The 43,521-nt window shown below is 45.4% G+C and carries 31 protein-coding genes, 1 tRNA gene and 1 riboswitch (1 of these 33 only partly in view); of the genes, 18 read left to right on the top strand and 14 right to left on the bottom strand.

Annotation, left to right across the window (positions count from 1 at the left end):
* The 10 genes from NOM90_RS08745 to rpoD form a co-directional block, all read left to right on the top strand.
* Positions 1 to 202: the final stretch of a methyl-accepting chemotaxis protein gene (locus NOM90_RS08745; RefSeq protein WP_255941371.1), read on the top strand. 1,037 nt of this gene lie to the left of the window's left edge; the window shows 202 of its 1,239 coding nt (coding positions 1,038–1,239); its start codon lies beyond the left edge, outside the window; its stop codon occupies positions 200 to 202.
* 116 nt (positions 203 to 318) lie between these two features.
* A complete protein-coding gene (gene pstB / locus NOM90_RS08750) occupies positions 319 to 1,074 on the top strand; it encodes a phosphate ABC transporter ATP-binding protein PstB (RefSeq protein ID WP_255941372.1) in 756 nt (251 codons plus the stop codon).
* Positions 1,075 to 1,112: 38 nt separating this feature from the next.
* Complete coding sequence (phoU, locus tag NOM90_RS08755) at positions 1,113 to 1,772, top strand: phosphate signaling complex protein PhoU (RefSeq protein WP_255941373.1); 660 nt, start codon at positions 1,113 to 1,115, stop codon at positions 1,770 to 1,772.
* Between the two features lie 153 nt (positions 1,773 to 1,925).
* Positions 1,926 to 2,915 carry a CorA family divalent cation transporter gene (locus NOM90_RS08760; RefSeq protein WP_255941374.1) on the top strand — a complete coding sequence of 330 codons (990 nt, stop codon included), beginning with the start codon at positions 1,926 to 1,928 and terminating at the stop codon, positions 2,913 to 2,915.
* Between the two features lie 114 nt (positions 2,916 to 3,029).
* Entirely contained in the window at positions 3,030 to 5,708 is a 2,679-nt protein-coding gene (gene polA, locus NOM90_RS08765) for a DNA polymerase I (RefSeq protein WP_255941375.1), read from the top strand.
* 42 nt (positions 5,709 to 5,750) lie between these two features.
* On the top strand, positions 5,751 to 6,599 hold the full coding sequence (gene mutM, locus NOM90_RS08770; RefSeq protein WP_255941376.1) for a DNA-formamidopyrimidine glycosylase: 849 nt from the start codon (positions 5,751 to 5,753) through the stop codon (positions 6,597 to 6,599).
* A complete protein-coding gene (gene coaE / locus NOM90_RS08775) occupies positions 6,596 to 7,192 on the top strand; it encodes a dephospho-CoA kinase (protein WP_255941378.1) in 597 nt (198 codons plus the stop codon). Before mutM ends, coaE begins: the two co-directional genes overlap by 4 nt.
* Positions 7,189 to 7,749 (top strand): lytic transglycosylase domain-containing protein, encoded by a 561-nt coding sequence (locus NOM90_RS08780; protein ID WP_255941380.1) that lies wholly within the window; start codon positions 7,189 to 7,191, stop codon positions 7,747 to 7,749. The genes coaE and NOM90_RS08780 overlap by 4 nt, the downstream gene beginning before the upstream one ends.
* A 55-nt stretch (positions 7,750 to 7,804) precedes the next feature.
* Positions 7,805 to 8,275, top strand: coding sequence for a transcriptional regulator NrdR (nrdR, locus tag NOM90_RS08785; protein ID WP_255941382.1), 471 nt, complete (start codon positions 7,805 to 7,807; stop codon positions 8,273 to 8,275).
* 299 nt (positions 8,276 to 8,574) lie between these two features.
* Entirely contained in the window at positions 8,575 to 9,465 is an 891-nt protein-coding gene (rpoD, locus tag NOM90_RS08790; RefSeq protein WP_255941384.1) for an RNA polymerase sigma factor RpoD, read from the top strand.
* Positions 9,466 to 9,574: 109 nt separating this feature from the next.
* Here the strand turns inward: rpoD and NOM90_RS08795 are convergent, their stop codons facing one another.
* Entirely contained in the window at positions 9,575 to 10,330 is a 756-nt protein-coding gene (locus NOM90_RS08795; RefSeq protein ID WP_255941386.1) for an SDR family NAD(P)-dependent oxidoreductase, read from the bottom strand.
* Positions 10,331 to 10,549: 219 nt separating this feature from the next.
* On the opposite strand from NOM90_RS08795, the gene htpG reads away from it, so the two are divergent.
* The 3 genes from htpG to NOM90_RS08810 all read left to right on the top strand — a co-directional run bounded on the left by htpG (position 10,550) and on the right by NOM90_RS08810 (position 16,662).
* On the top strand, positions 10,550 to 12,430 hold the full coding sequence (gene htpG / locus NOM90_RS08800; protein ID WP_255941388.1) for a molecular chaperone HtpG: 1,881 nt from the start codon (positions 10,550 to 10,552) through the stop codon (positions 12,428 to 12,430).
* 264 nt (positions 12,431 to 12,694) lie between these two features.
* Positions 12,695 to 13,261 carry a DUF6097 family protein gene (locus NOM90_RS08805; RefSeq protein ID WP_255941390.1) on the top strand — a complete coding sequence of 189 codons (567 nt, stop codon included), beginning with the start codon at positions 12,695 to 12,697 and terminating at the stop codon, positions 13,259 to 13,261.
* Between the two features lie 146 nt (positions 13,262 to 13,407).
* The gene (locus NOM90_RS08810) at positions 13,408 to 16,662 is read left to right on the top strand and encodes a DEAD/DEAH box helicase (protein WP_370866583.1); all 3,255 of its coding nucleotides are present in this window, start codon (positions 13,408 to 13,410) and stop codon (positions 16,660 to 16,662) included.
* A gap of 34 nt (positions 16,663 to 16,696) precedes the next feature.
* Here NOM90_RS08810 and NOM90_RS08815 read toward each other — a convergent pair whose 3' ends face one another.
* The 9 genes from NOM90_RS08815 to NOM90_RS08855 form a co-directional block, all read right to left on the bottom strand.
* Entirely contained in the window at positions 16,697 to 18,409 is a 1,713-nt protein-coding gene (locus tag NOM90_RS08815) for a methyl-accepting chemotaxis protein (protein ID WP_255941392.1), read from the bottom strand.
* A gap of 344 nt (positions 18,410 to 18,753) precedes the next feature.
* Complete coding sequence (locus NOM90_RS08820; protein WP_255941394.1) at positions 18,754 to 20,937, bottom strand: ATP-dependent Clp protease ATP-binding subunit; 2,184 nt, start codon at positions 20,935 to 20,937, stop codon at positions 18,754 to 18,756.
* Positions 20,938 to 21,143: 206 nt separating this feature from the next.
* On the bottom strand, positions 21,144 to 22,622 hold the full coding sequence (locus NOM90_RS08825; RefSeq protein ID WP_255941396.1) for a glycoside hydrolase family 1 protein: 1,479 nt from the start codon (positions 22,620 to 22,622) through the stop codon (positions 21,144 to 21,146).
* Between the two features lie 86 nt (positions 22,623 to 22,708).
* Positions 22,709 to 24,616 (bottom strand): beta-glucoside-specific PTS transporter subunit IIABC, encoded by a 1,908-nt coding sequence (locus NOM90_RS08830; RefSeq protein ID WP_255941397.1) that lies wholly within the window; start codon positions 24,614 to 24,616, stop codon positions 22,709 to 22,711.
* A gap of 192 nt (positions 24,617 to 24,808) precedes the next feature.
* Entirely contained in the window at positions 24,809 to 25,645 is an 837-nt protein-coding gene (gene licT / locus NOM90_RS08835) for a BglG family transcription antiterminator LicT (RefSeq protein ID WP_255941398.1), read from the bottom strand.
* Positions 25,646 to 26,017: 372 nt separating this feature from the next.
* Positions 26,018 to 27,763: a methyl-accepting chemotaxis protein gene (locus tag NOM90_RS19310; protein ID WP_255941399.1), complete on the bottom strand. Its 1,746-nt coding sequence runs from the start codon at positions 27,761 to 27,763 to the stop codon at positions 26,018 to 26,020.
* Positions 27,764 to 27,766: 3 nt separating this feature from the next.
* Positions 27,767 to 29,437 carry a pyridoxal phosphate-dependent decarboxylase family protein gene (locus NOM90_RS08845; RefSeq protein WP_255941400.1) on the bottom strand — a complete coding sequence of 557 codons (1,671 nt, stop codon included), beginning with the start codon at positions 29,435 to 29,437 and terminating at the stop codon, positions 27,767 to 27,769.
* An 87-nt stretch (positions 29,438 to 29,524) separates the two neighbouring features.
* Positions 29,525 to 29,609, bottom strand: a riboswitch (cyclic di-GMP riboswitch).
* Between the two features lie 239 nt (positions 29,610 to 29,848).
* Positions 29,849 to 29,921, bottom strand: a tRNA-Lys gene (locus tag NOM90_RS08850).
* A 436-nt stretch (positions 29,922 to 30,357) separates the two neighbouring features.
* The gene (locus tag NOM90_RS08855; protein ID WP_255941401.1) at positions 30,358 to 31,449 is read right to left on the bottom strand and encodes an AI-2E family transporter; all 1,092 of its coding nucleotides are present in this window, start codon (positions 31,447 to 31,449) and stop codon (positions 30,358 to 30,360) included.
* A 201-nt stretch (positions 31,450 to 31,650) separates the two neighbouring features.
* On the opposite strand from NOM90_RS08855, the gene NOM90_RS08860 reads away from it, so the two are divergent.
* Complete coding sequence (locus tag NOM90_RS08860; RefSeq protein ID WP_255941402.1) at positions 31,651 to 31,932, top strand: DUF6171 family protein; 282 nt, start codon at positions 31,651 to 31,653, stop codon at positions 31,930 to 31,932.
* An 8-nt stretch (positions 31,933 to 31,940) separates the two neighbouring features.
* Here NOM90_RS08860 and NOM90_RS08865 read toward each other — a convergent pair whose 3' ends face one another.
* The 4 genes from NOM90_RS08865 to nirB all read right to left on the bottom strand — a co-directional run bounded on the left by NOM90_RS08865 (position 31,941) and on the right by nirB (position 36,682).
* The gene (locus NOM90_RS08865; RefSeq protein ID WP_255941403.1) at positions 31,941 to 32,792 is read right to left on the bottom strand and encodes a methyl-accepting chemotaxis protein; all 852 of its coding nucleotides are present in this window, start codon (positions 32,790 to 32,792) and stop codon (positions 31,941 to 31,943) included.
* Positions 32,793 to 33,040: 248 nt separating this feature from the next.
* Positions 33,041 to 33,868: a formate/nitrite transporter family protein gene (locus NOM90_RS08870; RefSeq protein ID WP_255941404.1), complete on the bottom strand. Its 828-nt coding sequence runs from the start codon at positions 33,866 to 33,868 to the stop codon at positions 33,041 to 33,043.
* Positions 33,868 to 34,224 (bottom strand): nitrite reductase (NAD(P)H) small subunit, encoded by a 357-nt coding sequence (locus NOM90_RS08875; RefSeq protein WP_255941406.1) that lies wholly within the window; start codon positions 34,222 to 34,224, stop codon positions 33,868 to 33,870. Before NOM90_RS08875 ends, NOM90_RS08870 begins: the two co-directional genes overlap by 1 nt.
* A gap of 19 nt (positions 34,225 to 34,243) precedes the next feature.
* Entirely contained in the window at positions 34,244 to 36,682 is a 2,439-nt protein-coding gene (gene nirB / locus NOM90_RS08880) for a nitrite reductase large subunit NirB (protein WP_255941408.1), read from the bottom strand.
* A gap of 316 nt (positions 36,683 to 36,998) precedes the next feature.
* Here nirB and NOM90_RS08885 point away from each other — a divergent pair, with 316 nt between their 5' ends.
* The 4 genes from NOM90_RS08885 to NOM90_RS08900 form a co-directional block, all read left to right on the top strand.
* Complete coding sequence (locus NOM90_RS08885; RefSeq protein ID WP_255941410.1) at positions 36,999 to 39,581, top strand: excinuclease ABC subunit UvrA; 2,583 nt, start codon at positions 36,999 to 37,001, stop codon at positions 39,579 to 39,581.
* A gap of 139 nt (positions 39,582 to 39,720) precedes the next feature.
* Entirely contained in the window at positions 39,721 to 40,347 is a 627-nt protein-coding gene (locus tag NOM90_RS08890; RefSeq protein ID WP_255941412.1) for a 50S ribosomal protein L25, read from the top strand.
* A 268-nt stretch (positions 40,348 to 40,615) separates the two neighbouring features.
* Positions 40,616 to 42,076, top strand: coding sequence for a methyl-accepting chemotaxis protein (locus NOM90_RS08895; RefSeq protein ID WP_255941414.1), 1,461 nt, complete (start codon positions 40,616 to 40,618; stop codon positions 42,074 to 42,076).
* Positions 42,077 to 42,107: 31 nt separating this feature from the next.
* Positions 42,108 to 43,521: hypothetical protein (locus NOM90_RS08900; protein ID WP_370866584.1), on the top strand; the 1,414-nt coding region annotated here is incomplete at its 3' end.

Here is a 43,521-nt window from a genome sequence, read left to right on the forward strand (position 1 = left end):
CCAAGAGATGGAAGAAACGCAAGCTCGGATCGGCAAAGCCTCCAAACAAATGAACGCTGCTGACGATCATTTTCAGCAAATGTGGATTTCAGCCCAACGTTCGAAACAAACCGGCAATCAGACTTTTGAGTTAACTCAAGAGTCGTTACGCGAAGTTCAAGACATTCATCACAATTTGGAGCAGTCTTTAGCTCAACGATAAACGCGTTTTGAAACTGATTTTTCGAAATTTTACGCTGCGTTTACAATTCTTCTTAATCGGCTTAACAAATCGGGGCTACACTGGCTTGAGGTGAACCGCGAAGGAGACTCAGAAGAATGGAACCGATTATTCGTACCGAAAACCTAGATTTGTATTATGACCAATTTCATGCACTCAAAAGTGTCAATCTCGATATCCCTGAAAAAGCGGCGACCGCATTTATCGGACCTTCCGGCTGCGGAAAATCGACGCTGCTTCGAACGCTGAACCGGATGAATGACCAAATTGCCGGCACGCGAATCGAAGGGCTTGTAGCATTAGGCGGAGCCGATATTTATGATAAAAATATGGAAGTTGAAGATTTGCGTAAACGTGTCGGGATGGTATTCCAGCAACCGAACCCTTTTCCAAAATCAATCTATGAAAATGTAGCCTACGGTCCTCGCCTAAAAGGCATCAGCAAAAAGTCCGAATTGGATCAGATCGTCGAAGAAAGCTTGAAGCAAGCTGCGCTATGGGACGAAGTGAAAGATTTCCAAAAGCGTTCGGCTTTCGGATTGTCTGGCGGTCAACAACAACGCCTGTGTATTGCTCGCGCTTTGGCTGTAAAGCCTGATGTGTTGTTGATGGATGAATCGACGTCGGCGCTTGACCCGATCTCCACTGCTAAAATCGAAGAACTAATTCGTGAAATCAAGCATCAATATACGATTGTGATGGTCACGCACAATATGCACCAAGCGGCGCGTGTTTCGGATAAGACGGTATTTTTCCTCAATGGAGTCGTTGTAGAAGCAGCGGAAACGAAAACTTTGTTCTCCACGCCGGAAGATTCGCGCACGGAGGATTATATTTCGGGCAGGTTTGGCTGAACAAATTTAGAACTAAAAAATAAGGAGGTTCATTCCGTATGGTTCGTAGAACAGATTTTGACTCCGGCTTAAACCAGCTTCGCGAATTGCTGATTCAGATGGGTACACGTATGGACGAGGCATTAAGAGAAGCTGTTGAATCGTTGAAAACGGCTGATTTGGCGAAAGCCGAAGAAGTGATCCGCCGCGACGGTGAATTGAACGTATTGGAAGAAGAAATTTTGGAGCTGGGTTCGCAGCTTATTATTACGCAGCAACCCGTGGCAAAAGATTTGCGCCGCATCATTGTTGCTTTTAAAATTTCGAGCGACTTGGAGCGTATGGGCGATCTGGCACGCGATATTGCAAAAGTAACGGTACGTCTCGACGGCGAACCTATGGTGAAGCCGCTGGTTGATATTCCGCAGATGGCAAATATCGCGTCCACGATGATTTCGGAATCGATTCGTTCTTATATGGACGAAAATACCGATCTCGCTTACAAAATGGCAAAAGACGACGATGAAGTCGATGAGTTATACGGTTCGATGTTGCGAGAGCTGTATACCTTGCTGATCGATGAGCCGCAAGCAGCGCCGCAAATGATGTTGCTGCAAATGGTAGGTCGTTATATCGAACGGATTGCTGACCATGCGACGAACATCGGCGAAAACGTAGTGTTCCTCGTAACTGGACGTCGCCCTGATCTAAATTCGTAATTGAATTTGGAATCGGTAGTCCGAACCTTATGATCTTTTCTTATCCGCGTTATTCGGTACCCCCACCGAATAGCGCGTTTTTTCGTTTGCAATCTGGTATAGATCGGGTAATAGCTTAAAAGTGAAGAAGTTAGCAGGGAAGGAAGAATAAATATGTCTGCTACCGAATACAAGCAATCGTCCGATCAGACTTGGCGTTGGATTTCTTTTGCAAACCATGCTGAGGCTAAGGAACATTTTCATGGTCATACCGATTTTGATATTCAAGCTTGGCTCGGCGAAAGTGTGGCAAGAACCCGCAACCGTACGCTTGCTATGGCTCGTCCCAATCAAGATGATAGTGTGTTAAATGGAACTTTATTTATAGACATGGGGCAAGATCGACAGCAGCATCATTTGCTTTTGCATTATTATGTAACAAAAGATCGGTTGATCTTAATCGGAGGAAACCATCTGACTTTGACGCGTACCGATCAAGAAGGCTTGACTTCGCTCATGCTGGATTGTGCTGCGCCGATTGATGCACTTCTTGTGATGCTGAGCGAAATGTTGGAGTTCTTTTTTATCCAGTCGGATGCTTTTGAACAAAGTCTGCATGCGCTTGAAGAAGAAATGCGTGAGCGGAATGATCGGCGAATTTTGAAACGGACGATTGATCTGCGTAACGATCTGACGTATTGGAATGCACAGATCCTTCCGATCAAAGAAGTCCGTTATGCGTCGGAAGAAACGTTTCGTAGCGATATCGAAGATTCGGATGCCAAACATATTGTCGATCTTCGTCTTCGCCGGATCGAGATGTTGCAACGCGAATATGATCGAGAGATCAATTCGTTACTGAAAGTCGATGAGAATATTACGAATTATCGTTCGAACGATATTATGAAAGCTTTGACGCTCTACACGGTATTGCTTACGCCAACGACTGCACTCGGTGCGATCTGGGGGATGAATTTTGAACGGATGCCGGAATTGTCTTGGCCGTTTGGCTATGCGTTTGCGCTTGCCGTGATTGCGGCGGCTACCGGTGCGACTTATTGGTGGCTGAAGCAACGCGGGCTTACGGCAGATATTTTGGATATGAACACAAAATCCGGACGCCCTAGTAAACACGCGAAAAAAAGAAAAAAAGCCCGGTCTTAAAGACTTGCAGGAGATAAGGTTTTTTTGCCGAATTTCGCATACGCGGAATTCGGTTTTTTGTGCGTTTGATGGTATCATAGAAGAACGAAGATTACAGCTAAGCGGAGGTTTTACATGAATAAATTAATGATGATCGACGGCAACAATTTGATCTACCGAGCCTTTTACGGGATTACGGCGCCACTACAGACTGCTGATGGACGACCAACGAATGCGGTGTACGGATTTATGCTCATGTTGCTTCGTTTGCTTCAAGACGAAAAGCCTACGCATATTTTAGTCACATTCGATGCAGGTAAAAAAACATTCAGACACGATACGTTTACCGAATACAAAGCCGGACGTCAAAAAACGCCGCCTGAGTTAAGCACTCAATTCCCTTTGCTCAAAGAATTGATCGAAGCTCTGGGCATCAAGCAATACGAATTGAACAACTACGAAGCCGACGATATCATGGGTACTCTGGCAGCTCAAGCCGATCGCGAAAAATGCGAAACGGTCATCGTCAGCGGTGACCAAGACGTACTTCAATTGGCTTCGGAATATGTGCGGATCAACTTGCTCAAAGGTAAAGGCGTCGGCGACGTCTTGCCGCACGGACCCGAGCAGATCATGGAGCGATTTGGCTTAACTCCGGCGCAGATTGTCGATCTCAAAGGATTGATGGGCGATTCGTCCGATAATATTCCGGGCGTACCGGGCGTAGGCGAGAAAACAGCGCTCAAGTTGCTGCATGAATACGGAACGATCGAAAATTTGCTTGAGCATACCGATCAACTGAAAGGCAAACAAAAAGAACGAATCGAAGAAAATGCGGATAGCGCACGCCTGAGTAAACAGCTCGCGACGATCTTCCGTGAAGTGCCGTTGCCGCTGGAATGGGACGAACTGGCATATGCCGGGGCAAACCGCGAGACCGCAGAGCCTCTGCTTCGCAATCTTCAATTCACATCGTTGATCGAGAAAATTCCGTATATCGGCGGGGAAGAAGAAGATCCGTTCGCTGAACCAGAGGTAAAAGCAGAAGATCGTCCGCCGCTCGATTTGCGTATTGTCGACGAAGACTTGCTAGATGAATTAAGCGAGTTTTTACCGAAAATCACAGTGCTGCATGCAGAAACGCATGGCGATAATCCGCATCATGCGGAAGTTGCAGGCATTACGCTTCACGGCGAATCCCGGTATTATTATGTGCCCTATGAGGTACTTCGTTCTCCGAAAGCTTCGAAGGTACTGGATTGGTTAGAAGATGCTTCAGCGCCGAAAAACGGCTACGATCTGCATCGGACAGATTTGGCATTGCACTGGAAAGGGATTCATTTTGCAGGCGCAGCGTTCGATTCCCAGCTTGCGGCATATTTGATCGATCCGACCGAAACGGCGACGACAGTCAGCGGTCTGGCGGCTAAATACGAGCTGCCTATTTTGACGGAAGATGAAGTTGTATACGGTCGATTAACGAAGTTCGCTTGGCCGGATGTGGAAGTATTGGCGGCTCACTCAGCGCGAAAAGTCGAAGCTCTGGAACAGATCATCCCCAAACAACGCGAGCTTATGGAAAGTTTTGAAATGAACGATCTGTTTTACAAACTTGAGATGCCGTTGTCGCGTATTCTCGCGGATATGGAGAAACAAGGCATCGCGGTTAATCCAGACGATCTGGAAAAGCTGGGCAGCGAATTTGAGATTGAAATCAAGCGTCTGCAAAGCGAAATTTACGAACATGCCGGAACCGAGTTCAATATCAATTCGACGCGTCAATTGGGCGAGATTTTATTTGATAAATTAGGTCTACCTGTCAAAAAGAAAACGAAAACGGGTTATTCTACCGATGCGAAAGTATTGGAAGAACTAGCGCCTTATCATGCGATCGTGCGGACGATTTTGCAGTATCGGCAATTGGCGAAGTTGCAATCGACGTATATCGATGGCTTGCTCAAAGAAATTCGCCCGGAAACCGGCAAAGTGCATACGTATTACCGTCAAGCGTTAACGGCAACCGGACGTCTGAGCAGCCAATATCCGAATTTGCAAAATATCCCGATTCGTCTGGAAGAAGGTCGCAAAATTCGTAAGGCTTTCGTACCTTCGGAACCGGGTTGGAGTATTCTTGCCGCCGACTATTCGCAGATCGAATTACGCGTGTTGGCGCATATCTCGAATGACGAGCGGTTAAAAGAAGCCTTTTTGCACGATATGGATATTCATACGAAAACGGCGATGGATGTGTTCGGCGTAGCCAAAGAAGAAGTCGATTCCAATATGCGCCGTTCCGCAAAAGCGGTTAACTTCGGTATTGTGTACGGCATCAGCGATTATGGGTTGTCGCAAAACCTTGGGATTAGCCGTGCCAAAGCTGCCGAATTTATTGAGCAATACTTTGCGGTGTTCAAAGGCGTTCAGCAGTATATGCACGATATTGTGGAAGAAGCGAAAAAAGACGGCTATGTCAAAACGATGTTGGAACGTCGTCGCTATTTGCCGGATATTCATAATCGTAATTTTGCGGTTCGTTCATTTGCGGAACGTACAGCGATGAATACGCCTATCCAAGGTACCGCTGCCGATATCATTAAGCTTGCGATGGTGCATGTAGATGAAGTACTTGCCGAGCGCGGACTGAAAAGTCGCCTGCTGCTTCAAGTACACGATGAATTGGTATTCGAAGTTCCGCCGGAAGAAATGGAATTGATGAAAAAATTGCTGCCTGAAACGATGGAAGGCGCATTGAAATTGTCGGTTCCGCTCAAAGCAGACGTCAGCTTCGGTGACAACTGGTACGAAGCGAAATAATGGTCAAATCAAAGTGCAAGACGATAGAAAGGTGATAATAGCATGCCCGAATTACCTGAGGTCGAAACGGTCAAACGAACATTAAATACTTTAATTACAGGAAAAACGATCGAGCGCGTTACCGTCTCGTTGCCGAGAATCGTACGTCGCCCCGATGATCCTTTGTTATTTGCCGCGTTGCTTGAAGGGCAAACGGTACAAAATATCGAACGTAGCGGTAAGTTTTTGCGGTTTAACTTAGACGGATGGGTGATTGTCTCGCATCTGCGTATGGAAGGTCGTTACGGCGTCTATTCATCGAGTGATCCGGTAGAAAAACATACCCATGTCATTTTCCATTTTACCGACGGAACCGAACTTCGTTACCGCGATGTGCGTCAATTCGGCACGATGGATCTGCTTCCCGCAGGTGAAGAATTCGCCGGTGCGCCGCTATTGAAATTAGGTTTGGAACCTTTGGTGCCTGAATTTACCGCAGATGCGCTTGAAGCCAAGCTTGCCGGTAAAAAAACACGGTTAAAAACGGTGCTGTTGAACCAGGAAGTAGTCGCGGGAATCGGGAATATTTATGTCGATGAGACGTTGTTCCGCGCGGGTCTGCATCCTGAACGTCCTGCCAACAGTCTTAGCCGGGAAGAATTGGAACGATTGCATAAGTGCATCGTCGATATTTTGAACGAAGCCGTCGAAGCCGGCGGTTCTTCCGTCAAATCGTATGTGAACGGCCAGGGCGAATCCGGATCGTTTCAAGATCAGCACCGCATCTATGGACGCAAAGGGCAGCCTTGCCATAATTGCGGAACGCCGATTGAACGGATGGTGGTAGGCGGTCGCGGTACGCACTACTGCCCGACTTGCCAACAACCCCACCAAGGAGGGCAAGGCGCATGAGAATCGGATTGACCGGCGGTATTGCGACCGGCAAAAGTACCGTTTCCCGGCTGCTCGCCGCTAAAGGCATTCATCTTGTCGATGCGGATGTTATCGCGCGAGAAGTGATGAATCCAGGTCAGCCTTTATTGCGTCAAGTTGCCGAACGGTTCGGCGCCGAATTTTTGCTGGCTGACGGCGGTCTGGATCGGCGCCGTATGGCGGAACATATTTTTAATCGTCCCGAAGAACGCCAAGCGCTTAATGAGATTGTCCATCCGGCGATTCGCGCCGAAATTCGTAGGCAAGTGCAAGAAGCGGAAGGAACAGATTCGTCAAACATTGTGGTTGCCGATATTCCGCTGCTCTATGAATCGGGATTAGAAGGATTATACGACGAAGTCATCGTGGTCTATGTACCGCGCGATTTGCAATTAGAACGGCTGAAGGTACGAGACGGGTTAACTGACGAACAAGCCGAAGGACGTCTGAACGCACAGCTCGATATCGAAGAAAAAAAGCGCAAAGCAGATATTGTTATCGATAATAGCGGAACACTTGAAAACACACAGGATCAAGTCGATGCGCTATGGAAGAAGTGGACAGAGTCATGAAGGTATTCAAAAAAAGAGTGATTCTGCCTCTGTTCGTACTTCTGATCGGCGCGCTTTTTTTCAGTGACGGCTGGATGTCCTGGGTCTATCCAATCGGATACAAAGACGAAATTCAAAAGCAATCCGCATCTTACGAGATTGATCCTTTTTTGATTGCTTCAATCATTCGGGTCGAAACGAATTTTCAACCGAGCAAAGAATCGCGTGTAGGCGCACTTGGAATTATGCAATTGATGCCCGATACCGCCAAGTGGGCAATCGAGCAAGGCAAATTGCCGGAAGCGACAACGGAACGAATCAAGCATGAACCGGATACCAATATCGAGATCGGGACTTGGTATTTGCGTAATTTGTCTAATCAATTTGGCGATAATTCATTAGCGGTCATAGCGGCTTATAATGCAGGACCCGGGAATGTGAAAAAATGGCTGGAAAACGGAATATGGGATGGCAAGCTGGAAAGTGTACGGAATATTCCAATCGGAGAGACACGGCACTATGTACAGCGCGTCGTTTACTATTATAATCAATATACAAAGGTATATGAGACGTTCTAAATAGCGTGGAAAAGAATAAAGCACGTTTGTCGGTAGAGAAAGGAAGTGAAGGATATTGAAGTGTCCGTATTGCGATTTTAACGGAACCCGAGTACTGGATTCCAGACCTGCCAATGAAAACAAATCGATTCGTAGAAGGCGCGAATGCGAAAGTTGCGGGAGACGATTTACGACATTCGAGATGGTGGAAGAAACGCCGCTCATTGTTATCAAAAAAGACGGAAGCCGTGAAGAGTTCAGTCGGGATAAGATTTTGCGGGGGCTGATTCGTGCTTGTGAAAAACGTCCGGTATCGGTCGAACAATTAGAAACCGTCGTTTCACGAGTCGAGCGTTCTCTGCGCAATACAGCGGCTCCAGAGATCGAAAGCGATCAGATCGGCGAACAAGTGATGCAAGAGTTGTATCCGGTAGACGAAGTCGCTTATATCCGTTTTGTATCCGTCTATCGTCAATTCAAAGACATCAATATGTTTATGAAAGAACTGAAGACGTTGCTGTCCAAAAACAAAGAACTTGAATCGTAAAGGTCTAAATTGCCTTGAAATTTTAAAAAACGAACAGATCAAAAAAGCTTTTCGTCTCCAAAAGGATTCGAAAAGCTTTTTTGGTGTTAAACGTAAAGAGTACAAAGACGACTAATAAAAAACATCTTTCCCGGTTGATTTTCACCAAGAAAGATGTTATACTAATAGCTGTCCGTAATTTAGTTGTTTATAAACAAATATACTAAAATCATAGCATGGTTTGATTTTATTGTCAAATAATATTTAGTGAATTTATTAGGGAGTCAACCCTCAATTTCTGGAAGGAAGGGGAACTATAGATGGATCGAAACATAGAAACTGAGTCCACTCAAATTCCGGAAGAAGCTGTTCTTACCGGCGCAGGAAGTGATGATTCGGTACGCATGTATTTGAAAGAAATCGGGCGCACGCCTTTGTTATCCGCAAATGAAGAAGTTTCTCTGGCAGAACGTATCGTACAAGGAGACGAGGAAGCAAAGCGCAGACTTGCCGAAGCTAACCTTCGTCTGGTCGTGAGTATCGCCCGTCGTTATGTAGGACGCGGCATGATGTTGCTTGACTTGATTCAAGAAGGCAACATGGGCTTGATCAAAGCGGTCGAAAAGTTCGACCACACCAAAGGATTCAAATTCAGTACGTATGCAACATGGTGGATTCGTCAAGCGATCACCCGCGCTCTGGCCGATCAGGCGAGAACGATCCGTATCCCGGTGCATATGGTCGAAACGATGAACAAATTTATGCGCGTTTCGCGTCAAATGCTGCAAGAACTAGGTCGTGAACCTTCGGTTGAAGAACTTGCGAAAGCGATGGAAATGACGGAAGAGAAAATTCGCGATATTATGAAAATTGCGCAAGATCCGGTATCGATCGAGACGCCGATCGGCGACGAACAAGATTCCAAACTTGGCGATTTTATCGAAGATAAAGAAGCGATTGCACCTTCTAAATTTGCTGAAGCAGGATTGCTGCGTGAGCAACTGGAAGAAGTGCTTGATACGCTGACAGAACGTGAAGAAAATGTACTTCGACTGCGTTTTGGTCTGGAAGACGGACGTGCCCGTACATTGGAAGAAGTCGGCAAAGAATTTGGCGTAACGCGCGAGCGTATTCGTCAGATCGAAGCTAAAGCTTTGCGTAAGCTGAGACACCCGAGCCGCAGCAAAATTTTAAAAGGCTACCTGGAATAGTAGATACACAAAAGCCCGGAACTCAAAGTTCCGGGCTTTTTTTATACATTTTTATCTGTGTATCTATAGCATTTGTTTGCGAAGACAATCATCTGATCGGCAAAAAACATTACTGCGCCGTATAACCGCCATCAACCATTAGGCTAGAACCGGTTACAAAGCTGGAATCGTCCGAAGCCAAGAATACGACCGCTTTGCCGACTTCTTCCGGTTTTGCCAGACGTCCAAAAGCATGGAGAGAAGCTAAGTATTTTTGTGTTTCTTCATCTAAAGTCGAGTTCAGGAGTGGAGTTTCAACATATCCAGGGCATACAGCGTTAACACGAATATTTTGAGGGCCGTATTCAAGAGCCAAAGATTTGGTCAAATTCACGACGCCGCCTTTGGAAGCGGTATAAGCCGAAGTTGCTGCACGTCCGACATGACCCAGCATCGAAGCCATATTGATGACCGATCCGCCTTGCTCGCCATTTTTTTTCATTTCTTGAATCGCATATTTGGCACAAAGGAATACCCCGTCCAAGTTGATACTCATGAGTTTGCGCCATGATTCGAATGTCAGATCGTCTGTGCTGTCGGTGTTGCCGATTCCGGCATTGCTGACCATCGTATCCAGACGACCGAATTCATCCATCGCACGTTGGATCAAGGCTTTAACGTCTTCTTCTTTCGATACATCGGAATGTTGATAACGGGTTTCTGCTCCGCCCGCATTTAATTCTTGCTCTAACTTTTTACCTAGTTCATCGTTCAAATCAGAAAATACAACTTTTGCGCCAGCAGCAGCGAGTTCTTTGACACAAGCTTCCCCGATTCCGTTTGCACCGCCTGTTACGATTGCAACTTTCCCTGTTAATGAAGCCATGTTTGAATTCCTCCTTTTAGTTAGCAAGCTAAGTACTTTCAAAATGATATTACCTCAATTTTTGAATTTTGACACTGGATTTAACTGGTTATGTCAAGATCGACAAAAGGACTGAGCATTTCTTGACATGGTTTTTTAACAGTGCTATAAATGGAATTGGATTAGCACTCCGATAAAACGAGTGCTAACAATTTTGACCCATCGGAGGGATAACGAGATATGGAAAAGAAACAGTTTCAAGCCGAATCCAAACGATTACTCGAAATGATGATCAACTCGATCTACACGCAAAAAGAAATCTTTTTACGCGAACTGATCTCCAATTCCAGCGATGCGATTGATAAAATCTACTATCGCGCGTTGACTGACGATACATTGACGTTCGATCCAGAAAATTATTACATTAAACTGTCTGTCGATAAAGAAAAAAGACAATTGACGCTGACCGATACAGGCATCGGGATGACACGCGAAGATTTGGAAAACAATCTGGGCGTCATCGCCAAAAGCGGATCGCTGGCTTTCAAAAAAGAAAACGAAGCCAAAGACGGGCACGATATTATCGGTCAGTTCGGCGTTGGTTTCTACTCGGCATTTATGGTTGCAGACCGTGTAACCGTGACAAGCCGCGCTTTGGGCGAAGAACTGGCTTATCGTTGGGAATCTGACGGCGCAGACGGCTATACGATCGAACCTGCCGAAAAAGCCGAAGTCGGAACACAAATCGTACTGAGTATCAAAGACAATACCGAAGACGATAACTACGACGAGTTTTTGGAAGAGTATCGGTTGCGCAGTATTGTGAAAAAGTATTCGGACTTTATCCGCTACCCGATCAAAATGGATAATATTGTCCGTGTACCGAAAGAAGATGCAGAAGGCGAGTTCGACGAGCAAACAAAGGAAGAACAAGTCAACAGCATGGTGCCGATCTGGCGCAAAAACAAAAGCGAGCTAACCGAAGAAGATTACGAGAATTTTTATGCGGAAAAACATTACGGATTCGATAAGCCGTTATCGCATATGCATATCAATGCCGATGGCGCGGTTGTATATCGTTCGATTTTGTTTATCCCAGAAACGCCGCCGTTCGACTTCTACTCCCGCGAATATGAAAAAGGATTAGAACTCTATGCAAACGGCGTATTGATTATGAATAAATGCGCGGATCTGCTGCCTGATTATTTCAGCTTCGTCAAAGGGATGGTCGATTCCGAAAGCCTGTCGCTAAATATCTCCCGCGAGATGCTGCAGCATGACCGTCAACTGAAATTGATCGCCAAAAATATCGAAAGCAAAATCAAAAGCCAACTTAAATCGCTGCAAAAAGACGACCGTGAAAAATACGATAAGTTTTTCGAAGCGTTCGGCCGTCAATTGAAATATGGCGTGTACAGCGATTACGGCACTCACAAAGACGCGCTTAAAGACCTGCTCATGTTCTATTCTTCGACTGAGAAAAAACTGGTCACGCTGGACGAATACGTTTCTCGTATGCCAGAAGAACAAAAGTATATCTATTACGCGGCGGGTGCTTCGCACGCCCGAATCGAGAAACTCCCGCAAACCGAGATGGTTGCCGACAAAGGCTATGAAATCTTGTATTTCACTGATGATATCGATGAGTTCGCAGTGAAAGTACTAGTGAACTATAAAGAAAAAGAATTCCGCTCCGTATCGGCTGGAGATCTCGGAATCGAAGAGAATGAAGCAGACAAACAAAACGAAGCGGAAGCCGCTGAAGACAAAGAACTGTTCGATTACATGACAGAACGTCTGGCTGGCAAAGTCTCGAATGTACGGGCTTCGAAACGTCTGCGTTCGCATCCTGTATGTCTGAGCAGTGACGGTGAAGTTTCGATCGAGATGGAGAAGATTCTGAGCATGATGCCAGACAATCCAAACGTTAAAGCCGATAAAGTGCTGGAAGTGAACGTGAACCACGAAGTCTTCGCTTCGCTCAAAACGTCGCTGGAACAAGATAAAGCCAAGCTCGACTTGTATACGGACCTGCTGTACAATCAGGCGCTATTGATCGAAGGGCTGCCGATTGAAGATCCGGTCGAATTCACCAATATGATGTGCAAAGTAATGGTCTAAGCTGTTCTTATTCCAACCAGCAGATTTCTTCGGAAATCTGCTGGTTTTTTGGTATTCGCTGAATTATCCCGACAATCTAGTTGAAACCGGGTGATTTTGAATAGGGAACCGATCTCGACCCGGTCATAAGACCTTGAAAGATAGACCTAAACGTCTTGCTTTGGGACTTAAGCCTTTCGGACGTCTGTGACTGTTTTTGAATCTATAAACCTTCTATACTGGAAGCAATTGAGAAGACAGTGAAACAGATCGGAGGGAAAGCCTATGAGTTTGTTCAGACAAGCGGTATTAGGGCGAAAAGAATTTCAAGTTGGCGGTTCGCATTTGTCCGCTGCCCAACAACTGATCGATTATTATGTGCTACCTGTTGAAAAAGAATCGGTATGCTTCAGTAAACAGATGGTGCATTTGGAACGTTACGCCGGCGAAGTCGGTTTTGAACGTGCGGCACGCAAGCTGAAAATCGCGGATTATGCGCTTAACGGATTTTCTTTATTCCTTTTATTCGGATTGTTAGGCGTGATTGGACTCGATCTGGTATGGCCTTCATTAGGACTTCGAGAATCCATCTTAAGCGCAATTACTTCTAATCTGGAAGCCGTATTGCTTACGGTAACGGCATTATTGTTGTTAACCGTTGGCTTGATGGGTGTTCGCCGTTTATTCGGACAAGAAGCGGAAGAACGGTTGATTATCCTTTGGCAAAAAGTACTGGAAGTCGTTAATCCAGCATTGAACATGCCAACCGATTCGCCTTATGCGCTATCTGAAGCTTTGAATGAGTGGATGAGTCGTCAAGCCGGTCGGGATCAAGAAGTGAACAATATTTAAATCTTAACTTACATAAGCTACAATTGAATTCAAACGGCTGATGGACAAGAGTTTCTTGTACACAGCCGTTTTGTGTTAGCGTCATGCAAAGTCAAGAAGCTTCTGGTACACTGAGCTTTAGATATTGGCAAGGTGGAGGAATCAAGTTGAATAAAATCACAGAAGAAGGTCAAAGCAGATGGAATGAACGTATGATTAAGTCACTTTGCGGAGCCAGTGCATACCGTAAAGGCGAAACGTTGTTTCGTGCAGGAAAAGTTACGGTACGTAGGCTGGAGCCGGATCAAGAAGCTTATGAAGCGATTGTGCAAGATGGTCAGCCACTGCGTGTTGTTTTTCGCTTCGGAAATGACGATCGGGTAGAGGCACAATGCGAATGTTCGGCAGATTTTGCGTTTGAGCAGCCTTGCAAACATACGGCAGCGGCGTTATTACAATGGTTAAAACCAACTGAAAATAACGCAAAACCTCCGACAGAAGATCGTCTTATAGGAAAAGTGATGGATTTATTTCGGCAATCGCCGCGTGCTTTAGCCGGTTCCCGTTCTCTTTTCGAATCTCGGCAAGAATTGAAGATCGAGTTTTGGATCCAACCGTATTCAGAGCGGACAAGACGCGGGCTGCTTGGGATTCAACTGCGTGTCGGTCTGGATCGTATGTATGCCGTATCGGATATTCGCGAATTTTTACTTCATTACGAGCAAGGCAGCGTTTATTCATTTTCGCGTTATTTTACGTATGATCCTGCGGACTATTGTTTTAAAAGTGAAGACGACAAGGTATTGTTGCGATTAGCCGAGATTCGTCAAAGCGAAAAAATGCAGCGTGCTTCAGCAGGTGCTTTATACACAGGAGAGATTGGCGATCCGCCTTCACTGCCCTTGCCGCCCCATGCTTGGGAATCGTTAGCGCCTTTGCTTCAAAAAGGGTGTCAAGTTCAGATCACGGCGCAAGATCAAACGTATCCGGGTCTTCATATTTCGCAAGATTTGCTCCCGCTTCGTTTTGAATTTGATCAGGGCAAATCAGGTTCGCTTCGTATGAATGCACGGGGCATGGATAAAATCATCATCTTGGATTTTTACGGCTTGGCTTTATGCGAAGGAATCTTTTATCGGATCGAAGCTACGCAAGCCAAGCGACTGTCAGAGTTAAAACAGATCTTATTGGATGATCCCGAAAACGAAGATGAAATTCAGATCCCCAAAGCACAGATTCAACATTTTATGGAACGTGTTGTACCGGGACTTATGAAGCTCGGAGACGTATTTTTCACCGAACAAGTTTCGGATCGCGTCCTGCAAATTCCTTTGGTGGCACGAGTCTATTTGGATCGTATTCACGACCGATTGGTCGCGGGATTGGAATTTCAATATGGAGATATCGTAATCAATCCGCTGGAACGGGCAAGTGAACGTCGCGGCGAAAGTCGAATATTGATTCGGGAAGGCGGCAAAGAACTACGGATTTTGGAAGTGATGGAGCATGCCGGCTTTGTTCGTACGGAAGCGGGTTATTATATGCAAGATGAAGAACGCGAGTTCACTTTTTTACATGAGATTATTCCGCAATTAGAAAAGCTAGCGAGTATTCATGCGACAACTTCCGTAAAAGAAAAAGTGATTAAAGTTACTCCGCCGCCTCGAATTTCTGCAACACTCGATGAACGATCGAACTGGTTGGAATTTCGGTTCGATATTAGCGGAATCCCGGAAGCGGAAATCCGTCATGCCGTTGAAGCATTGGTGGATAAGCGTAAATATTATCGGTTGCGAAGTGGAGCACTGCTTCCTCTGCAAACCCAAGCTTTCCGGGCGCTTACCGAATTTTTGAACGGCAACCGACCCTTTTTGTCTGCGGAAGACGTTGCTTCTTTTCGTCTGCCTGTAGCCGAAGGGCTGCATCTGCTTCGAGAGTATGGGGAAGATTCGGACGGGCTTATGCGTCCTGAAAAGCATTTACGCCGCTTGCTGGATAGTCTTCGTAGCCCGGACCTGCTTGATTTTCCGATCCCGGAGTCGATGGCTCCGATCTTACGAGATTACCAGCAGACCGGATATCGCTGGTTGAAGACTTTGGCACATTACCGTCTGGGCGGGGTACTTGCCGATGATATGGGGCTCGGCAAAACGATACAAAGTATCGCTTATCTGCTATCCGTATTGCCTGAAATCCGGCAAAGTGCAGAGCCTGCGCTTATCGTGGCTCCAGCTTCGCTGCTGTACAATTGGCGTAGCGAATTGGAACGGTTCGCACCGGAGCTGCGCACGGCTATTGTCGATGGCAGCAAGTCAGCTCGCGAAGCGCTGCTGCAATCATCGGAACGTTACGATATCTTAATCTTATCGTACCCGCTGCTTCGTCGTGACGTCTCGCAGTACGAGATTTTGAAATTCCATACGTTGATACTCGATGAAGCGCAAGCGATCAAAAACGCCGATACGCAGACGTCTCGCGCGGTTAAATCGCTGCAAGCCGGATTCCGTTTTGCTTTGACCGGAACGCCGATCGAAAATTCGCTCGATGAACTTCGCTCCTTATTCGATGCCGTTTTACCCGGGTTGTATCCGAATCGGCGCCGGTTTGCGGAACTGACGAGAGAAGCGGTAGCCAAACGCGCGAAGCCTTTTATGCTGCGTCGCTTAAAAACGGATGTGCTGGGAGAGTTGCCGGAAAAGATCGAATCAATCCGGGTAAGCGAATTATTACCGGAGCAGAAGCGGTTATATACCGGGCAACTTGCCAAATTACGCTACGAGACCCTCAAGCATCTGGATCACAGCGAACAATTAGGACGTAGCCGTATTCAATTTTTGGCGGGGTTGACTCGGTTGCGCCAAATCTGTTGTCATCCTGCCCTTTTTGTAGAAGGATATAGCGGACGCTCCGCTAAATTCGAGCAATTGCTGGAGACGTTGGAAGAATGTCGCCGAGCTGGACGCCGCGTACTGGTCTTTTCGCAATTCACCGAAATGCTAAGCCTGATCAGTCGTGAACTCGGCTACCGCGAACACCCTTTCTTTTATCTAGATGGAAATACGCCTCCGCAAGATCGGTTGCATCTATGCCAGCGATTTAACGAAGGAGAAAAAGACGTATTTCTTATCTCGCTCAAAGCCGGAGGAACAGGGCTCAATCTCACAGGCGCCGATACGGTCATCTTATACGATCTATGGTGGAATCCAGCTGTAGAAAAACAAGCCGAAGATCGCGCTTACCGGATCGGACAAACGAAGGTCGTACAAGTGATCCGCCTGATCGCAAGCGGTACAGTCGAAGAAAAGATGCACGAGTTGCAACGCAAAAAAACGACATTGATCGATGAAGTCATCACATCCGATGAAGATCGGATCACTTCGTTAACGGACGAAGACTTGTTGATGTTATTGGGAGAAGAATAAGAAAAAGACATCCTTAATTGGATGTCTTTTTGGCTTATATTTTGAAGCGTTCAACCGAATGCTGCAAATCTTGTGCTAATTTGCTGAGGTAAGAAGCAGAGCTGGTCACTTCTTGAATCGAAGCTAATTGTTCTTGTGTGGCGGCTGCTGCGCTTTGCGTCATTTCTTTGGAATTATTAGCAATCGATGCCGAAGATTCGACAGTTGCCAGTACTTCTTCCGAACTTGCCGACATTTCTTCAGTCACAGCGGATACTTCATGCAGCTGCACAGCAAGGCTGCGTGTATTGCTCATAATGCCGTCGAACACAACCGATACGTCGTGCATCACTTGTCTGCCGTTCTCCGATTGTGTGCGGCTTAGTTCCATACTGCGGAAAGCACTTTGCGTCTCGGACTGAATTTTTTGGATCAGGTCAGATACATTGGAAGAAGACTCTTGTGTTTGTTCGGCGAGCTTTTTCACTTCCGCGGCTACCACTGCGAATCCACGGCCTTCTTCGCCGGCTCTTGCTGCTTCGATCGCTGCGTTGAGCGAGAGAAGGCTTGTCTGATCGGCGATTGCTTTGATTGTATCGGTAATTTCGCCGATACTTGCCGATTTCTCATTCAGCGAAGTGACAACTTCAGACAAATCGCCAATCGATTTATGAATTTGTTCGATTTCGTAAATGGCTTGTTCCAATTTGGTATGTCCCGTCGTTACATTCGATTCCGATTGTTGCGAGCTGGAAGCAAGTTCGCTTGCCGATTCTGCGATACGCTGGATGCCTGTTGTCATTTCTCCCATTGTACGACTCATTTCAAGCGATCCGCGTGCTTGCGTATCCGAACCTTCGCTCAATTCCTGAATTTGATTGGAGATTTGTTCAGTCGCTTGCGACGTCTGTTCGGAGCTGGTCAATAATTGCTTGGAGCTACCTGCCAAAGAAACTGCATTTTCCGAAATTTGTTTGACCAATGAGCGAAGCGATTCGACCATACTATTATAAGATCGTGTCAAAGCTCCGGTTTCGTTGTTAGGCAATTCGGTGCCTAATTTTGTGAAATCACCTTCAGCAGCTTGCTGCATCAGATTTTGTAAATGACGAAGAGGCAGTGTGATCGAACGTAAGATCATAGTCGCAAATACGACCAACAACAAGATCGCTAACAAGATCGAGACGATACTGACCGTTTTGGAAAGTGAAGCGGCTTGGAGGTTTTGGGTATTACTGAGATCGGCTTGACTTTCGATTTGAGAAGCTAATTGAATCAAGAGGGCTTCACTAGCATCTTTTTGAGGTTCAAGTTGATCGAGGAAAAGCTTGTAGGCTTCATCATTTTTGTTTTCTTCAACAAGTTGGATCGTTTGTTTTTCGACATCAAGCAATCCAGCGCGAGAATCGTTCACTTTTGTAAAAATAGCTTGTTCTTCTGTACTCATGTTCATTTCGCTATATTGAGTCAACAGTGCTGAATTGGCTGCAATGGTCTCGTCGAAATGCCCTTTGTGATAAGCTTTCTCTTGAGGATCGGTAGTCAATAAGAGTTGCGTGATATCAACAATGACCCGATTGAAATTGGAAATCACTTGATTCGTCATTTTTACTTTAACCAGATTGTCCTCGTACATCGATTTTGAATTGGATGCCATTTGCTCGACAGAGACAAAACTCATTCCTCCTACAGCTAATAAAAATAGGATCGCCATAACATTCAAAACTAATAATTTCGTACGAAGTTTAAGACTGTAAAGCCATTTCATAAATTCACTCCTCTGTATGTATAAGATTAGATGACGGGGAAACGATCACTTTGAGAAAGCAACGAGAATGCCCGTGTTATAAGCTTTTATCGGCAAAGAGCAATGTTAAATTAATGCGAAATCAAGAAAAAAACTTTTTTATTTGTTGAAGCAAGCAAGTGGGAAACCAGAAAAGTCCAAAAGATGTAAAGTGTCAAAATACCTTGTTACACAGCTATCTTCTTTGTAACTCTTTTAACAAAAATTGAGCGAAAATAGCTGAATCAAAAAAACTGCCGATCACCTTTTAAAGGCAATCGACAGTTTAGTTTTTTCTTTTATTTGGACATAAATTAGATCAGTAATTAGATGTCTTTATGAAGCAAGGAAGAGGCGCTTACTTGTACTTTTTCGCTACGAATCACTTGAATCTGATTATCTACACATTCTACAGCAATCGATGTTACGTCTTCTTCGTCCAGCAGCAGATCGGTTACGCCGTCTTCGATATGTTGCTGAATCATACGACGGAGTGGACGAGCGCCAAAAGCAGGATCGTAACCGAGTTCTGCCAATTTGCTTTTTGCTGCATCGCTGACTTCGAGTGTAATGCCGCGCACCGACAAAGCTGTTTTGATTTCACTAAGCATATTGTCGACAATCGTCACCAAATCTTCTTCTTTCAGCGAAGCGAACGGTACAATGCTATCGAAGCGGTTCAAGAACTCGGGACGGAAATGTTGACCCAGCGAGTTCATGATCGAACGCGTTTCGTCCGTTTTCGCCATAAAGCCCATCGTTACTTTTTTCTCTGTAGTTGTTCCGGCGTTCGATGTCATAATGATGACGGTATCTTTGAAGCTAACCGTACGGCCTTGACTGTCTGTTAGACGTCCGTCATCCAGCACTTGTAAAAACATATGCTGTACATCAGGATGCGCTTTTTCGATCTCGTCGAGTAAGATGATGCTATACGGATTACGGCGTACTTTTTCCGTTAATTGTCCGGCTTCTTCATGCCCTACATAACCTGGAGGCGAACCGATCAATTTGGAGACCGAATGACGTTCCATATATTCGCTCATATCGAGACGAATCATCGCTTCGTTGCTACCGAACAATTCGTCGGCAAGAGCTTTGGACAACTCCGTTTTACCTACGCCGGTTGGTCCAACGAAGAGGAAGGACGCGATCGGTTTGCTATCGTTACGCAGCCCAGCACGTCCGCGACGCACCGCTTTGGCTACTTTATCGACAGCTTCGTCTTGACCGATCACACGGCTTTCCAGACGCGAAGACAATTGTTTCATTTTGCCACGTTCATCGGCTTGTAATTTACCAACCGGAATACCGGTTTTGCGTTCGATGATGTTTTGAATATCTTCGACCGTGACTTCCAATACTTCTTCAGCAGGAACTTCGCCATTCAATCGCGCAGTCAATGTCGATTCTTCGTCACGCAATTTGGCTGCACGTTCGTAATCTTCTTCGCGAGTTGCCGCGTCTTTTTCCTGTTTAATTTGCTCCAAGCGAGCTTGGATCTCATCGTTTCCGTTCGTAGAAGCGCGAAGGTTCAGCTTAGCACCGGATTCATCGAGCAGGTCAATCGCTTTGTCCGGCAAGAAGCGGTCTTGAATATAGCGGCTCGATAAACGTACGCTCGCTTCCAAAGTCTCGTCTGGATAGCGGACACCGTGGAATTGTTCGTAGCGATCGCGTAGACCTTTCAGAATCAAAATCGTTTCTTCAGCAGTAGGTTCATTCACCATGACCGGTTGGAAACGACGTTCCAGCGCCGCATCTTTTTCAATCTGACGATATTCTTTGAGCGTGGTTGCGCCAATCATTTGCAGTTCGCCGCGAGCAAGAGCTGGTTTCAAAATATTGCCGGCATCCATCGATCCCTCGGCAGAACCCGCGCCGACAAGCAGATGAATTTCATCGACAAACAGCAATACATTGTCACGTTGCTCAAGCTCCGCGATCAATTGTTTGATTTTTTCTTCAAATTGACCGCGTACACCCGTACCGGCAACCAGAGAAGCGACATCCAGCGAATAGACTTCTTTATTTAGCAGTTTTGCTGGAACTTGACCTTCGGTGATTCGAAGAGCAAGCCCTTCGGCGATCGCGGTTTTACCGACGCCCGGTTCACCGATCAAGACTGGATTGTTTTTACCGCGACGGTTCAAAATTTCGATTACACGATCAATTTCTTCGTCACGCCCGATTACCTGATCGATTTTGCCACCGCGAGCGGCGTCGTTCAGATTCCGTCCGAGCTGGTCGAGCAGACCGCCGCCGCGACGTCCATTTTGTGCTTGAGGTTGAGCCGCTTGTTTGGCATTGGAAGACTGACCTTGCATAAAGCCGCGCAGCAGATCTTCAAGCGACGATTGACCGGATTGGTTCATACCGGCTGTAAAAGGAACGCCGCCGCTAACTTTTGTATAACATTCTTCACAAAGAAACATTTTTTCGGATTTATGGTTAAGGGTGAGGCTCAAACCGACAGTTGCTTGATTATGATTACAGTGTTGACAACGCATGAAGGCATGCCCCTTTCAGAGGTGAAATTTGATTTTGTTTGACTTTATCTTTTGACTTTGACTTTCTTTGACCTTATTATACCTCGCACACAATTAAAGTCAATAGTTTTTAGTTATTTTTAGTAACCTCGTTGAAAAAAGAGTGTGAGAACGCAAAAAACCGCTCCGCCTAAGTGAAATAGGAGAGAGCGGTTAAGCTTGAATCTTTATTTAGCGGATTTCGAAGAGCTTTCGAGAACTTCCCCGTTGCTTGCAATGACTTCCTTATACCAATAGAAGCTATCTTTGCGGGAACGATTCAGCGTGCCTTTTCCTTCATTATCTTTATCGACGTAGATAAAGCCGTAACGCTTTTTCATTTCGCCGGTTCCCGCACTGACAAGGTCAATACAACCCCACGGCGTATAGCCGATTAATTCCACGCCATCAATAATGGCTTCTTTCATTGCTTTAATATGTTCGCGCAGATATTCAATTCGGTAATCGTCATGAATCGAACCATCCGGCTCAACTTCGTCGACTGCACCTAATCCATTTTCTACGATCATCATCGGCAAGCGGTACCGGTTGTAGATATTGTTAAGTGCCCAGCGTAGACCTTGAGGATCAATCTGCCATTCCCAAGCACTTGCTTTAAGATATGGATTTTTGAGACCCATCAACATGTTACCGCCAACTTTAGCTTGATCGGGATCAGCGCTCACACATACGGAAGAGTAGTAGCTGAACGTGTAAAAGTCTACTGTCCCTTCAAGAAGGATCTGTGGATCACCGTCCTGTATTTGAATATCAATATTGTTTTCTGCAAAATACCGTTTCGCAAAACCCGGATATTCTCCGCGTACTTGCACATCGCCGCATAAGAAGTTGCCGAGATTATCTTTTTGTTGCGCCAAAAGGATATCGTCTGGATGGCTGGTGAGTGGATAGTTACACATATAGGCAATCATGCAGCCGATTTTGAAATTCGGATCGATAGCATGACCGATTTTGACGGCTTTGGCGCTTGCCACAAATTGATGGTGCAGCGCTTGGTAACGGGCTTGCTCCGAACTAGACTCCATACTCATTATTTCTTTGCTGCCTTCCGGAATCATCGCTCCTGCCAAAAAGGTACCGAACGGCATCGTGAGGATATTGATTTCGTTGAAGGTCAGCCAATATTTCACGACGCCTTTGTAGCGGTTGAACAGCGTCTCGCAATAGTTGACGTAAAAGTCGATGACTCGGCGATCCGACCAGCCGTTATAGTTTTTTGCCAGTGCAAAAGGAGCTTCATAATGCGAGATCGTGACAAGCGGTTCGATGCCTTGCTTTTTCAATTCGGCAAATACGTTATCGTAAAATTTCAACCCTTCTTCATTGGGTTCGGGATCATCGCCATTCGGGAAAATACGGCTCCAAGCGATCGACAAACGGAACACTTTGAATCCCATTTCACCGAATAGTGCAATGTCTTCCGCGTAACGATGATAAAAATCGATCGCTTCGTGGCTTGGATAATTTTCGGTTGGAAGCAGTTCGGGAGTGATTCGGCGAGACGTCGTATGCGTCCCGGCGGTCATCATATCCGATGTGCTTAATCCTTTGCCGCCTTCGTTATATCCGCCTTCAAGTTGGTTTGCTGCGGTAGCGCCGCCCCACAAAAAGTGCTCAGGAAATCCAGTCGGAATTTTCGTTGTCATCACATTTCCTCCTCATAAGTAAAGGGCGTAGAAGCCGCACTGCTGCGACTTCCTTAACGCCCTAAAATCTTGTTATTTGAGATCCGTTACACGACAACGGTCAACAGACCGTCTTGGTAGCCGACATCTTTCTTTTCGGTTTCAATAACGTCCAGATAGTTCCCGGTGTTGGAAACGATGATTGGAGTCGTCAGTACATAGCCTTCTTGACGAATGGCATCGACATCGAATTCCATTAACAGATCGCCTTTTTTCACGCGGTCGCCTTGTTTAACTTGCGGTGTGAAATATTTGCCTTTGAGCTTCACCGTATCTTGACCCACATGGATCAATAACTCAACGCCTGTGTCGCTTGTAATGCCGATCGCGTGACCCGAAGAGAAGAGGGAAGTCAGCACGCCATCTACAGGAGAGTAGACTTTGCCTTCGATTGGCTCAATAGCAACCCCTTTGCCCATAGCACCTGTAGAGAATGCTTCGTCTTTGATGGTGGACAAAGCGATAACATTGCCTTTCATTGGGCTGCCTACTGTTTCTTGTTGAACGAGCGAAGCATCTTTTTTCGTTGGCGTCTCGTCTGTTGCTACGACATCGTCTTTGAATGTGAACAACGTGATCACCATACCCAGGATAAAGCTGACTACGATCCCGATAATAGCGCCGTAGAAACCAGCGTCGATACCATTAGGTCCGATATAAGACGGAATACCGAAGATACCCAGACCACCGATTTGGTAACCTTGCGTGCCCATAGCGCCGATAATACCGCCGCCGACTGCTGCCGCAATACAGCTGATGATAAACGGTTTTTTACGTGGCAACGTAATCCCGTAGATTGCAGGTTCTGTGACGCCGAACACACCGGAAATTGCTGCTGGAATCGACAAAGATCTGAGTTTTTTATTTCTCGTTTTGAGCAAGATTGCCAATACTACGCCTGTTTGAGCGAAAGAAGCGCCGAACATTCCTGCGAGAACCGGATCTCTGCCAAGCGTTGCCAAGTTGTTGAGAGCGATCGGCACGAATCCCCAGTGAAGACCGAAGATCACGAATACTTGCCAGAAAGCACCAATGATGACGCCAGCGGCGATTGGGCTGAAGTTGTAGACAGCGAGCGTACCGTTACCGATGATTGTACCTGCCCAAGTTGCGATTGGACCGATAAAGATGAAAGTCAAAGGCACGATTACAAGCAGTGTGCAAAAAGGAACCAAGAATGTGCGTACTACGCTTGGAATCACACGTTTGAAGAACGCTTCAATCTTAGATGCAACATATACCGCGATGATGATCGGAATAACACTGGACGAGTACGTCATCAAGATAACCGGTATCCCCAAGAACGTAATGTATACCGGGGATTCGAAGATTGTTCCTCCGAATAACGTGTATAGTGGCTCGACGCCAGATGACGCGATACCCGCAATATTCGGATAAACGAGAGCGCCACCGATTGCCATCCCGATAAAGTGATTGGCACCGAACTTTTTGGCTGCTGTAAAGCCCAAGAAGATCGGGAAGAAGTAGAAGAGAGCGTCACCGATCGCATTCAGAATCTGATACGTACCAGACTCTTGAGTCAACCAGCCTAGTGTCAGGAACAAAGCATTGAAGCCTTTGATCATACCGGTTGCAGCCAATACGCCGAGTGTCGGTGCAAATACACCGGAGATCATATCGACGAAGCGGCTGAACAGACTGATCTTTTCACCGGAGTTTGAGTTCGACGAATGAGATTCAGAACTGAATCCCGCGACCGAATTAACTTCCGCATACACGTCGGGTACATGGTTACCGATGACGACTTGGTATTGACCACCGCTTTTGACTACCGTTACGACGCCATCCATGTTTTTGAGTACATCCGTGTTGGCTTTGTTTTCGTCTTTCAGTCTAAACCGAAGTCTGGTGACGCAATGTTCTAGACTGTTAACGTTTTCTTTACCGCCTACGTTTTGAATGATGTCTTTGGCTAACTGTTCATATTTCCCCATTGTTCTCGCTCCTTTGTGCGAAAGATGATAAAAGGAAGAAGCTATAAAAAAAAGGCGAGACCAAGTAAACGCGCGCCCCGGAAGGGCATGTCTACGGTTGGTCTCGCCTGCATTACCAGTCACGATCCTTGATTTTATGAAATTGATAGCGCTTACTGAATACGCTTACTTTACAATAAGAGAAACGTTCCGTCAAGGAGCAGATTCTCGGGTTACGCGATGAATATGCAAAGTCAGATACAGCTTTTCTTCGTCAGGTAATTCAGTCTGCAAATACGTTTCGACCTGAAGCATACATTTGTAGGCTTTGCGGTATTTCGACTTCACCTGCTTGAGCAGAAAGTCATCGTCAAGCTCACCGCGTCTAGGACGTTCGAGCCGTTGAAAAAAGAAACGTAGATGGGTCACAAACCGTTCATAACTGATTGAATTTTCGTCCGGCGCTTGACCGTAACTGTACGTGACGATATTCAAAATATCATTGATCTTTTCGGTCTGAACCGAAACATTATCGATTCGGCGGGACGATTGATCCAGCTGTGCATTGATAAGGTGGAGCGCGATATTCGCGGCTTCATCCTCGGGAAGCTTTTTGCCGAGGGAATCTTCGATAAACTCCAGTGATTTTTTGCCGATTCCGAATTCTTTCGGGTAAACTCGGCGTATTTCCCAAATCAATGGGTTTGTCGCTTTGATTCCTTCGTCAAACAACTTGAGTGCATGATTCATATGATCCGTCAGGGTGACATAGATATAATCGCTGAGCGGAGCGTCTAACATGTTTTTGCCGTATTCGATGATGTCATAGCATAAGGAGATATACTCGGGCGGCACGTCTTCCAGCAAGAGCTTGAATTTTTCCGAAGCTTCTTTTTGCTGCAAAACGAAAATTTTCTCGACTAGACTTTGATCGACAAGCTCGCCGACTTTTTTTTTGAACGCGATTCCGCGTCCCATAACCACGAATTCACTTTTATTTGAATCGCTGGCTATAATGGCGTTGTTGTTGAATATCTTTGCGATAATCACCTGCCGCCCTCCTTATCTTGCGGAATCATCAACCGAGCGGTATGAGCGCTTACAGTAGAAGTGTACAAAAAGAAGACAAAACCCAACACATATACATGTAGCATACGCGGTGGGTTTTGCCTTCTTCAGTAACAATCCCAACGCCATCATAACAAGAACAAATTGCTTTGGCAAGGAAAAAGTATACGCTTTCTTTTGCGTTTTTTTCGAGAGCGTTTTCGATATGTAAAGCGTGATACATAAGCGTTTGATGTGTTCAAGAAGAATCGAAATCGGATACGAAGAACAGAGAATTAAATAAAAAAAGGATATCGTAATTTACGATATCCTGAAGGTGTTCATAACGCCCGACTTAATTTTCTCAATGTTCGTTTAAGAGACTTTGAAGTAATGTACGGAAGCTTGCAGCTCATCTGCCATTTGAGACAACTTGCTGATCGCACCCGCGATTTCTTGCATAGTTGCGCTTTGTTCTTGAATCGCGGCGCCGACTTCTTCGTAGCCAGCCGATTGTTCTTCGGTGATTCCGGAGATCTTTTGCATCGAATCGGTAATCAAATCAAACGAGCGATCTGTTTTATCCAGCGACGCTTTCAATTGATCGATCTGAATCGAGAACGAAGAGACTCCGTTGAAAATAATATTGAAGTTATCGGACATTTTGCTGATCCATTCTTGCCCTTGTTCTACAGCTAGATTGCCTTGCTCAATACTTGTAAGTACAGAACGGCTATCCAGTTGCGTGCTATGAATCAATTCAGTAATCGAATTGGCTGCATTAGACGATTGTTCAGCAAGCTTTTTGACTTCGTCTGCAACGACAGCAAAACCTCTGCCGTGCTCGCCGACGTGCGCAGCTTCGATCGAAGCATTCAACGCAAGCAAATTGGTTTGCGAGGCGATATGTGTAATAACCGTAATAAACTCGCTGATTTCATTCGAACGAGCATCGAGCTGCGCAGCAGCGCTTTGCGACGATCTCATTTCTTCTTGAATAACATTCATTTGATCTAACGTTTGTTTGACGAGTGCTTGACCGTCTTTCGAATATGAACTTACTTGATGAACGGTATTTTGCATATCGCTAACTTCGTTATTCACTTTGGACAATTCATCATTTGTTTCTACGATCGAAGAAGTACTGTCATTAATCGAAACGACTACTTCAGACACGCCTTCATTGACACTATTCATCGACAGCGCAACTTGTTGGGAACTTGCGCCAATTTCATTCGACGATTGGTGAATATGACCCGCTGTAGTCGAGAATACTTTCGAAGAAGTTGAAATTTGATGAATCAAAGTCTCCAAATTGCCGCGCATCGAGTTGAAGGAGTTTGCGAGTTGCCCCAATTCGTCTTCGCGATTCAATACAAATTCTTCGGTCAAATCGCCTTCGGCTACTTTTTGCGTAGCACGAACGAGCTTATTGATCGGTTTAGTCATGCTGCGACTCATAAAGATTGCGGCAGCAACACCGATTAGGATAACGATTCCGACGATGATCACTGTAAACCAGAAAATAAAGGTCTGCGTAGCTGGAATTACACTCGCATCAATATCGATTCCGGCGATACCGTACGAATTGCCGCTGCTATCTTCCAGTGGAAGGAAGATCGATTTGTGAATCCCGTATTCGTCGCTGTAAATAGAGCTGTATGTCACTTTTTTCGTTTCCATCGCGCTTCTCATTTCGTCTGAGAAAGCATAGTCGGTGCCGAAATCTTCATCCACCCCGGTCAAAATAGTCAGTTGTTCTTTACCTGATTTGTTATTCAGGATATACACATTTTCTAACGTATCCGATACCAAAATATTTTCGAGTTTAGCTTTGATTTTGACATAGGTTTCATTGGTTGTACCATCGATTTCCGAAGGGCTTTCCGGGATCGAATCCAAATACGTTTGAACCGATTGGATACTGCTGCCCAGTCTCAAGTCAAATTGCTTTTCCAATTCGCCGGTTAATCGATTACTGATCTGCGATTCCGTGATCGAGAACGCTGCGCAGGTGAACAGGATCAAAGCAATGATCGAAGAGATCATTTTTGCGGAAATACGATTTTTGTACCAACTTAATGCGGACTTTTTAACAGGGGTTGATGAATGTTTTAACACGTCTTAGCCTCCAATAGGTTGCAAAGTATCTGCATGCGAATGAAATAACGGTTCAATATTTTGTTTCAGGTAGCTCACGATTTCTTTCACATGCTCAACTTGGGTGTAGGGTGAAATCACGAACAGTTTTGCGGCATAAAGGGAAATCTGATTACCCTCCATAGTTGGAACGACAAGATGCTTTTTGGTGTCGCCGAAGAACATAATATCACGTTGCTTGCCTAGCACATCGAACAATTCTTCGTTCAAACGGTTGGTTTCTTCAATCTCGGCAAGATAGCATTGACCGGACAATTCTTTTTGGAAATCGTTTCGACGATCCGGATAAATCCGGAACAAAGTCATGATGGCTGGGTTCTCATCGTTAACAATCACCGCTTCAGGAATTTCCAGGCGCAATTCTTCTCGGAAAGCCAGATTCACTTCGACAAATTGAGCAAGAAGACGTTGATAGCCTTTGACGCCAAATGCGAGTAGGGCGCTGTAAATGCTGATCGAACTTGCCATCCGCGAACATTCCAATGTGTAACCGGTATGATAATCTCCGTAACCCCGGTGTCCGACATAAGGCGTTTCTTCTTCGGCAAGATCGATAAGTTTCAGGTCCAACGCATTTTTCACAAGGAACAGGCTGGTCGAGTACGGCGTTTGACCCAACTTTTGAAAATCGAAGCAAAGCGTGTCAGCGAGCGATAAATATTGCATCCGACTCTGAATTTGTTGCAGCGCGTGTAAGACCTGCGGTAAAAAATTCAACTCGTTTGCGTCGAAATCATATTCACGGAAAAAGGCAAAAAATCCGCCTAATGCAGAATCCGCATGAATATGCGGACGTTGAAGTCCGTGAGCATAAGAAACTTCGATTGCGGTCTGACGAATAAGCTGCACATCATCGATTCCCATCGCATCCGTCGTACCGGTCGTAGCCACAACATAGATTGGAATACCACCTTCGGCAATCACTTGCTCCATTTTTTGACGAAGATCTTCCGTATCCATAGAACTATCGGCATTTGTACGGATTCTGATTAGGTTATCGCTACCCAAACCTGTTGCTTCCATCGATTTGAACAAGCTGTAATGAGCCGATTCGGAGCAAAACGCATATAGATTACGAGGAACGCCTTTACGCGGAGCATCCGGTACGAACTTCGCGATTGCCAATCTGAGACCGGTGAAGATCGCGCCTTGCCCCCCCCAAGTCGTGTAACCGCCGCTTTGCAAAGGATCGTAACCAACAAGCTTCGACATCATGCTGATGACTCTGACTTCGGCTTCTGCTCCCGCAGGGCCGTATACGTCCCAAAGATTGTTGCCGTTGACGAGAAAAGCAGTAATCATACCCAAAATTCCCGGAGTGCTTGCCATCGGCAAAATGTTAGTCAGAAAATATTTAGAATGATAAGGGTGGTTGTGCAGCAGTTTTAGCAAGTGCGTGTTGACTTCTTCTTGAGCTGTACTTTCATTTGGGATTGCGCTATCTGCAATTAGATCGCTATAAAATGACGGAGAACGATCTTTTTCACCAAGCAGATTAACTCCGTTTGGATTTTTAAGTTCATCTACACCAACGATAAGTTGTTCGATCAAGGACATAAATTGTTGACGTTCTTCGGAATTGCCGTCTTCGCTAGGGAAAAATGCTTGCATCGAGTTTGAGTGATAAGTAGACATAGTTAGGTTCCTCCCTAATTTTAAATAAAAATAAACAACGTGAAAAAAGCGAACATGGGCATAAATACCCATAGCTCGCCAATTGTCCAATGCAACTGGCTGACTTATCCGATAGGATGTAGTCCCTATAGCTTTGCGTCCTTATTTTTCAATAAGTTTGCCGAAGTATATAATTTTCAGGCATAAGTTCGCTTCATTCGAGTAAAGAAATCCCAGCAATGTAGCCAATAAGGATTATAGTACAATGATTTGAAAGTAGCAATGAAAATTTACACATGGTGTCAATCTTATATAAACAAGTCCTACGTTTTTGAAAACAATTATACCTTTAGAACCAAAAATAATATACGTAAAAAGACCTAAAAGAAAAAAGGGCAACAAAAAAACGGCATCTCTGCCGTTTTTTTAAAATGGATTCTCAGGGGCTCGAACCCTGGACCTGTCGATTAAGAGTCGAATGCTCTACCAACTGAGCTAAGAATCCAAATTTATTAATGAAACTTAGGAGCTGAAACTTTCTTTTCGAAAGATCAGTACAGAAAAATATATCATGTTTTTGAAAGCAATACAAGCAAAAATAAAATATTTTTTTAAATAGTCTATCTACGTAGTCGAATCAAAGTCGCCAACTGTCTTTTATCAAAACTTCATCAGCGTTTCAGTTTGTTTTCAGGTTTGCCGGTTAAGATGTACTTAATCCCCTCTAATCATAGAGTTTGACCCCGACGAAGCCACCTCGTCGGGGTCCTTTTTTTGTTCTATTTTTAAAATTACGAATTTTAAGGAAATCTTTAAGTTAGAATAAGTTTGTTTTCAGCTTACGTCGTTAAATTATCCATAACCTTTTTGTTTGGAGTGAAACTTAACCCCCGGTGCATGATGCACCGGGGGTCTTTTTTTGTCTATACTCCAAAAGAACATTATTGAACGGTAGGCGGCATTGCCGGCGGCTCTTTGTCTGACTTTTTGGATAGATTAGCCTTATCGCCCGGTTCAAGAGGGACTTCCAAAATATCCAGCAAGAAGATAAAGATCGGAACCCCGACGATCAATCCCCATGCCCCTAAGAAATGCTCGCCTAACAGCAAGATCAAGAACGTGAAGAAGATTGGAAGATGCGTTTTGTTCGACATGAATTTTGGATTGAGAATATACGCTTCAAAAGCATGAAGTACAACGATCATGATCAAGATATACAAGATCGTTTGGAATCCGCCAATATTAAATGCGATCGCACACAGTGGAATGAGCGAAACTACGACACCCATCACTGGAACCAAGCCCAGCAAGAAAATCATAAGCCATAGTGCAAATAGGTTCGGGAACCCGAGCGCCCATAATACAATGACAGACATCAATGAGTTTGTTAACGAAATCATAAATTGAACTTCAAGCACTTTGCCGAACGACGTCACGAATTTGCGGCCGAAGTATTCCAACTCTGTGAAGAAGTAAGCCGCTTTGCTATAACGGAATTTGGACATCAGCGACGATACTTTGTCTTTTTCCAAGTTAAAGAACAAGCTGAGAACAAACGCGATGAACACATTCAGACTCAATTTCCCGATATCCGTAATCGTATGCACGATAAAGTCCAAACTTCCTTCCACATAGCTAGCGATGTCGAACTCTTTAGCTGAATTCATGATATAGCGGGTGAAAGGATTATCTGGAACTTCCAAATTGGAGAAGTTGTTGTAGAACGAAATGACTTGATTGATTAATTGCTGAATTTCATAAATGAATACAGGGAGATAACGGTAAATCCCGAATCCAAGAGCAAATACCAGTAACGCGTAAGTTAAGACCAGCACAAGTTTGCTATTCAACTTGATTCGATCGGTTCCTTTGCGGATAAAACGGTGCAGCCGATTCATCAAATACGTCAAAATAAACGTGATGAGTAGCATGCTGAGCATACTGCGGAGTGAAATAAGTAAAACGATCGCCAAAATCAGCGCTAAAGATCTACGTATTCCTGGCATGTAAAAAAATTCTTTAAGAGCCTTCATGTAATCGCAATTCTCTCCTTCGGGATCAGACTTTCGGCTTCGACAAAAATGGTGAAACAGAAAATTTGCATATAGTGACAGATAGCCGATTGCAGCAATCTTTATATATAATAGTTTAGAGTCTGAACCGCAACAAAAGCAAGCACATAAGTCAACAATACCATCTAAAATATACATAAAAAAAGATAGAGGAGCGTCGATATGGCAGAACATAACCGACCTTGCGTAGGCTGTAGCGAAGAATTTGCAGTGAATGACAAACAAATGCAGCGCTTGCTTCAATCTGCCGCGTTTGCTTCGGAGCTGCGGGTATCTGAACAAGAGTATGAGCAGCGGATTGAAGTGTGCAACGCTTGCCCCAAGTTTCAAGGCGGAACCACATGTATGCTGTGCGGCTGCTTAATTCCGGTCATTGCTCATTTAAAAAGCAAAAACTGCCCATATCCCGGCGGAAGCCGGTGGGCAGCAATAGAAGTTAAATGATATGTAATCTAAGGTTGTCGAACTTTCTCATTATAACGCGTTAAGTTAGTCGCCAAGTCTTGCATAGATTCTCCTGTTTTTTGCAGACGCTCAATCACATCGGTGAAATTCGAGACGAGGTCGGCTTGTTCTTGAGAAGAAGAAACGATTTGGGAGATTTCATTTTCCATAACACGGATCGAATCTTGTACGTCTTTGAGAGCTGTCTCGATATCGCTGGTCGCTGTTTTGGAGTGAACGGCTAGTTTACGGACTTCTGCCGCAACAACGCCAAATCCTGCACCTAATTCGCCTACACGAGCGGCTTCGATCGCTGCGTTCAAGCCAAGCATATTCGTCTGATCGGAGATTTCTTTGATGAGGGTAGCGACATTCGTGATTTTGCCGGAGTTTTGTACGGCAGTTTTGGTATTTTGTAAAATTTGTTCACTCGTTGCTTGAAGTTCTTCGGCGTGAGCGGCAATATGCTGCACCATATCGACTAGATTTTCAGCAATTAAACGATTGTCCGTAGCTAGAGTTTGCAATTTTTCTTGGTTTGTCTGATCGTAACTGATTGTCAAAACAGCAGCTACTTCTCCATTTTCGATCAGCGGAATTGTCAGCGAATCAAGTGGATAACCAAACGGGAACATCTCGGCAGAATATTTATCGAGCCGTGGCTCTAAGCTACCTTTTAGAGCTGCGAAATTTTCAAAGCCTGGATATAACTTGTCGCCCGTCGTGTAGCCAAGATCAAAATCGCCTTGTTGGGCATAATAAAGCATATGGGTTTTGTCATAAATAATGACGGCTGTATTCTCACGCATCATTTGTCCAAGGTAAGGAGCTACGGCAAGCATAGAATCGACGATACTCATAATATTCACATTTCCTTCCTGTTTGAAAAATTGATTAGGGAAAATATCAAGTCTTAAGTACTGACAGAATATAAGGCGTAAATGTAATAAATTCAATAAAAAAATCGAATATTGGTGTAAATACAGGGATAAAGAACTATGGTTTTTTATTGAAAAACGTTTTCGGAATTAATAATTGTTAAAATTAGGATGTAAAAAAGCCTCTGTCTAAAGACAAGGCTTTTTTTGCGTACAGGAAATCTTTGATATTAAGAAGCAGAACGTGTTTTTGTAGACGGAACTTCGACTTCAGACGGTGAAGATTTGCGAATCGGCGAAATCAACCAATAGGCGCTAGCGACGAATACGGCGCCACCTACAATATTGCCGAGTGTCACGGGAATCATATTGTGTACCCAACCTGCAAGCGTAATGGTTGCCGGATGACCGGGTAACAGAAGGGCAGTACTCAGTAGCGTCATATTCGCGATACTATGCTCATATCCGCTCGCGATAAAAGCAAACAAACACCACCAAATGAGCATGATTTTTGCGATATCGTTGGTTGTACGACTTGCCATCCAAATTGCTAAACAAACGAGCCAGTTACACAAAATTCCTCGGAAAAACAGTTCGGTAACAGGAAGACTCATTTTTTTCGCGGCAGCGGCAAAGATCAGATGCTCGGATGGAATACTTTTGAATAATCCGGTACCCAAGATCAACAAGCTTAAAATCAATGCACCGGCAAGGTTGCCGAAAAAGACAAGCGTCCAGTTTTTGCTAAGATCTGCGATCGAAGTGTGGCGTGCCAAGGTGGAAGCTGTGAAAAACATCGTGTTGCCGGTAAAAAGTTCCGAACCCGCGAAAATCACAAGGGTGAGCGCGATCCCAAACGAAGCCCCCATCACAAGGGATTGGATCGGCGATTGAATAGCAGCCAAAGGAGCGCCCAATGAAAAGATCAAAATGATGCCGAGACCGACATAAGCGCCAGCAAGTAATGCACTTATGGCATAACGCATAGGATGTTGGTTCATAAAATCTCTTTTTTTCACAGCAGATTCTACCATCGAACGGACACTTTCAGTAAACATTAGGGTTGACCTCCCGGATCGGTAGTGTTTAGGAACACAATGACTTCATCATTGATAATTTCGGTGCGAAATACACGGACTTGTCCGTGATCTGGCGATTGTACCCACCCGCTTTTGAGATCAATTTTCCAATCGTACAGAGGATCGTAAATATAATGCCCAGACACTATAGCTTCCGCCAAAGGGCCGCCTTTAGGATGAGGGTTTTTGTTCTCAACAGCATAGATCTCGTTTTCGGAGGTACGAAAAAGAGCAATTTCTAGTTCGCCGAGTTTGAACACACGACCGATCCGGCTTGGGAATTGATCTACATAATCCAAAACAACGCTTTTTTCGGCAGTCGAAGATAAATTCATAATCAAGCTCCTTTCGTTATTACAAAATAGGATTTGCGATTTTAGAGGTATTGAACAGTTGTTTTTGAAGCTTATCATCGTTCAGCACTTGTTTCCATGGGTCTTGAGTGAAAGTCAGCGCATACTCAATACGTTCGATCAAAATACGGCGATAGTCGGTATCATTCACTGTTTTCTCTACAATATCGGCAAGACCGATCCGCTCTACCCACTCCGATGTGCGCTCCAAGTAGTTGCCCGTTTCCCGGTAATACTGCATCACAGCCGCGACAGTATCTGTCAGTTCCTGATCGGTTTTGACTTTGCAAAGCGAATCTGCCAAACGGGCTTTGATCCCGCCGTTCCCGCCGACAAAAATTTCCCAACCGCCGTCGTTGCCGACGATTCCGATATCTTTGGTGCACGATTCGGCGCAGTTACGCGGACAACCGTTGACGGCAAGTTTGAATTTCGCCGGGAAATCCAACCGTTCGAATTTGCGTTCCAGCATCGCGCCGACTGCCATCGAATCTTGCGTGCCGAAGCGGCAATATTGCGAACCGACGCAAGTTTTGACCGTGCGAAGCGATTTGGCATACGCATAACCCGAAGGCATGTCCAGCTCTGCCCATACGCTAGGCAAATCTTCTTTTTGAACGCCGATTAAGTCCAGACGTTGCCCGCCTGTAACTTTGACGGCTTTGACGTTGTATTTGACAGATACGTCGGCGATTTTTTTCAAATCTTCAGGAGTCGTTACGCCGCCGTACATTCGAGGGACGACCGTATACGTTCCGTCTTTTTGAATATTAGCGTTCATTCGTTCGTTGACGAAGCGTGATTCTTTCTCGTCGATATGCTCACCCGGATAGATGATTCCTAGATAATAATTAACGGCAGGGCGGCATTTCGAACATCCTTCGGGATGATGCCAATCCAGTACGTGCATGACTTCTTTTGTAGTACGAAGCCCTTTTTCGCGAATACCGTCTACGATCTGAGTTCGGTTCAAAGGCGTACAACTACAGATGCCTGTTTTATGTTCTTTTTTGAATGAATCTCCTAATACGAAACTTAAAATCTGTTCGACAACCGGCTTGCAGCCTCCGCATGAACCTGTCGCTCCGGTGCAAGCTTTGATCTCGTCAACCGTCGTCAATCCTTGGTCTTGAATCACGTCTACGATCGCTTTTTTGGTAACGCCTTTGCAGCCGCATACGATCTCGTCATCTGCCATTTTTTCGATAGCCGCTGTTTTGGACTTCCCATTTCCGTCTGCGTTAATTCCCATCAGATCGTTATAAATCTCGTCGGTCATTTCGGTATGCTCACGTACGTACTTTTGCAAAGAAGCCGACTCGGTCACGTCTCCAAACAATACTGCACCGACAATTTTGCCTTGATTCAGCAAGATTTTTTTGTAGGTGCGTTTCCATTCGTCTTTGCCAGATATAACCGTGTGGGTCGGCTGTTCGATAAATTCGCCAGCCGAAAAGACGTCAACGCCCGAAATTTTCAATTTGGTTGAAGTGATTGAGCCTGAATAGCCTGTGTTTTCGATTCCGCAAATCTGTTTTGCCAAAATATTGCCTTGTTCAAATAAGGGAGCTACAAGACCATAGCAGACCCCGCGATGTTCCGCGCATTCACCGACTGCGTATACATCCGGTGCCGAAGTTCGCATCCAGTCGTCGACCAAAATGCCTCGGTTCGTCTCAATTCCGCTACTTTGCGCGATTTGTTTATTCGGAGAAATCCCTACTGCCATCACGACAAAATCTGTATCCAATTCTTCACCGTCGGTAAAGACCAATTTGCGTACTCGATGATCGCCTTGCATACAAGCCGTTGATTTGCCCATCGCAAATTTGATGCCTTGACGCTCTAATTCCGTTTTGAGCATGGCGGAAGCTTGAGAATCCAGTTGTCGTTCCATTAAATCATTCATAAGGTGCACGACGGTAACATCCATGCCCAGACCGACTAGGCCTTTTGCCGCTTCAAGACCGAGTAGCCCGCCGCCGATCACCGCTGCTGTTTTGTATTGTTTGGCAGTTTGCAGCATTTCGTCGCAGTCCGCAATATCGCGGAAACCGATTACGCCTTCGCGTTCACTACCGGGAATCGGCAGCATCAGCGAATTCGAGCCTGTCGCGATGATCAATTTATCGTAAGCTGTAGTAATCCCGCTATAGGTAATGATTTTTTTATTCTGAGTATCGATTGAAGTGACCGTTTCCCCCGTATAAAGATGGATGCCGTGTTGTTCATACCAACTCCAATCATTTAGCACAATATCTTCTAACGTCTTGCTGCCTTCGAGAACGTAAGAGAGCATAATGCGATTGTAATTAGGATAAGGTTCGCTCCCGAATACGGTAATTTCGAATTGATCGGAGAGCTTCAATATTTGTTCCAGTGTATTTATTCCTGCCATGCCGTTACCGATCACGACTAATTTGGGTTTGAGTTCTGTCATTGTGGAATCGCTCCTTATATTGTGATCGTATTCACAAGTGTGGGTATCGAAAATAGCAAAGCTTTATTTAGGTAGCTATTTCAAATTTAATTTACTTCCCATCTTGATTATAAAAAAAACCGTCTTCAATAAATGTGACTTTTATCATACTGAGGCGCAAAAATTTAATTATATAGAAGATGAATAGAAGATCATTTGTAATGGGCAAATCGACGGCTAGATTGGTTTAGGATTTTTTAAATGGTTACACATATCAAGACAGGAGCGGCTGCCGTTGTTGTCCAAGATTTCGAATTTGTCGAAGGAGCTGTAGACTATGGATTCTAATTTCTTTTCAAAACCGCCTGAGCGTAAGCAAGATCTAGACGATTTGATTCGTGTACGCGGAGCGAATGAAAATAATCTAAAAAATGTAGATCTGGATTTTCCGCGCGATTCGTTAGTGGTATTTACGGGAGTGTCCGGTTCAGGGAAATCTTCGCTGGCTTTCGGCACTCTATATGCAGAAGCGCAGCGACGTTACATGGAATCGGTAGCACCTTATGCACGAAGATTGATTCAACAAGCGGGAACGCCTCAAGTCGAAAGCATTGAAGGATTACCTCCGGCAGTCGGGCTTCAGCAGCAGCGCAGCGTACCGCAAGAACGTTCGACGGTCGGAAGTTTGACTGCGGTATCGAACGTACTACGGATGTTATACGCGCGCGCTGGCGATTATCCAAAAGATCAACCAGTGTTATACGCGGAAGACTTTTCACCGAATACGCCGCAAGGAGCTTGCCCGGAATGCCAAGGGCTTGGACGAATCTACGAACCGACCGAAGCTTCGATGGTTCCCGATCCAAATTTAAGTATTCGGGAACGTGCGATTGCGGCATGGCCCGGAGGTTGGCATGGACAAAATTTGCGTCTGATGCTGATCACGCTAGGATACGATGTCGATACGCCGTGGAAAGACCTTCCGCAAAAAGATCGAGATTGGATTTTGTTTACGGAAGAAAAGTTGTCGGTTCCTGTCTATCCCGATATGAACTACGACGAAATCCAAGAAGCAATCCGCGCCAAACGCAAACCCGATTATATGGGCAATTATTCGAGCGCGCGCGACCAACTGATGACGATGTATCGCGCTGCTGAAAATCGAAATCGGCGCCTGAAGCTGGAACGTTACTTTGTAGTCAATGCTTGCCCGGTGTGTCACGGCAAACGACTCAAGCAAGAAGCATTGTCGGTTCATTATGCAGGTTTGGACATTGCGGAGCTTTTTCAACTGCCAATCACAGAATTATATGAAACGTTGCAACAAAGCATAAATGTAGACAGTAAGAAAAAACGTCAAAAACCGCACGGAAACGACTCGGACGATCTTCGGGAAAACGAAAAGCGGATGATCGCCAAACGTCTGGTCGAAGATATATCCAGCCGCCTAGACCGATTGATTGCGATTGGAGTAGGGCATCTGTCGTTAGATCGTTCAGCTCCGACTTTGTCTTCCGGCGAATTGCAGCGTCTTCGTCTGGCGACGCAATTGATTTCGAAATTATTCGGTGTCGCTTACGTGCTCGATGAACCGTCTGCCGGGCTACACCCTGCCGATAACGAAGCGTTATTGGAAGCACTGATTGCCCTTCGAGACGCGGGCAACTCGGTATTGGTAGTCGAGCATAATTTGGATGTCATTAAGCATGCGGAGTGGCTAATCGATATCGGTCCCGAAGCCGGCGAACGAGGCGGAAACGTCTTATATAGCGGAGAGCCTGAAGGACTAGAGTCGGTCAAATCTTCAATTACTAGAGAGTATGTATTTGCGAAGTCGCCGACCGTTCTAAGAGAAACCAAGCAGCCTGAGAAGTGGTTGAAGATTCGTAAGTTATCCTATAATAATCTTGAAAATTTGGATGTCGATATTCCAATCGGTTGCATAACTGCCGTAACCGGCGTATCGGGTTCCGGGAAATCGAGTCTGGTATCTACAGCGCTACCGATGTTGTTATCTTCGCAATTAGGCAGCGTGCAGACGGAAGTCGAGCCAGAAGAAGAAAAAGAAGATTACAATATTCCGCAAGTGTCCGGCGAAGTATCCGATCATATGGATTCTTTGCGTCGTATGGTCAAAATCGATCAAAAGCCAATCGGACGTACGCCAAGATCGAATCTTGCGACTTATACCGGATTGTTCGATCCGATCCGAAAACTTTTCGCCAGTATGCCGCTTGCGCAACAACGAAAGTATAAAGCTGGACGATTTTCCTTCAACGTCGCCGCAGGGCGGTGTTCGGTCTGCGAAGGGCAAGGTTCGGTTCAGATCGAATTGATGTTTTTGTCGAGTCTGTATGTTCCTTGCCCGGCTTGCAAAGGAGCGCGGTACAATCAAGAAACGTTGGAAGTGAAATGGAATGACCTAAGTATTGCTGACGTACTGGATTTGACCGTAGAAGAAGCGAGCGAGACTTTTGCGGATCAACCTTCGATTGGACGAACCTTATCGGTTTTATTAGATTTGGGTCTCGGTTATTTGAAGCTCGGACAACCGGCGACTGAATTATCTGGCGGCGAATCGCAGCGGATCAAATTAGCGACAGAACTTCAGCGTACACAGCGCGGTCATACGCTGTATCTGCTTGATGAACCGACAAATGGATTACATCCTGTCGATCAAGATCGGCTTTTCCGTCATCTGGACGAATTGTCGCGTGCCGGGCATACGGTTGTGATGGTAGAACACAATATGCGGATCGCTGCGCAAGCGGATTGGATCATTGATTTGGGACCGGGAGCGGCATCTCAAGGTGGACGTATTCTTGCAGCAGGCACACCTACACAAGTTTCTTCTATAAAAGAAAGTCTAACCGCGCCTTATCTAAAATCGCATTTGATTAATACCAAGCAAAATAAATAAGGATGACAAGCAAGTGATACAAGTTAGCTTCTTCGGGGTAATAGAATAAGGTGAAGATGAAGAAACACCCGACCAGGTCGGTAGTTAGTCTATTTTTTACGACTATTGATTTGTCCAATTCCAAGGAGGTTGAGTAATCATGAGTAAAGCACTTGAAGCTGAAAAAAGAAGCGGTTTTAAACGTTCTGATATGAGAGTTTTGCGTGAAAGTGGCCGCGTTCCTGCCGTAGTCTACGGCAAAAAAGAAAACGGTCTTCCTGTTCACGTTGATGCTAAAGATCTGTTGCGTCACGTCCAAAGAGGCGGAGCGGATATCTTCTCGCTGAAAATCGAAGGCGGCGGCACATCGCAAGTGATGATCAAAGACGTTCAACGTATTAATGGACGTATTGTTCATGCCGATTTCTTGCAAATCGACAAAAACACAAGCGTTCGTGCAACAATCGCAATCGATTACCAAGGCGAAGCGAAAGGTACGAAAGAAGGCGGGATCTTCCAAATCCAAGCGACAGAGCTGGATATCGAAGCCTTGCCAGACGATCTGCCAAGCACACTGGAAATCGACATTTCCAACTTGGAAATCGGCGATAAGCTGATCGCTTCGGATATCAAATTGTCCGATAAAGTGAAATTGCTTTCTTCGGAAGAAGAAGTGATTGCTTCCGTAGTCGTTCCACAAGTACTGGAAGAGCCAGAAGCAGAAGCTTCCGAAGAAGCAGAAGTGGCTCCAGAGCTTGTAGGCGAAGAAGAAGAAAAATCCGAGTGATCCTCGCGATTACGAATAAATGAATAAATATGAAAGCCGCTTTCCTTCGGGAAAGCGGCTTTTTTATTTTTTTCGATAAAAGATGCTCGTAACTATACAAATGTTCATTTTTCACAGGTGGGATCTTTTTACTTTTATATCAAAAATACGTTTCGCTTTAGATGATAAATGGTAAAAAAATACTAGGAACCGTTTAGAGTCTTTTCCATAAAGAAGCTAAATTGGATCTGAATCAAGATCATTTTCCGTTTGGAAAGGAGGTGAATTTGTGAAAAAACGAATGATTGCGATTGCTGTAGCTGCTTCATGTGTATTTGCTTTTCAACCCCAAGACGCCCAAGCCAAATATACCCCCGCACTTCTGGATAATGTGCTTAAAGGAGCGGTTGATGTCGTCGATCAGACAGTCGGCGGCGTATCCGATTCAGTTCAACAGACCGTAAATGGCACAACTAACGTGCTAGAGCATACCGTAAGCGGAACCTTAAATCAGACGCAGCAAGCGGTGACCGACACTTTGGACGCAACGGGAAAAGCAGCCGGAGGATTACTCGAACCGGTAACCACGCCGACCGCGAACTCTGTGAATGAAGTCGTTAATACCGTAGACCAAGTTGTGAAAGACACAAATGTAGTCGTCAAAGAGACTGTAGATATTCCAGTACGTACAGTTCCTCAAGTAACAGGTGCATTAAATGGCAAGGCTGCCGATCCTGTAGGCACATTGCTTGAAGAAACGGGGCAGACCGTGAAAGCGGTCGAACAAACGGTTAAAAACTCAACAAAAAGTGTAGGCACAGTCGTAGAAAGTGTCGGCGGAGTCACGCAAGGAACAGGGCAAGTGGTGGATGGCGTTGTTGAAACCGTCAAAGAAACGGTGAAAGAAACGGCAAAGCCAATTATAAAACCGGATATTCCAACGCCAAGCGTACCTACTTTGCCGCCAATCACTCCGATTAAGCCAACACCAAGTGTACCGGGCGAAGGTAACGGGAATCAGCCGGATATTGTGAAACCGCAACCAACACCGACAAGCGATTTGGCAATCAAATCGCCGATCCTTTCGGAATCGTTGCCAAGCAATGCTATGACGCCAGTCACGTCAAACAGCGTGCCAGGTCAAGTTGTCGAACAGGGTAACGAAGATCCGATTGTATTCGGCGAAGTGCTGAATCCAAGTCTACCGGAGAACGTTTTGTCTGATACCAAGGAATTGGAGCAAGAATCCAATCCATTAGTCACTCCGGCTGGATATGATTCGGTAGAGGCGGCAGAGTTCAATGAAGAAGCTGAGAACGCATCACTAGAGTCTGAGGCGATTGATAACGTATTCCTGTTAAATGAAGAAACAGGTACAGTTTCGACGGATGAACGTACGGTTCAAGAAAATTCGAATGTACGTGCAGTCCAAGAGACTGCGGTAACAATCGATCGGCTGAACACTGAAGATGCAGCACCGCTCGCGCCTAAGGAAGGTCGCCAACCGCAAATTCCGGTCATGCCGGGAGTGTTGAGCGAAAATGTACCGACGCGAGGAACTTCAGGAACAATGCAAAGCGGTTCCGGTTCGGCAGGTTCACAACCTCCGATCGCGCAACTGTATGCCGGATTTATGCCTATGGTAACGGATTCGTTTTATCGTTTGAAAGTGTCTTCCGATACGGAAGGCAGTCAATGGATTAATGCTCCACCGTTCTCACCACCGAAGCAAGCTCCCTTTTTGACGTAAAAATCAAAAAAATTAAAGGGAGCGATCACTCATGAAAAAGACGGTAAAAGCACTTACAACGACAGGATTTGCGGCGTTCGCCTTATTGTTGGCTCAAGGATCGGTATCGGCTGAGGAAGTTCAAACAACAAGTACTCACATCCCTCAAGCAGAAAGCCGCTCATTGCTCAATCTCAATACTGACGGATTGCTTGGCGATACGGTACATGTAGGCGTATTGGAAAGCCAATCGACCACTACCGGAGGAAATGGATCGGCTTCGGCTGCATCCAGTTCGGTGGTGAACGTAAATCTTGACGGAGTGCTGGGTGATAACGTTGAAGTTAATGTACTGGAAAGTGAAAAGAACCATTCGACTACAGGTACGGGAACATCGACAAACACAAGCGGCAATCAATCGAGTTCGCTGCTTGATGTGAACCTTGACGATGTTGTAGGCGAAAGCGTACAAGTTGGCGTATTGGAAAGCGAGAAGTCTCATTCGACTTCCGGTACAACAACTGGAACACCAGCGAACACAAGCAGCAATCAATCGAGTTCGTTGGTAAACGCAACTCTCGACGATGTTGTAGGCGAAAGCGTACAAGTTGGCGTATTGGAAAACGAAAAGTCTCATTCGTCTTCCGGTACAACAACTGGAACGCCAACAAACACAAGCAGTAATCAATCGAGTTCGTTGCTTGATGTGAACCTCGACGATGTTGTAGGCGAAAGCGTACAAGTTGGCGTATTGGAAAGTGAGAAGTCTCACTCGACTTCCGGTACAACAACTGGAACGCCAACAAACACAAGCAATAATCAATCGAGTTCGCTTGTAAACGCAACTCTCGACGATGTTGTAGGCGAAAGCGTACAAGTTGGTGTATTAGAAAGCGAGAAGTCTCATTCGACTTCCGTTACAACAACTGGAACACCAGCGAACACAAGCAATAATCAATCGAGCTCGTTGGTCGATGTGAACCTTGACGACGTGTTGGGAGAAAACATCCAAGTTGGGGTATTGGAAAGCGAAAAGTCGAACTCAACTTCCGGTACAACAACAGGAACACCAACGAACAGTAATAGCAACCAATCGAGTTCCCTCGTTGGTCTGAATCTTGATGGAGTGTTAGGGAATAACGTTGGATTGACTGTGTTAGGCAACAACAATTCGACCAATCAAAATGGAACGTCTAACAATTCTTCGTTGCTTGATCTGAATCTTGACGGTATCTTGCCAGGCGTCCAAGTATCTGTATTGGAAAGCTCCACGTTTACTCCTGCTACTCCGGGAACAGGCGGTAACGACGGAGGAACAACGCCGACTACGCCAAACCCGGGAACAGGCGGTAACGACGGAGGAACAACGCCGACTACGCCGAACCCAGGAACAGGCGGTAACGACGGAGGAACAACGCCGACTACGCCAAACCCGGGAACAGGCGGTAACGACGGAGGAACAACGC

The sequence above is a fragment of the Saccharibacillus sp. JS10 genome, from assembly GCF_024436065.1.
In the GTDB taxonomy this organism is placed as follows: Bacteria; Bacillota; Bacilli; order Paenibacillales; family Paenibacillaceae; genus Saccharibacillus.

What these genes read in the sequence shown, in the direction of transcription:
- pstB (WP_255941372.1), top strand. Translation starts at nt 319, where the DNA reads ATGGAACCGATTATTCGTACCGAAAACCTAGATTTGTATTATGACCAA.
- phoU (WP_255941373.1), top strand. Translation starts at nt 1,113, where the DNA reads ATGGTTCGTAGAACAGATTTTGACTCCGGCTTAAACCAGCTTCGCGAA.
- NOM90_RS08760 (WP_255941374.1), top strand. Translation starts at nt 1,926, where the DNA reads ATGTCTGCTACCGAATACAAGCAATCGTCCGATCAGACTTGGCGTTGG.
- polA (WP_255941375.1), top strand. Translation starts at nt 3,030, where the DNA reads ATGAATAAATTAATGATGATCGACGGCAACAATTTGATCTACCGAGCC.
- mutM (WP_255941376.1), top strand. Translation starts at nt 5,751, where the DNA reads ATGCCCGAATTACCTGAGGTCGAAACGGTCAAACGAACATTAAATACT.
- coaE (WP_255941378.1), top strand. Translation starts at nt 6,596, where the DNA reads ATGAGAATCGGATTGACCGGCGGTATTGCGACCGGCAAAAGTACCGTT.
- NOM90_RS08780 (WP_255941380.1), top strand. Translation starts at nt 7,189, where the DNA reads ATGAAGGTATTCAAAAAAAGAGTGATTCTGCCTCTGTTCGTACTTCTG.
- rpoD (WP_255941384.1), top strand. Translation starts at nt 8,575, where the DNA reads ATGGATCGAAACATAGAAACTGAGTCCACTCAAATTCCGGAAGAAGCT.
- NOM90_RS08795 (WP_255941386.1), bottom strand. Translation starts at nt 10,330, where the DNA reads ATGGCTTCATTAACAGGGAAAGTTGCAATCGTAACAGGCGGTGCAAAC.
- htpG (WP_255941388.1), top strand. Translation starts at nt 10,550, where the DNA reads ATGGAAAAGAAACAGTTTCAAGCCGAATCCAAACGATTACTCGAAATG.
- NOM90_RS08805 (WP_255941390.1), top strand. Translation starts at nt 12,695, where the DNA reads ATGAGTTTGTTCAGACAAGCGGTATTAGGGCGAAAAGAATTTCAAGTT.
- NOM90_RS08815 (WP_255941392.1), bottom strand. Translation starts at nt 18,409, where the DNA reads ATGAAATGGCTTTACAGTCTTAAACTTCGTACGAAATTATTAGTTTTG.
- NOM90_RS08820 (WP_255941394.1), bottom strand. Translation starts at nt 20,937, where the DNA reads ATGCGTTGTCAACACTGTAATCATAATCAAGCAACTGTCGGTTTGAGC.
- NOM90_RS08825 (WP_255941396.1), bottom strand. Translation starts at nt 22,622, where the DNA reads ATGACAACGAAAATTCCGACTGGATTTCCTGAGCACTTTTTGTGGGGC.
- NOM90_RS08830 (WP_255941397.1), bottom strand. Translation starts at nt 24,616, where the DNA reads ATGGGGAAATATGAACAGTTAGCCAAAGACATCATTCAAAACGTAGGC.
- NOM90_RS08845 (WP_255941400.1), bottom strand. Translation starts at nt 29,437, where the DNA reads ATGTCTACTTATCACTCAAACTCGATGCAAGCATTTTTCCCTAGCGAA.
- NOM90_RS08855 (WP_255941401.1), bottom strand. Translation starts at nt 31,449, where the DNA reads ATGAAGGCTCTTAAAGAATTTTTTTACATGCCAGGAATACGTAGATCT.
- NOM90_RS08860 (WP_255941402.1), top strand. Translation starts at nt 31,651, where the DNA reads ATGGCAGAACATAACCGACCTTGCGTAGGCTGTAGCGAAGAATTTGCA.
- NOM90_RS08865 (WP_255941403.1), bottom strand. Translation starts at nt 32,792, where the DNA reads ATGAGTATCGTCGATTCTATGCTTGCCGTAGCTCCTTACCTTGGACAA.
- NOM90_RS08870 (WP_255941404.1), bottom strand. Translation starts at nt 33,868, where the DNA reads ATGTTTACTGAAAGTGTCCGTTCGATGGTAGAATCTGCTGTGAAAAAA.
- NOM90_RS08875 (WP_255941406.1), bottom strand. Translation starts at nt 34,224, where the DNA reads ATGAATTTATCTTCGACTGCCGAAAAAAGCGTTGTTTTGGATTATGTA.
- nirB (WP_255941408.1), bottom strand. Translation starts at nt 36,682, where the DNA reads ATGACAGAACTCAAACCCAAATTAGTCGTGATCGGTAACGGCATGGCA.
- NOM90_RS08885 (WP_255941410.1), top strand. Translation starts at nt 36,999, where the DNA reads ATGGATTCTAATTTCTTTTCAAAACCGCCTGAGCGTAAGCAAGATCTA.
- NOM90_RS08890 (WP_255941412.1), top strand. Translation starts at nt 39,721, where the DNA reads ATGAGTAAAGCACTTGAAGCTGAAAAAAGAAGCGGTTTTAAACGTTCT.